Source organism: Silvibacterium sp. (genome assembly GCF_047605705.1).
In the GTDB taxonomy this organism is placed as follows: domain Bacteria; phylum Acidobacteriota; class Terriglobia; order Terriglobales; family Acidobacteriaceae; genus Silvibacterium.
In genome coordinates this window covers 1-57,671 of sequence record NZ_JASGFD010000013.1, presented here as the reverse complement: position 1 = coordinate 57,671, position 57,671 = coordinate 1, and the positions used below count along the sequence as shown (strand labels likewise).

Genomic DNA, 57,671 nt, shown 5'->3' with positions numbered 1-57,671 from the left:
AGCTCGGCCTGCCGACGCTCGGCATCTGCTACGGCCTGCAATTCATCACGCACCACCTCGGCGGCAAGGTCCGCTCGGCGGATAAGCGCGAGTACGGCCATGCCGAGGTCGAAGTGGTCGACAAGGACCTGCCGCTCTTCAGCGACATGCCCGCCGACCTCACCGTCTGGATGTCGCACGGCGACGAAGCCATCGATCTGCCTCCGGGCTTCCACCTCACCGCGAAGACAGCCAACGCCGTCGCCGGTATCGCCAACCCCGAGCGCCGCATCTGGGCCGTGCAGTTTCACCCCGAGGTGCACCACACCAAGCAGGGCACCGCGCTGCTGCGCAACTTCCTCTTCAACCTCTGCCAGGCCAAGGCTGACTGGACCCCGGCGCACTTCATCGAGACGACCGTGGCCGCCATCCGTGAGAAGGTCGGCGAGGGCCACGCCATCTGCGCGCTCTCGGGCGGCGTGGATTCCTCGGTCGCAGCCGTGCTCGTGCACAAGGCCATCGGCGATCGCCTGACCTGCGTCTTCGTCGACAACGGCGTGCTGCGCAAGAACGAGTTCTTCAAGGTGCAGGAGAATCTGCGCTCGAAGCTCGGCCTCAACCTCGTCGCCGTGGATGCCAGCGGCCGCTTCCTCTCGAAGTTGGCAGGCGTCACCGATCCTGAGACCAAGCGCAAAGCCATTGGCCGCGAGTTCATCGAGGTCTTCGACGACGAAGCCGCGCGCATCTTCAAGGACTCGGGCGAAAACGAAGTGGCCTGGCTGGTGCAGGGCACGCTCTATCCCGACGTCATCGAGTCCTCGTCGGTGAAAGGCCCCTCGCAGACCATCAAGAGCCACCACAACGTGGGCGGCCTGCCCGAGAACATGAAGCTCAAGCTCATCGAGCCGCTGCGCGATCTCTTCAAGGATGAAGTCCGCCGCATCGGCCGCGACCTCGGCATGCCGGCCGATATCCTCGAACGCCAGCCCTTCCCCGGCCCCGGCCTCGCGGTGCGCATCCTCGGCGAAGTCACGCCGGAGCGCGTGGCGCTGCTACAGGAAGCCGACGACATCGTCGTCACCGAGATCAAGAACGCCGGTCTCTACCAGCAGATCTGGCAGTCCTTCGCCGTACTGCTGCCGGTCAAGAGCGTGGGAGTGATGGGCGACCAGCGCACCTACGCCTACACCTGCGCCATCCGCGCCGTGCACTCCGAAGACGGCATGACCGCCGACTGGGTGCCGCTGCCGTACGAGGTGCTCAAGACCATCTCCAGCCGCATCGTGAACGAAATCGCAGGCATCAACCGCGTGGTCTACGACATCACCTCGAAGCCGCCGGGCACCATCGAGTGGGAGTAGCTGCTGCGCGCAGGGCGGCTCGCTTCGCGTGGCGCTCCCGATGGTCGCGGCGCTAACCGCGCGGCATACTGCCTTCGGCACCCGCTCCCTTTAGTCGCGATTTAGATTCTTCTTCTCACAGCAAAAGGCGCGCTTCGGCGCGCCTTTTGCTTTTTTAAGGGTGTCATTCCGACCGGAGCGAAGCGAAGTGGAGGAACCTGCGGTTCCCTTCATGAGCGAGGATATGGATGCCCCATCCAAACTCCGCTTGGGAGTGGAAGGCACAAACCCCGGGTGCCCCACGTCTCGCGTCTGAGACGTGGGATGCGAGGATTAAGGCATCACCGCGATCACAATCGCCCCCGCGAGAATCAACGCCCCGCCAATCACCTTCCCTCGCGTCATCGACTCGCCGAGCAGCAGCCATGCGAAGACGATCGCCATCGCCACACTCAGCTTGTCGATCGGAGCCACCTTCGACACCGGCCCGGTGGCCAGCGCGCGGAAGTAGCAGATCCACGAGAGCCCGGTCGCGAGCCCCGAGAGCACAAGGAAGACCACGCTCCGCCGGTCGAGCGCAGCCAGTTCGCGATGCGATCCGAAGGCGAAGACGATGCCCCACGCCAGCACTAGCACCACCGTCGTTCGCACCGCCGTAGCCAGGTTCGAATCCACATGCTCCACGCCGAGCTTCGCGAGGATCGCGGTAGCGGCAGCAAAGAGCGCAGAGAGCAGCGACCAGAAGAGCCAGTTCATAGCGCGTTAAGCGTACAGCAATCTACTTTGAGTGAAGCTTAAGGTGCGACCAGCGGGAGCGGGTGCCGAAGGCAGTATGCCGCGCGGTTAGCGCCGCGACCAGCGGGAGCGGGTGCCGAAGGCGATCCGCGCCACGCGAAGTGGCCGAAGGCGGATCGCCCTGCGCGCAGCAGCCTGATAGACTGCCTCAAACCCGTTTTCACCCACGAAATCCCAGTCACTGAAGGATGCTTGAGATGTCCCGCTTACGGTCATTGCTCCCTCTCTGTCTCTCTTTCGCCTGTACCGGCGCGCTTTTCGGCCAGACCAACATCGCCGTCGAGCTCAAGCCCGACCTCAGCCAGCCCATCGATCAGGCCTACACCGCGAAGATCAAGCAGTACACCACCGACCCATTCTTCAACTCGCCACTCACCAGCTATCTGCCCGCATCGAAGACCGTGCCCACGCCCGACAAGGTGCTTGGCGACGTCTCTGGCGCGCCGAACATGCTGCCCTACGCCGAGGACGTCTACAAGTACTTCCGCCTGCTCGAGAAGAGCTCGCCGCGCGTGAAGGTCTTCAGCATCGGTCACACCGAAGAGGGCCGCGAGATGATCGCCGCCGCCATCGGCGACGAATCGCTGATCGCGAAGATGCAGGAGAACGATGCGCGCCTGGCGAAGCTGGCCGATCCACGCACGATCGGCATGGATGACGCAAAGGCTGCTGAACTTGTGAAGCAATCCTTCCCCGTCTACTACATCACAGGCACCATCCATTCGCCCGAGACGGGCGCGCCCACGGCGCTGATGGAGCTGGCCTATCGCCTCGCCGTCGATAACTCGCCCTACATTCAGTACATCCGCACGCACATGGTCGTGCTCATCACGCCGGTAGTGGAAGTCGATGGCCGCGACCGCATGGTCGACATCTACAAGTGGCACGTAGCGCACCCTAATCAGCAGTGGCCGCACCTCATCTACTGGGGACACTACGTGGCGCACGACAACAACCGCGACGCCATGGGCATGACGCTCGACCTCACACGCAACGTCGAGAACACTTACATCAACTTCCACGCACAGGTGCTGCACGATCTCCACGAGTCCGTGCCCTTCCTTTACGACAACACCGTCGGCGACGGCCCCTACAACGCGTGGATCGATCCGCTGCTCAACGGCGAGTGGCAGATGCTCGGCTGGAACAACATTCAGTCGATGACCGCCTTCGGCATGCCCGGCGTCTTCACGCACGGCGACTTCGACACCTGGTCTCCCGGCTACCTGATGTTCATCGCCGCCATGCACAACGGCATCAGCCGCCTCTATGAGACCTTCGGCAACGGAGGCGCGGACACCGAGAAGCGCATCCTCTCGCCCGATGATTATGCGCGCACCTGGTACCGCCCCAATCCGCCGCTGCCGCAGGTCGTCTGGTCGCAGCGCGACAACAACAACTACGAACAGACTGCGCTACTCTCGACCATTTCCTTCTTCGCGCAGAACAGCCAGCAGTTCCTCTCGAACTACTACACCAAGAGCAAGCGCTCCATCGAGAAGCCCGCGAACGCCGGCCCTGCTGCGTATGTGATCGACGAGCCGATGTCCAGCCGCCAGGCGCAGATGCTGCGCACGCTCGCGCTGCAGCATGTGGAGATCAGCCGCCTCGATGCGAGCGCGACGGTGAACGCGCCTGTCCCCGCGAAACCGGAATCGAAGGGTGAGGACAAGGACAAGAAGAAGGACGAGGTGAAGACCGAGACCTTCGCCTCCGGCCGCTATGTCATCCGCATGGATCAGCCCTACTCGCGCATCGCTGACGCGCTGCTCGACCGCCAGTACTGGGCTCCGGACGATCCGCAGAAGACCCCCTACGATGACACCGGCTGGTCTTTCCCCGACCTCTTTCACGTGAAGGTCGTGCGCATCACCGATCCCGCGATCCTCAAAGCGAATCTTTCACCTGTGAAGGATCTCGAATCCGAGATCGGCACCACCTCGGGCTCGGGCAGCGTCTATGCGGTGAACAACAATTCCGAAGTCACGCTCCTCGGCCTGCGCTACACCTTCAAGGACGCGACCATCTCCGTCGCTGATGCGGCCTTCGATGCCGGCGGCCATCACTTCGCCGCAGGCTCCTTGCTCATCGAAAACGCCGATGCAGCCAAGGTGAAAGATGCCGTACACGAGGCAGGCCTGGAAGCCTTCGCGCTCGGCGCGATGCCCGAGGTCGCACACCACAACGCGCCCGCACCGCGCATCGCCTTCATGCACACGTGGATCGCCACGCAGACCGAAGGCTGGTGGCGTGAGGCTTTCGATCGCGCGCACGTGCCTTTCGACTACATCAGCACGCAGACCGTCGCAAAGGAAGAAGACCTACGTACGAAGTATGACGTGATCGTCTTCGCGCCCGTCGGCCGCTCCTCCACGCAAACGATCATCAATGGCATGCCGATGTATGGCAACCCGATCCCGTGGGAGAAGACCGACCTCACTCCCAACCTCGGCAACCTCGACTCCACGCCGGACATGCGCCCCGGCCTCACCTGGGCGGGCGTGCAGCACCTGCAGGATTTCGTCAGCAAGGGCGGCCTGCTCATCACGGCGGAAGACACAGCGCAGTTCGCCGTCGAGATGGGCTTCGCGCCCGGTGTCACCGTCGCTCCACGCGGCAACGTGCGCGTCGTCGGCACCACGCTCAACGCAGCCTTCGTCGATAAGACCAGCCCAATCACCAACGGCTATGACACCGCGGCCGATCTCGGCGTCTACAGCGCCGAAGGCATGACCTTCAGCGTCTCGAACACCATCGGCGGAGGCGGACGCCGCCATCTCGGTTCCGGTGTCGAGCGGCCCACCGGGCGTGGCGGTCCTGATGAACTGGATTCGCCCGAGGACCGCGCCTTCGTTGCGCCGGAAGCCACGCCGCACGTGAAGCCCTGGGAGGCCGTGCCGCTCAACGAAGACCAGGCCCGCGACAACATCAACCTCATCCCCGAGCCGTACCGTCCGCAGGTCATCCTGCGCTTCGGTTCGGGCAAGGGATTTCTCCTCGACGGCCTGCTCGACAACGGCGGCTCTATCGAAGAGAAGCCCATCGTCGTCGACGCCCACCTCGGAGAAGGCAACGTACTGCTCTTCGCCAACAACCCTGTCTATCGCGGAGAAACGCTGGGGACGTACGCTCTCGTCTTCAACGCGATCCAGAACTACGACCGGCTGGCAAAGACGGCAAAATAAAATACTTCACTTGCAAAGCAAACTGCCTTCGCTCGGATGAGCGAAGGCAGTTTGCTTTTACTCTTACCTGTCATCCGACCGAAGCATAGCGTAGTGGATGGACCTGCGGTACACCGGGTGCCCCATGTCTCGCTTTTGAGACATGGGATCAGATCCTCAGAGAACCGTCATCCCACGTCTCAGGGACGAGACGTGGGGCACCCGCAGTGAAGCTAGCCGATGACCGTCTTCCCATCCGCCATCTTCGTAAACTGGTGCAGCACGCGACCCTGCGTATCGATGTGCCGGAAGGTCATCTTCTCGCGCGTCACCGAAAGATGACTGAAGCCGAAGACCCTGCCTGCATACGGTCCGCGGGCCGCCTCTTCGATCTTCAGGTTATAGAGATCCGCGCCGCCGCCGCCCGAGAGGAAGTGGCTCGTCGGCTGGCCGGTGAACTCCAGGTGCTGCAGATCGTGATCGTGCCCGGCCATGTACACAGGCACCTTGTACTTCTGGAAGAGCGGATCCCAGTAGCGCATCAGCACGGAATGATCGCCGTGCGGGCCGTTCGAATAGATCGGATGATGGCCCATCACGACGAGGTGCGGCGTTTTGCGCGGCTTCTTCAACTCGCTTTCGAGCCACTGCACCTGCTCCTCATGCTGCGCCTCGGTCAGCGTCAGGTTCGGGAACTTCGCCGGACCATCGGGACTCGGCACATTGCTGTCGAGCGCGATGAAGGTGATGAGCGGCCGCTTCTCCGGGAAGGTGAAGCTGTACCAGCGCGAGGGCATGGTCCAGCGGGACTTGCCGCTGCTCGCATAGGCAAGCTCCGCTTCCACCTTGTTCACATCGGCCGGCATCGTCTGGTAATCGTGATTGCCCAGAATCGCATAGGCCTTGCCTGGAAAGACGCTCTCCGGATACAGATCCTCGAACTGCGACTTCCACCGCGGAGACTCGGCTCCGCCCGGCAGGTCGCCGTACCAGTTGTCGCCCAGGAAGAGCAGCGCCGCCGGCTTGATCCGGTTCTGCTGCGCGTAGGCGCGCATCGCATCGGCCACCATCGTCTGATTCTGGTGGTCATCGAGATAACCCCAGTCGCCGATCATGAGGATGTCGGCATCCGCACCGTTATGCGGCAACGCATGGGCAAGAGGAGCCAGAGACTCAAGCGCAGCAATGGCGCTGAAGGCAAAGCTTTGGCGGAGAAACCGGCGGCGGGAGGAGGGTGCAGCAAAGCTCATAGTGTCAGTTTAATCAATACCCCATGAACATCACGCAAACGGCCCCGGCCGGAATCAAGCTGTAGGCGGGCCGCTTATTATTCCCGGGCGCAACCTTCCGGCCGGAGCGTAGCGCCGGAAAGAAAAATTCATTTGCGATGAAAAGTAACGCGGACAGCACTGAGAGCGAGGGGCTAATCCCGGATCCCGATCACTGAGAACATCCGGCCCGTGAACCCATTCTCTTTGCGATAGGAAAAGTAGCGGTCGACGCGGCAGCTGGTGCATTCTTCCGCGACCCACACCGCCTTCGCCTTGAGCCCGGCTGCCAGCAGCTGCTGCCGGTTCGCTTCCCACAGGTTCAAATGCAGGGAACCGTCGTCCTTCAGGGAAAAGAGCGCATCCGCATACGGAAATCTCTCCGCGAAGCGCTGCCGCACCTCGTTCCCCACGGCATAACAGCACGGCCCGATGCCTGGGCCGATGGCGGCAACCAGCTCCTCCGGCTCGCTGCCGAATTCCTCGTGCATCCTCGCGATTCCCTCTTCCACAATCGCCGCCACCGTTCCGCGCCATCCGGCGTGGAAGCCGGCTACCGCGCGCAGTCGCGTATCGGCCACCAGCACCGGGATGCAATCGGCCGTCTGCACAGCCAGCAGCACACCCGGCTCGGCGGTCATCATGCCGTCGGCTTCCGTCGTCGCGCGGGGCGCAGCGTCGCACGCGCTGACACGTACCGTCGTCGCCGAATGGATCTGCTTCAGCGTGGCAAAGGGAGTCGCATCATCCTGGCTGACTTCCGCTGCCAGCCGTCGCCGGTTCTCGGCTACATGCTCGGCATCATCGGTTGCAGTCCAGCCCAGGTTGCAGTCGCCCTCGCGCCCATACACGCTCGAGACACCACCCAGGCGCGTGCTGAATCCATGCATCAGCCACGGCAGCGAAGCCAGCAGCGGAGAGGTGACGACAGGCGCAGCAAGCTCCGGCTCGCGCAGCGAAGAAGAGGACGCAACCATGTTGGGATTATAAGGAGAGAGCTGGTGGGCCCGCTTTCCTGCGGGCCCGCTCAAGAGGCGTCTGGAGGGAGAAAAGAGAGGAGTGTGTGGTGGGCTAAGGTCGCGGGAAAAACAACTGTGTATCGGAAGGAGTGAACTGCCTGGATTGCCTCTTATTTGTTACTCATATCGGAAGCAATCCCCCTGCCAAAAGATGCCTCACTCCGGCACATTTTCTGAGCAGGCTCTCATCTCGCCGACGACTCCGACCTTTCTCCCTTAGAAACAGCGGCTTATCCAGCAAATCGGCTCTTGCCGACAGCCTAAGGCGGACCGAAATTCGCCCTCTTTCCTTCTTTTCCGGCAGGCCGGCTTTCTGCCCGATTTACAGCACTGTTTGCCATACCAAAGCGGCTACTTCAGGCTGTACAGCGCCGAGCTGTGCGGCCCGAGTGTGACATGGAATTCTGTCTGCGCGCCCGGCACATCCTTCTGCTCCCACAGATTCCGCAGACGCCACGAAGACTTCTCCAAACCGAGATCCTTCCACGAGTAGTGCAGCTCAACCGGAGCGGCCGTCAGGTTCACCGCCGCCAGCGCCTTGCGGCCCTTCGGCAGATCCGCCACCCACAGCGCGCGTTCCTTCGTCGACACCGCCGGATGATTCCCCGTCGAGTGCTGATCCACCTCGATCACCTCGTCGTTGGTCAGCAGCGCCTCGGTCTTCGCGTCGATCTTCGTCAGGTTCGCGCCCAGCACCAGCGGCGACCGCGCAATGGACCACAGCGTCAGCAGCGTCCGCGTTTCCTCCGGCGTGAACCGCGACGCACGCGCATCGCCCCATCCCGGGCGCGGCCCCAGGTAGCCGATCGGCAGCATGTCGGCATCCGGCCAGTGCCCGCGCTCTATGTGCGGAGCCCAGTCAGCCAGCAGCCCGGCCTGCGCGGAAAGCGACTGCGGGAACTGCCCCGGCTCGTCCTTCTCGTTCGACCAGACATCCCACACGTCATTCGAGATGCGCCACATCTGCGCGTACTGCCGCACATCGTCGGCTTCGGAGACCGGCGTCGGCCCCGGCGAAAGGCTCAGCACAATCGGCCGCCCGGTCTTGCGGAGCGCCGCCGCCATGCGGTGAATCTCCGCCGCCTGGTAGGGCTTCGAGATGCAGTCCACCTTCAGGAAATCCACGCCCCACGAGGCATAGAGCTTCGCAATCGAATCGTAATAGGCCTGCGCCGCCTCGTTGTCCTTCAGACCATAGTTGTCCCCGTTCCACTCGCACTTGTCCGCCGTATTCGCAGCGTCGGCCGCGTGAAAGGAAGAGTTCGCGATCGGCAGGTTGCGGTCGACGGCTTCGCGCGGAATGCCGCGGATGATGTGAATGCCGAACTTCAGCCCCTGCGCATGCGCATAATCGGCCAGTGCCTTCAGCCCGTCGTCCGGCTGCGCCGAAGGAAAGCGCCCCGCCGCCGGCTCGTAACGGCCATCCGGCGAGACATGGAAGCCCTGCGCCGCGCCTTTTTCTCCGGGATGGTCGAGATACCAGCCTTCGTCGACCACCACGTACTGCCAGCCATGCGGCTGCAGGTGCTGGTGCAGCCAGTCCACATTCGCCTTGAACTCGTCGGCGGTGACGGTCAGCCCGTACGAGTCCCAGCTGTTCCATCCCATCGGCGGCGTAGCCGCGAGCGGCTGTTGCTGTGCGCGCAGCGAAGCAGAAGGCGAAAATAAGGCCGTCAGCAAGAGAACCAGTACGCAAAGGCGGGAAGCGGAAAAGGTTTTCACAGTGCGGCAAGTGTAAACGACTTTCGCGCCCATCAGCATCCATCAGCGCCGGGGTGTATTTTCCCTTCCGCGCCTATACACTGCTCGCGCATGGACGTTCTCGACTGGCTCCTCGATTCCGATCCCGCGATCCGGTGGCAGGCGTTGCGCGACCTCGCCGATGCACCATCCGGGGAGATTGCAGCCGAACGCGCACGCGTTGCGAGCGAAGGCTGGGGTGCGCGGCTGCTGGCGCTGCAGGACAGTGATGGGCAGTGGGCCGGAGGCGCATGCTTTCCCTCTGCCAGCCTCCACTGGCGCGAGAAAGGACAGGGTCAGCCATGGATTTCAACCCTGCCCACACTCCAGCTGCTTGTCGATTTCGGCATCGATCCGGATACCGGCCTCATGCAGCGCGCTATCGACCGCGTGGAAGCAGGCTGCCGCTGGGAGCACGCGGGCCAGCCATTTTTCAGCGGCGAAGTGGAGCCCTGCATCAACGGACGGACGGTGGCTATCGGCGTCTACTTCGGCCGCAACATGGATGCCCTCGTCGAGCGTCTCCTCGTCGAACAGCTCGAAGACGGCGGCTGGAACTGCGAAGCAGAAAACGGCTCGGTCCGCTCGTCCTTTGCAACCACCATCAACGTGCTCGAAGGCCTGCTTGCGCATGAACGGGCGACCGGAGGGTCGCCGCCGCAAATTGCGGCGCGCAAGCGTGGCGAGGACTATCTCCTGGAAAGAAAGCTCTTTCGCCGCAAAAGCACTGGCGATGTCGTGAATCCGGCATGGCTGCAATTCTCATTCCCCACACGCTGGCACTATGACGTACTGCGTGCGCTGGACTACTTCCGCTCCACCGGCGACAGCCCGGATTCGCGCATCGATGAGGCGATCGAACAGCTCAGAGCCAAACGACAACCCGACGGACGATGGCTGCTCGAAAACACGCACCCCGGGCAGGTACACTTCGCACTCGAGGACGGCGACCATCGCCCGAGCCGCTGGAACACACTCCGCGCCCTGCGCGTTCTCCGGTGGTACGAACGCAGGCAGGCCTGAATCGACCACGCAGAAAATGGAACGCGGTCATTTGCACTCACACCCGTATAAGGAGACACACGTGAATCTCACTCATGAATCCGAAACCATCGAACGGCCCGCCTTCCACTACGCGTTTCTTGAGGCGCGCGGACTGTTCTCTGAGGTCGCGCCTCCGCTATGGGGAGAGCTGCCGCCGCTCTTGCCGCAGCTGGATCCGGCATCGATCCGCGAATACCTCGGCCTCAGCGGCATGGACAACACGAAGTCCGGCCCCGAGTCCATGGTCTACCAGGCCGGAGTCTCGCTCGCGCATAGGCCGGAAGGCCTTCCGGCGAAGATGCAGTATCGCCATGCGCCCGGCGGCAAGTATGCGCGCTTCCTGCTCACCGGCCCCTACACGCAGATCGGGATGGCCTTCGATCACATCTTCAAGACGCTCGCGGAGAAGAAGGTAGAGATGCGCCCCGAGTTCTGCATCGAAAACTACCTGAATGATCCCCGGACGACGCCCGTGGAAGAGCTCAGGACAGAGATCCTGATCCCGATCGATTGACGCCAAATCCTCGATGCTTTGCGTCGCTCTGAGCCGTATCGGCCTCTTCTCTTGCATTTGGCAGGATTTTTAGAAGAAGCCTGTGATTGCGGCCGAAGCGAGACAGCGTTATCGTCTCGCGCAGCGGAGGAACCTGCGGTTTGGCCTGCACAGGAAAATGTGTTCCGGAGCCAGCAGTGTTCCGATGCCGGAATTGCTGCCGGCAACGCAACGCCTTACGCGGACTTTTCAGCCATGCGCGCGCGGTGCGTCATCACCTTCGTTACGTTCTTCTCGATGAAATCGGCGAGCACCCGCATCCGCTCGGCGACCTCGCGGCCCAGCGGCGTCAGGCTGTATTCCACCTTCGGAGGCTTGGTCGCATGCACGGTGCGCAGCACAAAGCCATCCTGTTCGAGCGCACGCAGCGTCTGCGCCAGCATCTTCTCGCTCACCCCGCCGATCCGGTAGGCCAGCTCGCTGAAGCGGTAATCACTTTCAAGCAGCAGCACCAGCACCAGCGAACCCCAGCGCGAGGTCACGTTGTCGAGAATGATCCGTGTCGGGCAGTCCGCGGCGAACAGATTTCCTTTGCGGATGCGTACCGTCTTCGTGCTCTTCGGCCATGCCATGCATACAGCTTACCTCCAGGTATGTACTTACGAAAAGTAAGCCGATAGCGATACGCTGAATTTCAGAGGCGCAGATGCCTCGGAGGAGAAGACATCATGATCGTCGTCACCGGAGCTACCGGGCAGCTTGGACAGCTTGTCATAGAATCCCTGCTCACCAGGGTTCCCGCTGGAGAGATTGTCGCCGCCGTGCGCAACCCCGCGAAGGCCGCAGGCTTTGCTGCAAAGGGTGTGCAGGTCCGCGAGGCCGACTACGCACGGCCTGAGACCCTTGCCACCGCGTTCGCAGGCGCAACGAAAGTCCTGCTCATCTCGGGCAATGAAGTAGGCCAGCGCATCCCGCAGCACAAGGCCGTCATCGATGCGGCCAAGGCCGCGGGCGCAAAGCTCATCGCCTACACCAGCCTGCTCCGCGCGGACTCCACGCATCTCGTGCTCGCAACCGAGCACCTTGCGACGGAGGAGTATCTGAGGGCGAGCGGCGTGCCCTTCGCACTGCTGCGCAACGGCTGGTACACCGAGAATCACACTGCCGGCATCCCCGCGGTGCTCGAGCACGGCGTTGTTCTCGGAGCATCCGGTGAGGGCCGTTTCGCTACCGCTGCCCGCGCCGACTATGCCGAGGCCGCAGCCGTGGTGCTCGCGGGCGAAGGCCATGAGAACAAGATCTATGAACTCGCAGGCGACTCTGCCTACACGCGCGCCGAGTTTGCTGCCGAGTTAAGCCGGCAGACCGGCAAAGCCATCGCCTACCAGAACCTACCCGAGGCCGAATTCGAAAAGATTCTTTCCGGCTTCCTGCCGCCGGAGCTCGCGCACATCCTTGCCGACGCGGATGCACACGCCGCGAAAGGCGCGCTCGACGACAGCTCGCGCACGCTGAGCCGCCTCATCGGCCACCCCACCACGCCATCGGTGGAAACGATCGCCGCCGCGCTCCGCTAACTGCACACACGAATGCGGCGGCAGTGAGACATCCTGCCGCCGCATTTGAAGCCTTGCTCTGCGCTAGGCCTGCTTGCGCAGCGAGACGAACGTACCCCGCCCCTTGTCGCGCGTCACGTAGCCCTCGAGGCGCAGCTCATAGAAGGCCTGCCGCACCACGGCGCGGCTTACATCGAGGCACCGCGAAAAATCCACCTCGGAGGGCACACCGTCGCCTTCGCACAGATCCCCTGCCTCGATCTTGTACAGCAGCCAGTTCTTGATCTGCTGATACAGCGGCACAAAGCTGTCGCGATTCAACCGGCAATCGATCCGGTCTGGCATTTCATCCTCCGCCTGCACGATGCGCATTCCCTTTCCCTGCATCTTCATTCGCCTCGCACCGCCAGCAGCGGATCGACCAGGGCCGCGCGCCGCGCAGGCAGCACCGTGGCCAGCATCGCGATCGCCAGCATCACAACTGCCGCGCCTCCCAGCACCAGAGGATCGCGCGGCCCCAGCCCGAAGAGCAGCGAGCGCAACAGCTCAGAGACCGCCACAGCACCCAGCAGCCCCAGCACGCAGCCTGCCAGGGCAACCTTCATTCCGGACGCGAGCACCAGCTGCAGCAAGCGTCCGCGGCTTGATCCCAGCGCCATGCGAATCGCCAGCTCCTGCCGCCGCGCGGCCACAGAAAACGCAATCACGCTGTAGATGCCGAGCACACTCAACAACAACGCAGCCAGCGCAAAGCTCGAGATGAGAACCGTGTTGAATCGTCGCGGCGCTTCGCTCTCCGAAACCACACGCGCCAGCGGCTGCATCTGGTAGAGCGGCAGTCCCGGATCGACATGCTGTACGACGTTACGCAGAGCCTCCTGCATTTGTTCCGGCTGTACGGCGGTTCGTAAGACAATCCACCCGGCATAGTCCGTCAGCTCACCCGATGACGCCAGCGATCCTTCCGACTCTGCCGACTGCGACGCAGGCTGGTAGAACTGCTCCATGGTCTTGTCATCGGCCGCCCCCATCTTCACGTCTTCCACTTCGCCTACCACCGTCATCCACGGCGACAAAGTCTCCGGCATACCGCGACGAATGCGTTTGCCCACCGGGTTCCGCCCCGGCCAATAGTGCTCGGCGAACTTGCGATTCACAATCGCCACCAGCGGCGCTCCTGGCTTATCCGCATCCGTGAATACGCGGCCGCGCCGAAGGCGAACACCCAGTGCGGCAAAAGGATCGCCCTCAACCAACGAGGCTGCGACCATATGCAAACCCTCGCTCTTTGGCGAAACATATTCGTCAGGAATCACCGAAAGCCCCGTGCTGTTACCGTCTGCGGGCAGCATGGATGTAATCCCTACCGCCTTTACGCCCGGAAGCGCTCGCAGCTGTTCCTGCAGCTGCTGCACAAAGCCATCGATCTGAATCTGGCGAGTATAGTGCTGCAGCGGAAGCACGTAGAGAGCGGCCAGCGTATGATCCGGCTGAAAGCCGGGGTCGACTTCGCGCATCTTTTCAAAGCTGCGCAGCAGCAGGCCGGATGCCGTCAGCAGCACCATCGCCACCGCGATTTCGCCCATCACAAGGATCGTTCGCAGCCGTGCATGGCTCCCGCCCGCGGTCCCTGTGCGGCCTCCTTCCTTGAGCGTCTCATTCACGCTGGTGCGGACGGCAGCAAAGGCCGGGGCCAGGCCGCAGAGGAAGCCGGTGAGCGCCGTGATCCCCAGCGCAAATCCCAGCACGGTCCCATCCAGCCCGATCTCGTGCAGGCGCGGCAGCGTCTCGGGCAGGAATCGCACACCCACGCGCAGCGCCACCCATGCGAAGGCCATACCCAGCACCCCACCGGCGGTGCTCAGCATCAGGCTCTCCACCACCGCCTGCCTCAGCAGCGCCCCGGCGCGCGCGCCCAGAGCCAGCCGCACCGCAATCTCCCGCCTCTTTCCGATAGACCGCACCAGCAGCAGGCTGGCCAGATTCGCGCATACGATCAGCTGCACAACGGCCACAGCGTAGAAGAGCATTCGCAGCAGAGGCTTCGCCTGGTTGACAGTGTCATCGCGCTGCGGCTTCACGACACTGCGAATTCTCAGGCTGCTCATAAATGCCGGATAGTCGCGCATCGTGGCCTGCGCCACGCGCTGCGCATCCTGCTCTGCCTGCTCCGGCGTTACACCCGGAGCTAGACGCCCCACCATGCGCATACTCCACGAGGCTGCCGAGCCGGCCGCAAATTCCCACGGCTCCAGACTCATCGGCACCCACAATTTCGCCTGGTAAAGATGCCCGGGGATCAGCGGGAACTCGAAGCCATGCGGCATCACGCCGGTCACCGTGTAAGGCTTGCGTTCAATGAGAATCTTCGTACCCACCACCGCCGGGTCGCCATGATAACGGCTTTGCCACAGGCTGTAGCTCAGCACCACCAGCGGCTCGCGGCGATCGTCTTCGGCCTGCGTAAAGACTCTTCCCAGCAACGGCTGGATGCCCAGCGCAGCGAAGGCCTCACCGCTCATGCGTGCCGCATCGATGGCCACGGGCTCGCCACCGCCAGAAAGCTCAAAGTACGCGCCCTGGTAGCCGCCAAGATGCGCAAAGCTGTGTGTATCCCGCATGTAGTTGCGCACATCCTGCGCCGTGACGGAAGGGCGTGAGCAGAATGAGCAGTTCGAGCTCTCGAGCACATCACCCAGCATCATAAGACGGCCCGGCTCTGGGAACGGCAGCGGCCGCAGCAGCACACCTTCCACGATGGAGAAGATCGTCGTTGTCGCACCAATCCCGAGGGCCAGCATCAGGATCGCCGTGAGCGCAAAGCCCGGCGACTGCCGCAGCTGCCGCCACGCGTACCGCAGTTCCATCGATAGTCGAGCCATGCCCTGAAACGCCCTTTCCTCGCGATGCTGCTGCTTGATTGGCTCCACGTCCCCATACGCGCGCCTTGCCGCACGCCTCGCCTCGTCCGCGGCCATCCCCTGCGCGAGAAATTCGTCTTCCAGGAATGCCAGATGCCCCGCGATTTCGCGCTCCAGCTCCTCCTCCTGCCGCTCATTCGCGAACAGGCTGCGCCCCCGTTGCAGCAAGCGCCGTATGGCTTTCATCGCTAGCTCTCCTCGAGCAGCACGCGTTCCATAAGTCCGGCCATCTGCCTCCATCGCGCCGTCTCCGCGGCCAGGGCCTTCTCGCCCGCCTTCGTGATGGAGTAAAACTTCGCCTCGCGATTGTTCTCCGTCATCCCCCAGCTGCCCTTGATCCATCCATACTGCTCGAGCCGCACCAGCGCCGGATAAAGCGTGCCCTGGTTCAGCTGCAGCAGGCTGTCGGAGACCTGCTGCAGCCGCGTGGCGATCTGGTAGGCGTGACGCGGCCCCATGGACGAGAGCGTGCGGAGGATGATCAAGTCCAGCGTGCCCTGCAGGAGCTGTATCGAATTTTTTTCTTTACTAGACATCCAAGTGATCCCGTCAGCAGAATCCTCCAGATTCCACTGGAATGTCAAGTGGAACTTCCTGGAGGCTGCCACCCCGGCTGACTCCATTTTCATTACAACTTCGCGCAGACCTCCCGCACCCGCTCACGGAACCATGCATAGAGCGGCTCCTGCTCGAGGCGCGGATGCCAGCTCATCGTGTAGGAGAAGCCGCGTATCTCCTTTGGCGGCTCGATCGTACGCACGCGCGCATGCCTGGCCGCGAGTTTCGCGAGCCGGCGCGGCACGGTGAGCACCAGCCGCGTATTTTCGAGCGCCAGCACGCCGGGCACGAAGAACGGCACGTGCAGAACACCCCGCCGATGGTGCCCGGCCTCGGCCAGCGGCCTGTCGACCAGCGTCTGGCGTCCCGCTTCCGTATCAATAACGATGTGCCCCTGCGCGAGATACTCCCGCAAAGCGAATCGCTTGCCCGCAAAAGGATGCTCCTTCGCCACCAGGCACACAAAATACTCTTCAAAGAGCACCTCTACGCGCAAGGCCGAAGGCGCATCCAGCGGGCTGAAGATCATATCCGCCCGCCCCGCCTCCACATCCTCGAAGCTGCGGTCCTGTATCGGCGCAATCTCCAGCCGCAGCCCCGGCGCTCGCTCCTGCTGCATCCGCATCAACCCGGGCAACAGGAGCGACGCGGCAAAGTCCGTCATGGAAAGCCGCACGCGCTCCCTGCTGCGCTCCGGCGCGAAACTCTCGCCCGCCCATAGCTGTTCCAACCTCGGCAGAAGCAACTCCAGCTCGCGCAACAGTACGCTTCCGCGAGCCGTCAGCTCGTAGCCGCCGCGGCGGCCCGCCAGCAGCTCATCCTCCAGCAGCTCGCGCAGCCGCTCGAAGGCCCGGCTCATGGCGGGCTGGCTCAGGTTCACCTGCTGCGCGGCGCGCGTCACGCTGCGCTCCTTCAGCAGGGCATACAGGGGCAGCAGCAGGTTCAGGTCGAGATTGCGAAGATGCACTGGACGCATGATCCGCATGCTAACAATGCATGATTCTCCAGTCACTCTTTTCTCCTCTAAAGCGATGAAAGGGAGAGAAACCATGAGCAAACTTCTCGCAAACAAGATCGCTATCGTTACCGGGGCTGGACGCGGCATCGGTGCCGCAATCGCCCGCCGCTTCGCCGCCGAAGGTGCGAGCGTCGTCGTCAACTATGCGCGCAGCCAGGCCGAAGCCGAGGCCGTCGTCAGCTCCATCCAGCAGGCAGGCGGACGCGCGGTAGCCGTGCAGGGTGACGTCTCCACGCGCGAGGGCGCAGCCGCAGCTTTCAATGCAGCCGAACAGCACTTTGGCAAGCCGGACATCCTCATCAACAACGCCGGCCTCATCCTCTACAAGCCCGTCGCCGCAGTCAGCGAAGAAGAGTACGACCGCCTTTTCGCGGTGAACGTGAAAGGCACATTCCTCACCAGTCAGCTCGCCGTTACGCGCCTGAACGACGGCGGTTCCATCATCAACTTCTCGTCATCCACCACCGCGCTCATGCTGCCCACGTATGCGATCTACGTCGCGACGAAAGGCGCCGTAGAGCAGTTCAGCCACGTGCTCGCCAAGGAGCTCGGCTCGCGCAAAATCCGCGTGAACGTCGTCTCACCCGGCCCCGTCGATACCGATCTCTTCAACCAGGGCAAGACCGAGGAAGACCGCAAGCGCATGGCCAGCCTCGCGGCTTTCAACCGTCTCGGCACGCCGGAGGACATCGCCGGCGTCGTGACGCTGCTCGTCTCCGATGATGCCGCATGGATCTCCGGCCAGAATATTCGCGCCAACGGCGGACTCATCTAAGCAGATACAGAAAGGGCACAGCAGAACCCTTCTGCTGTGCCCTTTTATATTCGTAACAGTAGTAGATACAAATCAGTTTCCGGCGGCTAATCCCAGCGCCACTTTGCCCAGATGCTTCGGCGTTGTGGCGGACGTACCGCTCACTGCGGCGAACTGGCCCGCGGCGGCATGTTCTGGTGCAAGCACGTAGCTTGTACCCGCCTCCGCAGGAAGCGTCAGGACGTTGCCGGAGAGCTGCACTCTGCGCGCAGAGTGCGCACCTTGCACCGTCAGCTGCACCGCCTGCCCGCGCCATGGATTCTCCACCTTCAGCGGCCCGCTCGTCCCGGCCTCGATCACCGCAGTCGTGATGGCGCCGGCATGGGTCTCCACATCGACCTTCGTACGGCCGCGCACCCACACACTGCCCGCAATGTCCCAACCCGGAGGAATCGCAGGGGCGATGCGAATCGTGCCGTCCACATTCTGCGCCAGCGCTTCATCGAGCGCCGTGGTCACCACGCCGATCTGCTCGATATAGAACTCGCCGCCTTCACCGCCCCAGTTCGCAAAGCCGTTCGGATACTGCTGATACTCCTCCGTCAGCGTCACCAGCGTCGATGCCACATCCTTGCCAAGCCCAAGCCGCGCCGCCTGGATCGGATCGAAGCTCCAGTCCTCTTTTGTCGGATACGGTCGATGCTCGAAGGTCTGCCGCTCAACTGCAAACAGCGGCGAGTCCGGCGTAATCATGCCCCAGGGCCACACCGGCTCCAGGCCAAGATTCTCCACGTTGTGATTCTCCGTCGCCGGATTATAGGAGTCCGCAACGACCGCATCTGCGCCTTCACTGCTTAACACATGAACCGGCTTTCCAGCTTCGGTCAACGGCAACGGAGGAATCTTCTTCAACGCGTCCTCGAGCTTCGCCGCAAGCTCCGCATCTGTATGCAGCAGCCGCGCAGCATCCAGCGTCTCCTTATAAAGCGTCTTCCGCGCGCACAGGTCGAGAATCGAGTCCTTCACATCCCACTGTGTTTCGTGCGCATTTGTCGGGCTGGTGTGATTCAACCCGTCTGGCCCCGGCTTCTCGTAACTCAGCAGAAAGCGCGCCGCGGCCACCATCACGGGATAGTTCTCTTCCAGAAACTTCCGGTCGCCGGTCACGAGATACTGCTGCCAGATCCAGTAGCCTACCTCCGCGCCTGTCGAAATAGTGCGGGCGTTGTAGTAAGGCTGCGAACCGGCATCGCAGTTCAAACCGATGACGCCCTTGCCGCCCTTGTCCATGCCCCACGTTTCGAACTCGTAGCCCGGCCCGTTGAAGCGCATGGTTTCCGGCACGCAGATGCCCTCGCGGCCGCCCATGTGCTCCTTCGTCCATGCTTCGATATTTGCAAGGTTTTCACGATAGAGCCGGAAGTAAGGCTCATTTAGCTCCGGCAGACCCGCGCCGAGATTCGCCGCCACCTGCATGCGCAGGTTCCAGTGCCAGTACGCACCGGGGTCCCAGTTGTGGCTGTCGCGCACCGACGAAAACATGTCCGCCAACCCCGCCTGCGAACCGGGAAACTCGCTGCCGCTCTGCGCCGCCGAGGTGAAGAGGAACAGCGTGCGCAGGCTCTCCATGTATTCGCCCGTGCCGTCGGACGATGCGACCTTGATCAGTCCGGCCCGGCTCCAGAAGCGATGCCACCACGCTTCATGCGCATCCGCGCTCACCGGGGTGAGCGACTTCACCGCGATGCTGCGTGCATCCCCCGCGCCCTCACCGTTGTAACCGGGAGCCGCGACGCGCAGCGTGAAATGCCCTCGCTCATCCGGCAGAAACTTCAGCGTGATCGCGTGTGTATCTTTACTCGCACTCAGATTCTTCAGCCCCGCGCTGCTCACCGCCGCAAGCGATCCGAACGGCCTCCCCGTCGCACCCGGTTCCGTGTTGTCTTTCCACGTCTCGGCCAGCGTGCCCACTTCATCCCTCAACTCCACCTGCGGAGTGCGCGGAGGCCACAGAGACAGCACCGCCGTCTGCTCGGCATGCGGATCAAGACCCGTCACATCCACCACCAGCGCGTCTGTATCCGCCTCCACCCACGCCTTCAAATGAACGCCTGCGCCCTGCTCCTCGAAGGTTCCGTTGTAGAGATCGAGCCTTGCCTTGTAGTCCTTCGCCGAAGTGAGTACCGCCAATGACGGAATCGAGAGCTGTCCCGGCGAGAGCCGTCGCGGCAACGTGTCCGCGCGATTCAACTGCGCGGTAAATCCATCCGCGGACCACACCGCAACGCCCAGCCGGCCATTGCCCATCGGCAGCGCCTCACGCGCCAGCAGATTCGGCCGCTCCAGCACAATGTCCGAACGTCCCACGACGCCGGGCACGTCGACGACAAACGCCTTGCCCGACCACGCGGTGGTGGCGGCGGACAGCGGAGTGAAGGCAGAGAGCACAGGAATCGCAACAGCACACAAACAAGAAAAGAATTTCACGATGTCATCCGAAGGGAGTAAGAAGTCCTCAGCATCATACGCGCCGCACTATCATGGACACATGACCGACCTTTCGCTTCACGAGCGCGCACGCCGCATCAAGCTCTTTCTCATGGACGTCGATGGCACACTCACCGACGGCGGCGTCTGCCTTATCGCTCACCCCGACGGCACAGGCCTCGCCGAGATGAAAGTCTTCAACTCCGCCGACGGCGCCGGTCTCAAGCTCGCTCACATCATGGGCATCAAGACCGGCTTCATCACCGGCCGCAAGTCGCCTGCCGTGCAACAACGCGCGAAGGAACTGCTCGTCGATTACGTCTACCTCGGCCAGGCCACCAAGATGCAGGCCTTCGAGGAGTGTCTGGCCAACGCCGGCGTCACCGCCGATGAAGTCGCCTACATGGGCGATGACCTTCCCGATCTGCCGGTGATGCAGCGCTCCGGCCTTGCCGTCGCCGTCGCCAACGCTGTAGCTGAAGTAAAGGCTGGCGCTCATTACATCACCGAACTCGGAGGTGGCAAAGGCTCGGCACGCGAAGTCATCGAACTGATCCTGAAGTCACAGGGACGCTGGGAAGAGGCCATCCCCAAGGCTCTTGCGTAGCGAAGAATCCGGGTGCCCCACCTCTCGGTTCTGAGAGGTGGGAATGCAAGCCGCCCACCAGGATTGTCATTCCGACCGAAGCGAGACGTCTTTGGTCTCGCGCAGCGGAGGAACCTGCAGTTCTCTGAGCAAGGATGCCAAAACCGCGCCCAGCGTAGCGCGCGCCAAAGGCGGATCGCGTTCCACCCTATCCCCGCCTTACTGCACGACTTCAACCGGGCCCAGTTCCACCTTCGTCCCGGACTGGCGCAGCTTCTTCGCAGCGTTATCCCACTCGAGCTTCGTGATCTGCGCCGCGCCTTTCTCGTAGGCCTCGGTCGTGCCGTCATCGTCATAGAGAGTGAAGCTCGCATCCGCGCCCGGATACACCTTCACACCTGCGATCGCCTGCTTTTCCTTCGTGCTCAGCACAGGCGCACCCAGCGGCAGGATGGAACCCGCGCGCACGAACAGCGGAATCGTATCGATCGGCGCCTGCACCGTCACCGTCTGCCCGCCATGCAGCTTCTCGTTGGTCCAGTAGTTGTACCAGTCCGAGCCCGCAGGCAGGTACACCTCGCGCGTCGTCGCGCCCTGGTCCGTCACCGGAGCCACGAGGAACGCGGGCCCCAGCATGTACTCATCCTTGATCTCCCCAGCCTTCGCATCCTCCGGGAAGTCCATGAACAGCGCACGCATCGAAGGCGCGCCGGTTTGGTACACATGGTAAGCAGTCGAATAGATGTACGGCATCAGCGTGTAACGCAGCTTCAGGTACTTCTCGAGGATCGGCTCGGCCTCATGCCCATACGACCACGTTTCGTTGAAGTTCCTGCTGCCATGCGTGCGGAAGATAGGCAGGAAGGTCGCGTACTCGAACCAGCGCGTGTAGAGCTCCGGATAATCGTCATAGCCGCCCACGTTATCGCGCGCATCGGATGGGTCCAGCAGCGGCTTGTGCGCGGGGTGATGCTCGCCCGGCAGATACTGCCATCCGCCCGTATCGTTGCTCCAGTTCGCGATGCCCGAGGCCGTCAGGTCGAGACCCGTCGGCACCTGTCGCTTCAGCGTGTCCCACGTGGGGAAGATGTCCGAAGACCACACGATCACACCGTTCTTCTGAATGCCCGTGTACGCGTCGCGTGAAAGAATCAGCGGGCGCTCGTTCGTATCGCGGCGGAAACCATCGGCAATGGCGGCGGTGTGGAAGAGCGGATACGGATTATAAAACTCCGTGCCCGGCCCAATGAAGAAGTAGCTGCCCTGCGGCGGAAGATCCGGCTCGGTCTCATCAGCCCAGATGGAGCTGAAGCCCTTGCTCAGGATATTGTCCTTGATCGCGTTCCAGTACCACTTCGCCGCGGCGGGGTTCGTCGTGTCGATATCCGAACCCGCCTTGTCATACGGCAGTCCATCGGTCGGCGTACCGTCGGCCTTGTGCTCGAACCAGCCGTTCTTCAGGATCGTGTCGTAGTAGCGCGAATCGGGCACGTAGCGCGGCCACACGCTGATCATCGTCGAGATGCCCATCTTGTGCAGCTCGTCGTTCATCCCCTTCGGATCCGGCCACAGCGTCGGATCGAAATCCATCTGGCCCATCTTCGTGTAGTAGAACCAGTCCACCACGATCGTATCCAGCGGCAACCCGCGGTCGCGATAGCCCTTCGCTACCGCCATCACTTCGGCCTGCGAGCGATAGCGCTGCTTGCACTGGATATACCCATACGCCGACTTCGGCAACAGCGGCGTTGCGCCGGTCAGCAGACGATAGCCCTCGTAGATCTCGTCCGTCGTCTTGCCCGCGATCACGAAGAAGCTCACACGGTCGCCCACCTGCGAATCCCACCGCGTTTGCTCGTTGAAGCCGGGTATGATCGTCGTCTTCGAAGGGTTATCCCAAAGGATGCCGTAGCCCTTATTTGTAACCAGGAACGGCACACATGAGCTCGGCCCCGCCGGCGCGGTGTAGTCCTGCCAGCAGCGCACCGTCTGTCCACGATGATCGAGCAGGCCTTCCTGGTTCTCACCCAGGCCGTAGTAGTGCTCGTCCGCAGGCGAGACAAAGCTCGCACCCACCTCGTAAAACGGATCGTCCGTAGGCCGCCGCTGGTTCAGGATCTCCGCATTGGCGTCCTTCGCATTCGGCACCGACATCTGCCAACCCTGCATGTGCGCCAGCTCGCGCCCTTCCGCCGTGCGGAAGTCAATATCCGCTCCCGGCGTCGACCCACCGAAGAACTTGCCGATATCGATCTGCGTCTGCACCGGCTTCCACGGATGATCGCCCGCCAGCGTCACCGTCATGCGCGACGACGCATAGACGGTGTTGCCGTCGCGCTTCTCCACCTTCCAGCCTGCATCGTCGGGCTTCGCCGTGACGCCATATCCCGGGCCGGCCAGCGCCTTGTCCTTCAGCAGGCTCAGCGTCACGCGCACAATGTTCGGCGCATACGGTTCAAAAACGATGGTGCTGTTGCCCTTGCTGAGGACCACACTTCCTGGCGAGGACGAAGCCTGGGCAGCGGCAAAGGAGGCGGGCAGCAGGACAGAGAGTGCGGCAGAGAGAAGAAAACGCTTCATTGAAACTCCGGAAATCGCTACCCCGAAAAACTATCACAATGTGAAGAAAAAGGTTTTAGTTGAGGCTTTTTCCCGATTTCGGCAGCCATTTTCGCCTCGGCGCAGCGGAAGAGTCTTCCGCTTTTTCCGCCGACTGCTCCAGCGGCGCTACCTCGGCCCCGGGCTCAGATAAAGCCTCCGACGTGGAAGCTTCGGGAGTGCTCTGCGGCTCCTTCACCTGCGATGCCGGCTTCCACTTCCTGCGAGGAGTCGCAGGCGCTTCCTGCTCCACAGGCCTTTCTTCCTCAGCCGCCACAGGCTCGGTGACGGCGTGCTGAATAGTCTGCTGAACAGGTGCGGCAACGGGCTGCTCTTCAGCCACAACCTCCGCCATCGCCTCAGCACCCTGCCCGTTCTCGACAGCCTCCAGCAGCAGCTCAGCGACATCCTTCACGACGATGGAATCTGTCGCGCCCGGTGCGCTTGCAAGCATGCTCTTGCAGAACGGACATCCCACGGCCAACACGCCGTTTGCCGCGCCCGCAAGCGTCTCCTTCGCCTCGCGCATGCGGTTCGCGGCAATCCGCTCCGTCCCCGGCTCTTCTTCCTTCCAGAACTGCGCCCCGCCCGCACCGCAGCAGAAGGAATTCTCCCGGGCACGCGGCATCTCGGAGACCTTACCGATCTGTTGCAGCACCGCGCGCGGTGCGTCGTAGACGCCGTTGTGCCGCCCCAGGTAACACGGATCGTGATAGGCAATCGTTGCGGAGGCCGCTTGCGGCGTGAGCTTTCCCTGCTCGAGCAACGAGGCCAACAGTTCACTGTGGTGCACCACCGTATATGCGCCACCCAGCTGCCGGTATTCGTGCCCGATGGCATTCAGGCAATGCGGACAGCTCGCCACGATCGTCTTCGACCGCACACTGTTTAACGTCGCAACATTTTTCTCGGCCAGCGCGCGATACAGCACCTCGTTGCCTGCGCGCCGCGCGCTGTCGCCGGTGCAGCACTCACGCTTGCCCAGCACCGAGAAGCTCACACCTGCATGCGTCAGCAGCTTCACCAGCGCTCTTGCGGTACGCTGTGCCTGCGGATCGTAACTTGCCGCGCAGCCCACCCAGTACAGCACCTCGGCATCAGGATTCTCTTCCACCGTCGGCACCCGCAGTCCCTCGGCCCACTGCATCCGCTGTTCGTGGTTGATACCCCACGGATTCTGCGTGCGCTCCATCCCGCGAAAGGCCGACTGCCACTGCTGCGGAAACACCCCGGCCATCATCACCTGCTGCCGCCGCACCTCGACGACGTCCAACATCGGCGCGTCTTCCACAGGACACACCTCGACACACGCACCACATGTCGTGCACGCCCACGCGGCCTCCGGCGTCAACGCGAACTCGAGCAGCGGCCTCGGGCTCGCCTCTCCATGATCGAAGCCCGTGCCCGCGAGTCTGTTCAGCTCCATGCGCTTGTTGATCTCGATCGCCGAAGGGCTCAGCGCCTTGCCCGTGGCTGTTGCCGGACACACCTGCTGGCACCGGTTGCACTGGATGCACGCATACGCGTCGAGCAGCCGCGGCCACGCAAGATCCTCAAGCCTCTCCGCGCCGACCGGAGCGACATCTTCCGCCTCCAGATCCACTTCCACCAGAGGCAGCACACCCGAACCAGCTTCACGCTTCACCAGCGAATTCACCGGCGCAAGCAGCAGGTGCATGTGCTTCGAGTACGGAAAGTACGAGAGGAAGATGAGCACGCTGCCCAGCGCACCCCAGTAGCCAAACTCGCGCCACGCCTGCGCATGCTGTACCGGAATCATCCGCGCGATGGAGCTCGCAAACGGTTGCCACGAGTCATATCTATGCGGGGATGGGGCCTGCGCGAGCCGCGCACCCGCGCCTACCGCGCGGCTGCCCACATGGAACAGGATGAACGTCGAGACAGTCAGCGAATCCCGGGCGATCTTTCCGTGGCGGACGTCATTCTGTAACAGTGTCTGATCGTTGAATACGAAATCGCGCCGCGCAGGGAGAAGAAATCGCCGCGCTACCAGAGCGACCACACCCAGCAGCACCAGCGCGCTCAGCACATCGGCGAAGAGGTTGTACGCCGCTCCCCATGCGTTTTCCGACGAGACAAGCAGCGGCACGAATCCATCCACTGCATCGACAAGATTCACAAGGATGTAGAAGACGAAGCCGTAAAAAATGAACGCGTGAAATACTCCCACCCACCGCCGCCTGCGAAAGGTCCGCGCCTGCATCAATGTCGTGGTGAGCGCGTAGACGATCCTTCGCGGCAGATCATTCCAGTGCGGCTCTGCATCCGCGCGCCCACGCCGGATGCGACGGTACACGCCATAAAATCCGCGCGCGCCCAACCCCAGCGCGACGAGCGCGAACAGCAGAAACGCGTATCTCTGGCCGGGTGGCAGCATGACGTCTTGCCGTTACTGCCCCGGCTTCTCCGCCAATTGCGAAATCAGCGCGGGCACCACCTGCTGCACATCGCCCACGACGCCATAGTCTGCCAGCTTAAAGATCGGCGCTTCGCCATCCTTGTTGATCGCCACAATCGTGCGGCTCTTGCTCATGCCGGAAAGATGCTGCACCGCGCCCGAAATGCCCACCGCGATGTAGAGCTTCGGCTGCACCGTCTTACCCGTCTGCCCAACCTGCTCCGCATACGGCCGCCATCCCGCATCCACCACCGCGCGCGTCGCGCCCACAGCCGCGCCCAGCTTATCCGCGAGGCCCTCCACCAACGATGTGAAGCCCTCTGCCGTGCCTACACCGCGTCCGCCCGAGACGACGATCTCCGCCTCGGCCAGCGACACGCGCGACAGCTTCTCCGTCGTGCGGCCTGTCACTTCCACGCGACGCGCCGGCAACTCCAGTTCCACATCGAACTGCTCGCCATGTTCACTCAGCGCTTCCGCAGGCGCGAGAGCACCCGGCTTCACGCTAGCCACGATCACCGGCGCATCGGCCCACACCGTCTCCGTCACACGCGAGAGATACGTGAAGCGCGTCGCTACATAGCCGCCATCCTCATAACGCAAAGCCGTCACGTCTTCCAGTAGCGGCGCATCCAGCTTCACTGCCACGCGCGGGCTCCACGCACGCCCACCGCGCCCCGCGCCCACCAGCACCGCGTGCGACTCGCCTTCTTTCGCGATCTGCGCCACCGCGGCGGCCCATAGCTCAGGATCGTGCGCAGCGAGATCGTCACTGTCCGCCACGAGTACCTGCTCTGCAAGCTGCGCCGCTTCGTTCGCGGCTGCTGCTACGCCTTTGCCCAGCACCAGGATCGCAATCCCACCCTCGCGACCCAGCGCTCGCGCGCAGCTCACCATCTCGCGCGTCACCCGCGCCAGCTTGCCATTGCTGTGCTCCGCCACAATCAGGATCACGCAATCACCCTCGCTTCCTCGCGCAGCAGATGCACCAGCTCTGTCGCCGCAGCGGCTGCATCCTTGCCGTCCAGCACCCTACGCCGCCGTTCCTTCACCTGGATCTCCTCATGCACGCGCCGCAGCAATGGCTTCGTACCGAAGCGCTCCAGCGTCTCCTCGCGCAGCTCCCTCTTCTTCGCTTTCATGATGTTCGGCAGCGTCGGGTAGCGCGGCTCATTCAATCCCTGCTGCGTGGTGATCACCGCCGGCAGCGCCACGCGGAAGCTTTCGCTGCCTTCGTCCACGTCGTGACGCCCGCTCAGCGTCGTGCCTTCCACTTCGAGCGCGCTCGTCCACGTCACCTGCGGCCAGCCCAGCCGCTCGGCCATGGCCGCACCCAGAGCCTGACTGTCCCAGTCCGTTTGCTGACCGCCGCACAGTACCAGCTCTGCTTGCTCTTCCCTGGCAAGCGTGGCAATCACCTTACTCAGCGCGATCGCATCCATCACCTCGTTCGTTTCCACGAGGATTGCGCGGTCCGCGCCGATCGCCAGTGCCGTGCGCAGCGCCTCGCGTACCCGCGCCGGCCCGACGCCTACCGCGATGACTTCGCCTTCGCCCGTCTTCTCGCGAATACGCAGGCACTCTTCGAGTCCGTACTCATCCATGGTGTCGATGACCAGCTTGCTGCTCGCCAAATCCACCGCCCCATCCCGGATACGCACACTCTCTTCGCCATCCGGAACCTGGCGGATCAGTGCCATCATCCGCATCCGTTCCTCCCGCCCAAAAACCAACGGAGAATAGTAGACGCATTTCTCTTCGCCCGTACAGAGCGCATCTCCTCGCACCTACGCCGTAAGGCTGATTACCACGTATGCGCACCAGTCCCGTTACTGCCGCGATGCTTGACATCTCTCACTTTCAGGGCGTATCTGCTTGGACCCGGAACGCAATCCACCCACGCTGGCGTGCGCCTCCACGCAGTCCGTTCCAACTGGATTTCACAGCTTTCGGAGACCCCTATGCCCGGAGCCCTGTTTACTACAGGCCGGCGCAAGCTGCGCAACGATGCGCTGCTTGCGCTGTTCGTCCTTCTTCTTTCCGTCCTCATCGCTTCTCCGCGCCTGCACGCGCAGGCTGTTACCGCAACCCTGCTCGGCACCGTGACCGATAACAGCGGAGCGGCCGTCCCCAGCGCCGCCATTGTCATCACCGAAGCCGCCACCGGCATCGTCCACAACGGCGTAACCAACGAGAGCGGCAATTACACCTTTCCGAATCTGCCTCCGGGCACGTACAGCATCAGTGTCACGGCCAAAGGCTTCAAGAAAGAGGACCGCGAGAACGTCGACGTGCTGGTGAACACCACCACCCGCGTCGATCTCGCGCTGCAACCCGGCAGCGTGAATGAGACCGTCATCGTCACCGCGGCGCCTGCCATCATGCAGACCGACCGCGCCGACGTCAGCATGAACATCGAGTCTCACGTCGTCGAAAACATGCCGCTCTCGGTCAACCAGAATTTCCAGAGCCTGCTCACGCTCGTGCCCGGCGCCGGGCCGCCCATCTTCGAGCACTCACAGTTCTTCAACGCCAGCAGCTCCATCCAGACCGAGGTCAACGGCCAGCCCCGCATGGGCAACAGCTACCAGATCGAAGGCATTGACGATGACGAGCGCACCGGCCTGCTGCAGATCCTCATTCCGCCGCAGCAGTCCATCCAGACCGTCGACGTCTCCACCAGCAACTTCGAGGCAGAGCTGGGCCGCGCCATCGGCACCGTGGCCAACGTCATCATCAAGTCCGGCACCAACCAGTTCCACGGCATGGCCACCGAGTATCTGCAGAACAGCGTCTTCGACGCCCGCGCCTACTTCAACACCAGCGTCGGCCATCTCTCTTACAACTACTTCGGCGGAGGCCTCGGCGGCCCCATCCTCAAGGACAAGCTCTTCTTCTACGGCGATTACTTTCGCTCGCCCGACCACGAAGCCAATTCCAACATCCTCACCATTCCGCCGCAGCAGTGGTACACACCCAACGCCGCCGGCTACATTGACCTGAGCGACCCGCTCTCTTCCAGCGGCAAAGGACAGATCTACGACCCTGCCACGGGCAACGCCGACGGCAGCGGCCGCACACCTTTCGCCAACAACCAAATTCCCTACTCGCGCGTGAACCCTGTCTCCATCGCGCTGATGAAGCTGTTGCCCGCGCCGAACGCCAATCTCGCCACCAGCACCACCTCGCCCACTAACAACTTCTCCATCAACCTGCCATTCCAGAAAACCACCACCCGCTACGACGCGAAGATCGATTACCAGATCACGCAGAAGGACCACCTCAGCGGCCGCTATAACGAGCAGGACGTCAACATCTACCAGGCGCCGGCCTTCGGCGACGCAGGCGGCGGACCCGCGCAGGGAGCCTTCGCCGGAACCGGCAAACAGAACACCTACAGCACCGGCCTCAACTACGATCACGCCTTCTCCGGCACGCTGCTCACCGAGGCGCGCATCGGCGTCGCCCATTACGGCAACAGCGCCCGGCCCTCCGGCTACGGCACCGACTACGCCACGCAGATCGGCATCCCCGGCGTAAACATCAGCGACTTCACCAGCGGCCAGGTGGGGATCTCCATGGGCGACTTCTCCAGCAACCCGCTCATCGGCTACTCCGCATCGATGCCCTGGGTGCGCACCGAGACCAACATCGACGCGGTGAACCACTGGACCAAGATCATCCGCAACCACACCGTCAAATTCGGTGTCGATGTACGCCGCATTCATGACGACCTGCTGCAGGACCAGACCTTCAGCCCCCGCGGCGTCATCACCTTCTCGGAAGACAACACCTCCGAGCCGGGCGCGACGACCAATGTCGCCAACGAAATGGCCAGCCTGCTGCTCGATGTGCCTTCGCAGGAAGGCCGCGATCTCAACACCTACTTCCCCGCTTATCGCCAGTGGTGGTTTTTCGCCTTCGGCGGAGATAAGTGGCAGGTAACGCCAAAGCTCACCGCTGACATTGGCGTCCGCTGGGAGCTCTATCCGCCCGCGACGCCGAAGGAATCGGGCGGCTTCTCCAACTACGATCCCTCGAACAACACGCTGGTCATCGCCGGCGTGGGCAACAACCCCTCGAACCTTGGCATGAAGACCCGTTACAGCTACTTCGCGCCACGTGTCGGCTTCGCCTATCGCGCCACCGAGCAGACCGTGGTGCGCGGCGGCTTCGGCATCAGCTATACGCCGTTCGAGGACAACACCTACGCCTACAACTATCCGGTGCGCGCCAACAACAGCTACCAGCAGCTCAACTCCTACCAGCCCGCCCTGCTCAGCAACGGCTCGACCGCGACCTTTCAGGCGGGATTCCCCGCGCCGGTCGCCATCACCATCCCTGCGGACGGCATCCTCACCGCGCCCATCAGCCAGTCCTACGTCGTCATCCCGAAGGACTTCTACAATCCCTACGTCGAGTCGTGGAATGTCGCTGTGCAGCAGTCACTGCCCGCGCAGTTCACCTTCACGCTCTCCTACGTGGCCAATCACGGCGTGCACATCGGCGCCGCGCAGAACATCAACCTGCCGTCCTCACCCGGCCTCGGCACCGCGGGCGAACCGGAGTACATCGCCTACGGCCGCAGCGCCGCTACCAATGTCTACTTCCTCGGCTACTCCTCGAATTACCAGTCGCTCCAGGCGCAGCTCAATCGCCGCTTTGCCAACAGTCTCGGCGTCATCACATCCTTCACCTGGGGCAAAGGCCTCGGCTACCAGACCAGCGACGACGGCGGCCTGCTTTTCTGGCTCGACCAGCGCCACAACTACGCGCCCAACGACTTCGACCATCGCCTCAACTTCGAGGAGAGCCTCACCTACGATCTGCCCTGGGGACCCAACAAGCGCTGGCTCAATCACGGCGTGGCGGCATCGGTCATCGGCGGATGGAAGCTCTCTGCCATCATCTCCATCTACTCCGGCCTGCCCTTCGACGTCGAAGCCAACGGAGGCACCCTCAACACGCCCGGCCAGCAGCAGATGGCGAACCTCGTGAAGCCCTTCCACGTAACGCACGGAATTGGTGCGAGCCGTTACTGGTTCGACCCCACCTCCTTCTCGCAACCCGCGGGATGCCCCACCACCGGCACCTGCCAGCTCACCTACGGCTCGGTGATGGGCAACGTGGGACGCAACGCCTACTACGGCCCGGGCTATATCCAGGACAATGTATCGCTCTTCAAGACCTTTCGCCTGTGGGAGGAGTTGTCGCTTGAAACCCGCGCCGACGCCTTCCAGCTCAGCAACACGCCGCAGTTCGCCAGCCCGTCGAGCTCCCTCACCAGCACCACCTTCGGCAAAGTCACAAGCACCGTCGGCAGCGGCACCGGCATCAACGGCATCGGAGGAGGCCGGGCCCTTCAGCTCGCCGCCACGCTCCGCTTCTGATTCTCCGTATAACTGTCATTCCGACCGGAGCGAAGCGAAGTGGAGGAACCTGCGGTTTTCCAATAAGCGAGGACGGGTGCCCACGTCTTGATTCTGAGACGTGGGTACTCCCACAGACTTCGATTGGCTTTTCTTTACGACTACGAATCTCGAACCCAAGATCGCGACCAACGGGAGCGGGGCCGAAGGCAGAAGGCCTGGACGGCCAGTCCGACAGACAATCCCTAGTCTCGCCAGCGATACCCCATCCCGGCCAGCACGCCGCGCATGTATGAGAAGCTCGCGATCACACCCGGCATCGGATCGTCGCCGTGTACCTCGTATTCGAGATCCACATAGCCCGCATACTTCGTCTTGATCAGCGCCTCGAAGATCTCCCGCACCGGCATCTTGCCGTCGCCCACGGCCACCTGGCTCTCTTTGCTGGTGAAGTCGGTGAGGTCTTTCATGTGCATGTTAAACAGCCTCGGCCCGGCTGCATGAATCGCCTCGACTACATCCGTACCCGCGCGCACGCAATGCCCTACATCGATGCAGCAACCCATGCGGGGATCCATGCCCTTCACTGCCTTCAGGACATCGAGCGGCGACTTCCAGATCTTGTCCTCCGGGCCGTGATTGTGGATCGCGAGGCGAATGTCGTACTGCTTCACAAACTTCTCGATGCGCGGCAGCGTCTCCGGCGTCGGATCGCCCGCGACGATCACCGATACACCCGCGCGCTTTGCATATTCGAACTTCTCGCGGATGTCGTCGTCCTCATCCTTCGGGAAATACACCGCACCCACCGCATGCAGCGTGATGCCGTTGCTCTTGTAGTCGGCCACAGCCGCATCCTCGCCCGCTGCATCCAGCGGAAGATGATCCTTCGCGTCCTTCGCATTCAGCGCGTCGATGCTCAGCTGCTTCAGATAACCGATCATCTGCGCCCGCGTGAACTCGCGGAAGGTATAGCTCGCCATTCCCAGCTTCACCGGCGAGGGGCCGCCGCCCGCGGGCATCGGCGGCAGCGCGAACGCGCCGTCGAAGGCCATCGCAGGCACAGCCAGAGCCCCGGCAGCCATGAATCCACGTCTTGTCACACTCATCACTCTTCCTCTATTCGTAACCGACTCAATTACAAATGCGGCGCCCAGCCTTTTTCATACTCGCGATCCCAGTACTTCATCGCCTCGGCGTCGTTGAGAATGTGCGCATCCTTGGGATCGGTCTTAAGCTCGCGGTTCACGAACCATGCAATGTTCGCAAGCTGCATCGAGGTCACCGACACATTGCCCACCGCAATCGGCGCGTTCAGCTTCTCGCCCTTCTTGATCCCGGCAATAAAGTTCGCGAAGTGCGCATCGGTCATCGAATCAGCGCCCACCAGATCCGCAGACGATTCCTGCGCAGCCGCCTTCTTCTCGTCGACCTTCTTGCCCTTCAGGTCGTAGACTTCATACCCGCCGCGATCGACCACCACCGAGCCGGTCTCGCCCATGATCGCCGAGCCGCGGTCACGCCCGTAGAAGAGCATGTTGTTGCAGCACTTGCATTCCCAGCTGATGAGCTTGTCCTCATAGTCGAGGCTCGTCGTCAGCGTGTCGTAGAATTGCCAGTCGTCCTTGTACGCATAGCGGCCGCCCGCAGCCGTGACGCGCTGCGGATAGTCCACGCCAAGCGCCCAGCGGCATACGTCGATCTCATGCGTGCCGTTGTTCAGCGTCTCGCCCGTGCCCCACACGCGGAACCAGTGCCAGTTGTACGGCTGCACGTTGTCGCGATACTGCTGCCGTGGCGCAGGCCCCTGCCACAGATCCCAGTCGAGCGTCGCCGGCACCGGCGCAGGCTTGCCGTAGCCGATCGACTTGCGCGTATTGCTGTACCAGGCCTTCGCGTAATACGCGCGGCCAATCAGCCCGTTGTGAATCTTGTCGACGATCTCGATGGTGTGCGCGGAGGAGCGCTGCTGCGTGCCCATCTGCACCAGCTTGCCGTACTTCTGCTGCGCCTTCACCAGCAGCGCACCTTCACCCGGATTGTGGCTACATGGCTTCTCCACGTACACGTTCTTGCCCGCCTCGAGCCCAAGGATCGCCATCGGCGCATGCCAGTGGTCCGGCGTCGCAATGGTGATCGCGTCCACGTCCTTCTTCGCCAGTACCTCGCGAAAATCCTTCACGGCCGTGGGCTTTTCGCCCATCGCCTCTTCGGCCTTTCCTGCAAACTTCGCCAGGATGTTCGACTCCACATCGCACACATACGCGATGCGCGCCTCGGCCTTGTTCGCCTTCAGCGAGGAAAGATGCGCATAGGCGCGGCTGTTCAGTCCGATCACCGCAAAGTTCAGCCGGTCGTTCGCGCCCACAATCTGCGCATAACTCTTCGCGGTCGAACTCACCGCCAACCCGGCCGCACCCACGGCCAGCGTGTCCAGAAACTCTCTGCGAGTCACCATCGTTGTCCCCTTCTGCGTGCACAAAAGAAAACGCCCTTCCTGAAAAGGAAGGGCGTTGGATCTAGCAGCGAAGTCCAGCCTTCGCCAGTGTCTTCTTCAGTCCGTCCATGCTGATGCGCGTCGAAGCTTCCGGCGTGCCCGCGCCGCGCCAGTGCGTCTCCAGGCTCACCGCATAGTGGAAGCCGTCGCGCTGCAACGCCTGGAACTGGCCCACCCAGTCGACGATGCCGCCGCCCACCGGGGCCCAGTCATACTTGCCCTCAGGCTTCCGCACCACATCCTTCACATGGCAGTGCCCGATGCGCTGCTTCGGCAGCAATTTGTACCCATCGGGATACGGCGTCGAGCCCAGCGCCGCCGCGTTGCCCGGATCCCAGTTCAGCATGAAGTTCGGATTCTTCACCTCGGCCAGCACCGCCGCGCTCTCTTCGCCCGTCGCCGTGTTGCACGACATCTCGTTCTCGAGCAGCAGGATCAGCTTGTCCTTCGCGCAGCGTGCTGCGGCCTCGCGCAGCTTCGCGTTGATCGCCGCGCGATACGGCTTCTGATCGTCGAGCCGCCAGAAATCGAAGCAGCGGATCCGGTCCGTATCGAAGGCATGCGCCAGCGTGATGCAGCGCTCCAACAGCCTGTCCTGCGCCTTCGCGTCGAAGTCGGCATGAAACTGGTCTCTGTGCTCGCTCTGCTTCGAGAGCGGCGCGCCCGGCCAATCCGTCTTGAAGAGCGGGCTTGCGATGTCCGTCACACGCAGCTTGTACTGCGCGAGGATCTTCTTCGCATCCTCCACCTGTGCATCGCTCAGGTCGGTGACGTTCTTGTTCCACATGCCGCGAATTTCGATCCAGTGCAGACCGAAGTCCTCGGCCGCAACCTTGCAGCTATGTTCGAAGTCCTGCGAAATCTCGTCGTTGATCACCGAGAGCCGGAAGGGACAAGCCCCATCGGCGCCAAGCGCAATCTTTCCCATCCATGACGGCATGGCCGCCGCCACTCCTGCCGCACCCAGTCCTGCTAGCACACTGCGCCGCGAATACGTCATCCGCCGCTATCCTCCTGCAATCGTGAGGTCACGAGCAAAAGAGCCTGTCGGGAAACAGGCTCTTTTCACACGGTCACCATCATCAGCCCTTGGCAGGCGATCTGTCACTGTCTGGAATAAATTTCCGATGAGAAACGGGCGCACATGACTCAGGTCCGGGTCCCCGCCCATGCGCAGCTTTCCGCAAGCTCTGAGTAGAGGAAGCCTGTGCTTGGAAGTGAGACGGGAGATGCCAGGGGCCTGGGCTCGCTATACCCCACACCCCATCCTCTACACCCGCGTACTTACGCCCTGCTCTTGCCGCCGGTAAATACCCAGGCCAGCGAAAACAGCGTGATCAGCGCGATGATGCCCTGCGAGATGACGCAATAGAGGCAGTACACCTCGAGCTTGTGCGCCTCGATGTTGGTCAGATACAGCGCGAAACCGAGACCCACCACCGCGGCCAGCAGCGTGAGAGCGCGCTTGCGCGCAAAGGCCACGATCGCCAGCGCCAGGTATCCCGCAATGCCGATCGCCGCCACGGGAACCGGCCCGAGCATCGCATAGCGGCTGTGGTTCACGATGCCGCAATCCCAGTGCGCATTGATGTCGCAGGGCTGAACGTCATTTGTGTAATGAACGTGCAGGGCAAGGCTCGAAACGATGACGCCGGCCAGGGCGAGAACAGCAATCAGATACCGCATCCGCGTAACTTTCTCCTTCGCGCAACGTCCCTATCATTACGATGACCCGCCGTGCGCCATTCGCGGGACTCCGCTCTTAGGAGATAAGATTAAATCAGAGCCATGATGGGATTTCAGATGCGTACCTTCTTTGCCGCTTCCGCCGCCGCTATCGTTGCCGTTGCCGCGCCCCTCTGCCACGCCGAGAACGCGCAGAGCGCCCTCAAGCCGCCGGCCGGCTCGCACGTCGCCATCGTCGAGTTCGCCGACCTCGAGTGCCCCATGTGCGCGCATGAAAATCCTGTCCTCATGGACGCCATCGCCAAGTACCACGTGCCGTGGATCCGCCACGACTTCCCCCTGCAGATGCACGTCTGGAGCTTCCAGGCAGCCGTGAACGCGCGCTGGTTCGACACGCAGAACAAGAAGCTGGGCGACGACTACCGCAACGCCGTCTTCGCCAGCCAGAACAGCATCGAGACCAAGGACGACCTCGCCAGCTTCACCCAGAAGTTCGCCCAGCAGCACGGCACCGGTCTTCCCTTCGTCGTCGATCCGCAGGGCAAGCTGACCGACGAGGTCAAGGCTGACTACAACCTCGGCATGCAGCTCGGCGTACACCAGACGCCCACCGCCTGGGTCGTAACCGACGGCACCGGCGGCGCCGCCCCAAAGACCGAAGTCACCGACTTCAACAAGCTCTACACCATGCTCGACCAGGCCATCGCACAGACCAGCCACGGCAAGAAGTAAGCCGGGGCTCAGATAGAGCATCCACCTCGACGGTGGCCCATTCAAGCCCGGTTTTGGCTTGAGTGGGGAAGCACAAACTCCAAAGCAGAGCTGTCATTCCGGCCGCTCCGGCCGGAATGACAGGTTTTTTAGGGAGATAGTTCCGATTCCCCGCATCCTCGCCCCTGAGACGCAGGATCTTCCACAGCTCCCAAAGGCCAGCTCCCCAGGGGCTGGCCTTTTCTACACCCTGCGCCCTGTCCCCTCCCCCTTAGCTATGATGGATTCGTCTATGTCCTTCGCAGCGAATCTCGACTCCATTCAGGCCGCGCTCCGTGAAGCCGGTCTCGACGGCTGGCTCTTTTACGATCACCACCACCGCGACCCCATTGCCTACCGCATCCTCGGCCTGCCGGCCAATGCGCATGTCACGCGCCGCTGGTACTACTTCGTGCCCGCCGTCGGCGAGCCGCGCAAGCTCGTGCACCGCATCGAGGCAGGCCGCCTCGACACGCTGCCCGGCACGAAAGGCGTCTACTCCTCATGGCAGGAGCTCGAATCCGGCCTCGAGACCATGCTGCGCCCCTTTACGAAGTTCGCCATGCAGTACTCGCCGCGAAACGCCATCATGTACGTCTCCATGGTCGATGCCGGCACCGTCGAGTTCCTCCGCGAAAAAGGCAAGACTATCGTCAGCTCGGCCGACCTCGTCAGCCAGTTCGAAGCCGTGCTCTCTACCGCCGCCATCACCAGCCACTTCGAGGCCCAGGCCGCCATCGACACGATCCTCGCCGAGGGCTTCCGCGAGATCGGCCGCCGCCTGCGCCCAGCCTCTGGCAGTGCAGTCCGCACCACCGAATTCGACATCGTCCAGTGGCTCTCCGAAGCCATGCGCCGCGAAAGCCTCACCTGGGAGAACGGCCCGAACGTCTCGGTAAACGAGAACAGCGCCGACTCGCACTATGAGCCGACCGCCGAAGGCTCGCGAGAGATCCGCAACGGCGACTTCGTGCTCATCGACATCTGGGGCCGCAAGGATCGCCCCGACACCTGCTACTACGACATCACCTGGACCGGCGTCGCCGGCCGCGAGCCCTCGGACGAGGAGCAGAAGGTCTTCTCCATCGTCACCGCCGCGCGCGATGCCGCCATTCACGCCGTCACCAGCGCCTACGCACAGCGCCGCCCCATTGCCGGATGGGAAGCGGACGAGGCCTGCCGCAAGGTCATCACTGACGCCGGTTACGGCCCGTGGTTCACGCATCGCACCGGCCACAACATCGGCTTTGAGATCCACGGCTCGGGCGCGCACCTCGACAACCTCGAGACGCATGACGAGCGCCTGCTCCTGCCCCACACCTGCTTCTCGGTCGAACCCGGCATCTACCTCGAGAAGTTCGGCCTGCGCAGCGAAATCGACATGATCACCAGCAACGAGAAGGCCGTAGTCACCGGCCGCATCCAGACGGAACTGGTAAGAATCTAGCGTTTAGCCGCTAGCTTCTAGCTTTTAGCTCTGCCAGAAAGACAGCGGGGTCTTTCTGGCCCGGCTCCCCAGGAAAGAAAAGCAGCCCTCTGCCCTCGCCCCAACGGGCTCGGAGCTAGAAGCTAAAGGCTAGTAGCTGTATATTCAAAATGATGGCCTCGAAGGTGCAAGTCCCCGCAAAACCGGAAACCAAGGGCTTCGTCTACTCCGCTCTCCTCGCGGGATGGCTGGTCCCCGGCGCGGGCCACCTGCTGATCGGCAAGTGGGGACGTGCTCTGCTCCTCTTCGTCTCGATCACCGCCATGTTCTGGCTCGGCATCGCCATGCAGGGCAAGCTCTACCAGCCCAACACCGGCGACGTGCTCGACATGCTCGGCTTCGTCGGCGACCTCGGCAACGGACTCTATTACATCCTCGGCCGCATCTTCGACCTCGGCCACAGCGCCGTGCAGATCGCCACCGCCGACTATGGCACCAAGTTTGTCGTCGTCGCAGGCCTGCTGAACTTCATCTCCGCGGTCGACGCGCACAACCTGCGCATCGGGAGGAAGCTCTAGTGTTCGCCCCCTCGCACTTCACGGCCGTTCTGCTCTTCGCCACCTTCGCCTCGGTGGTCTTCGGCATCACCCAGCGCTCCACCCCGCGGGCCATGCTCCGCTACGGCCTCTTCTGCTGGGTCAGCTTCGTAGGCGTGGTCATCGCCGCCAGCTGGCTGATGTTCTTCATCCGCCGCTAAAAGCAGGGTGTAGGGGATAGGGTATTGAGGCTCTGTTCTGCAAAGACTTTCCTGTCAGAAAAATAGACTTACAGGATCCGATGGTGGCCCATGCAAGCCTGCAGTTGGCTTGAGTGGGGAAGCACAAATACCGTGCCCGCATGTTTCGATTTTTGAGATAGGGAATCCGCAGTCCCAGCCTCGCGAAACCAGAGTACGAATCCGGCGCAGGCTCGAGCTTTGCTGCACCTCACACCCTATTCCCAGCTAGTTATATCGACATATTCTGAATGCCTGCCTTTGGCAGGATTTTTCAAGAGAAGCTTGTTTCGAGGTTGGAAATAGAGCAGCCAAACAATATGTCGATACGACCTAGCTTTTCCTCTCCCAAAGCATCGCATCGAAGCTATGCATCGGGCGGAAGCCTGTCTGCTCGTAGAGCGCGATCGCGCCGCGGTTGGCCTTCGTCACGGTCAGCGTGAGCGCCCGGAAGCCGCGCGCCTGCACGTCGACGATGCATGCATCAAGCAGCGCCCGTCCCAGTCCCTTGCCGCGGAACTGTGGAGCCACACACAGCTGCGTCACATGCGCCACATCCTCCCGCACGCGGGAGCACAGCAGCAGTCCGGCCAGTCCGTGACCACCGGGATAGGTCAGCACCCGCGAGGCCGGCGGATCGAAGAAGCCGCAGCCCGGGAAGCGCACGATGTTATGCAGAAAGCGCAGCGACCCGGCGACCGTCCGGTACTGGTCGTTGATATGGCTGTCCAGGTGCCCGCGATAGGCCTCAGAAATCAGGTGCGAGGCCGCATGGAAGTCCTCATCCCGCCACGGACGCATCTGTATCCCGGCCGGGGCATGCACGGAGCGCGGAGCCGGACGCGGCCCGCTCAGGTCCAGCCGAAGGAATAACCGCTCGGCCGTCTCGAAGCCATCGCGCTCAAAGATCGGAGAATGCTCTCCATGCGGATGCAGCAGCAGCTGAGACTCGATCCGGTCGACACCCGGCGAGTGCTGGAGCATCTCGATCAGGCTCTCCAGCAGCCGGCTCTCGATCTCCTCGCGGCTGATCCCCGAACCCGGCGGCGGCGCGGCGAAGACATCCCCGATCACCGCCTTGTTTTCTTCGTAAACGCAGAAGATATAGCCGGCGATGCGCCCGCCTTCGATAGCCACGTACCCCGGCAGCACCCGCAAGTCCAGATATTGAAGCAACAGGTTCGCCGAGGCGCGATAGTCCCATTGCAGGCGCTCGCTCCACACCCGCGCCTCTGCATCCAGCAGCGGGCGCAGGCTGGCTGCCGAGAAATGCCGGAGGTCGAGAATCTCGAGGTTCAGCGCTGGGGTCATAGGCTTTGGATCGCGGAAGATCTCGTTTTGATACACGAATCCGGCGCGGTCTTCGCTCGCCGTTGCCGGTTCGGAACCGGTTCGTCCACTGCTTTACGTCAAAGTACAGACAATCGTTTGCGCTTCGCATGCCCGGGGACAGAGGGCGACTTACTTAGAGACAATTCTTGCACGAAACCGTTTACGTCGGTTCGCGCGGGCGGAAGAACGTTACTTCGCCGCCGATACAGAGTAAACAACTAAGTCCTGTGCAGGATAGGTGAAAAGCGGTTCGTACTGGCGTCCCTGCAGCAGGCGCGCCATCCGCGGCGAATGCGACGCCCGGGCCACCAGTAGGTGCTGTCCGGCCGGCACGCCGTCGGTGTCGTAGTTCACCACCTGGCTATTGCGGTAGAAGGAAAGCCCGTACTCCACATCCCGCCGCACCTCGAAGACCGCCACCGTCCCGCCCTCGGGCTGAATCTGCGCCAGGATGCGCGCCAGCGGCCGCGCCGAATAGGTCAGGTCGATCAGCGCGATATTCCGCTTGCTGCCCGCAACCGCCTGGATGCCGAAGAACGGTCCCACGCCGAAGAGATACAGCAGCATGATCACCATCGGCACCATCGTCGCGATCCGGAAGCGCTTGAGCCCGAAGCGGAACACCGTAATCAGGATGAACACCGCGGCCGCGAAGGCTGTCATCGCCCCGGCCACGATCGCGCTCACCGGCGGAACTTCTTCCGGATGTTGGAGGTGCAGCGGCAGCAGCACCACGAAGGCCGTCAGCACGCCCACCAGCAGCGCATGCAGCACCAGGATCCACGGTTTCAGGCCGCGCTCGCGCACGCGGTTCAGGTAGTCGCCTGTCAGGATGGTCAGCGGAGGAATCGAGGGGAGGATGTAGCCGGGAAGCTTCGACTGCGAGAAGGAGAAGAAGAAGATCGGGATCAGCGCCCAGAGCACCAGGAACTCGGGGAAGGCATCGCCGGCGCGGAAGCTGCCCATGTAATGGCCCTTCACCCGCCGCGCCCGCCACTCCGCAATCGATGTCCGGATCGCGTCGATCAGAGCCGCAATCGCCGGAATCGCCCACGGCGTAATCGACAGCAGCAGGATCGGCAGGTAGTACCAGAAGGCCTGCTCATGCTGGTAGCGGTCCGTCGCAAAGCGCTCCAGGTTGTGCTGCAGGAAGAAGACCTTCACGAAGCTTGGATTTCGCTTCTGCACCGCGATGAACCACGGCAGCACCATCGCCAGGTAAAGCGCCACGCCCGGCCACCAGATCGTCCGTCGCAGGATCGACCACTCCTTGCGGAGCGCCGCGAAGGCTACCAGGATCACGATCGCCAGGAAAGGCGCCACCGGGCCCTTGGCCAGGGTCGCCGCACCCACGAAGAAATACAGGTCGAAGAGCCAGAACTTGCTGTCCGTCTCATACCAGGCATACCAGCCCAGCATGCCGATGCAGAACGGCGCAGCCAGCTGCATGTCCGTCGAGGCTCCGCGAGCGAAGCTCAGAATGCCGGCGCAGGATGCCGTGATCAGCGCCGCGTCCAGCTGGCCGCCCCGGCGGAAACGCCGGATGTGCAGGTAGATCAGCGTGACCAGGATGAAGGCGAAGCTCGCCGAGGGCAGGCGCGCCGACCAGTCATGCACGCCGACCTCGCGGAAGCTGAACATCGCACGCCAGTAGTAGAGAGCGGGCTTCTCGAGCCACGGCTTGCCCCACAGGATCGGCGTGATGTAGTCGTGCCGCGCCAGCATCTCCCGCGCAATCTGCGCGTAACGCGGCTCATCGGCGCCGACCAGCCCCAGGCCGTCGCCGCCGAAGACCGGCACCAGTCCATAGAAGAGGAAAAAGGAGGTCAGGGCAAACAGCGTGCCCGCCTCGAGCACCGTCCGGAACGACGGAAGATGTTGCCGGAAGTCCCCCGGGTTCTGCCGCAGAGCTTTGATTCTGGAAGAAATACCCACAGTGTTTATCTAATCTCTGTCTATCTGGTCTCTCGGGAACTTTCGCTAAGGCTAACAGATACAACGCCAATAGACGATAAAGAGGATGGAGAGGAAAATCCGCCGTCCTTAAACCGCGCGGGCGACGTGCTGTCCCTGCAACCGCAATCCCAGCTGCGTGCTCAGGCAGGCGAGTATCTGCTCCTCGGCTACCGGCAGCGGTCCGGGAAGCGTACAGCCGCTTGCGTGGTGATGTCCACCGCCTCCGAAGCTCTCCGCCACGTTCGCCACATTCAGCACACCCTTGCTGCGGATGGAAAGCCGCACCTTGCGGTCCGGCAGCTCGCGCAGAAATACGGCAATCTCGACTCCGGAGATGGCGATGGCATAGTTCACCAGCCCCTCGCAGTCCTCTTCCGCCGCATGGGTCCGCTGCATGTCCTCGTGCGTCACCCACATCCAGGCGACATTGCCCTCGCGCCGCAGGTTCGAGAGCGCCGCGCCCAGCAGCAGCATCTTCGATTCCGGATGCGCGAAGTAGGTATTCTGCGCGATCACCATCGGATTCGCGCCGTGCCGCACCAGGTCGCCGGCGAGCTCGAAGGTGTGCATGTCCGTGCCCGCGTAGCAGAACGAGCCCGTGTCCGTGAGCACGGCCGTGTAGAGGCAGGTGGCCATCTCCGGCGTCACCCGCGCCCCGGCCGCCAGCGCCAGGTCGTAGACCATCTCCGCGACCGCGCAGGCCTTCTGGTCGATCCAGTTCACGTGCCCGAAAGGCCGGCCACTCACATGATGGTCAATATTGATGAGGAACCGCCCCTCCAACCCATCAAGCCGCGAGCGCTCGATCCCATCGCACTCCAGCAGGATCACCGCGTCGTAATGCTCCTCGACCTTGCACGCCTGCCGGATCCGCGGCGCGCAGGGCAGCGCGCGGTAGATCGGCGGCACGCGGTCGCAGGAGACCATATCCACCTGCTTGCCCAGCTGCTCGAGCACCATCGCCATCGCCAGCATCGATCCCACCGCGTCGCCGTCCGGACGCGCGTGCGCGGTCACCAGCAGCCGGTCCGACTGCTCGATCGCGCTCAGAATCTCGTGGATGTTGTCGAGTTTGTCCATGAAGGTAGCGCTTTAACAAAACACCGTCATTCCGGTCAGAGCGGGCTGAAGGCGAGCGAAGTGGAGGAACCTGCTATTTCCGCACGGACCTGTAACGCCCAATCGGCATGCTGGGAACGTGGCCCTAAAGAGCCTCCGCCGTTTTCTTTTTCTGCCGCTTCTTCTGCCGTTCCAGCAGCTCTTCCACGCGAGCCGTCATGCGCTCCGAGCGGTCGGAGTAGAACATCAGCTCCGGCACATGGCGCACGCCCATCCGTTCCAGCAGTTCATGCCGGATATACCCGCGCGCCGCCATCAGGCCCTCGATATTGGCCTTCTCGCGCGCCTCGATGTCGTGCTCGCCCTCGACTGCGACATAGATCATGGCCGACTTGCCGCCGGGGTTCAATACAACCTGTGTGACGTAAGCCGACGCAATACGCGGATCGGAGAGCTCGCCCTCGATCATCGCGCCAATCTCTTCACGCAGCGTCTCCGCCACGCGGTCCTGGTGATACTTCCGTGCCCGTTGTTCCGGCATCTCTTTTAACCTCGAATAAACCTCTGAGGATATCAGAGAGCGAGCGCTGGACCAAACGAGGCGAAGGCAACTTAAGCTTCCGGACAGAAATGATATGAACCCGGGTGCCCCACGTCTCGACTTTGAGACGTGGGATTTCTATCTCGCCCGTTGAAGGATTGTCGTTCCGGCCGAAGTGAGCCAAAGGCGAACGAAGTGGAGGAACCTGCGGTCTCTCATCAAGCGAGGGAATCGCAGGCCTCGCTGTTCCCTATAAGTGGAAGCGGCTTGCGGCCCCCACTCAAGCCAAAACGGGGCTTGAATGGGCCACCATCAGGCTTCTCTCACACCCCGGGTGCCCCACGTCTCGATTCTGAGACGTGGGATTTCTATCTCGTCCGTTGAAGCATTGTCATTCCGACCGTAGTGAGCCAAAGGCGAACGCAGTGGAGGAACCTGCGGTTCACAGCTCGTCAGTTCTTCTCGACTCATTGAAGGAGAAACAGCAGGTTCCTCCACTGCGCGAGACGAAAAGCGTCTCGCTTCGGTCGGAATGACACATCTTATGGGGTGACGAAACAAGCTGGCAGCTAACACCCAGGGTGCCCCGCATCCCGAGAGAACAAGTGCAGGCATCCGGACTTAAGCTAAAAGCCAGTAGCTAATAGCTGGCAGCTGTTTCCAGGAACTCCCACCACGCATCGGCCACCGTCGCGCCTAAATCGTTCACGATGCGGTTCACCGCCATCTCCACCTGATGCATCTGTCCGGCGAGGTAGTCCCGCGAGGCCGAGATCGCCGCTACGCCGATCGTCGCCGATTGCCAGGTCACCGCCTCGTCCAGCTCCGCCACCGAGATATTGAAGCCGTGCGACAGCTTCTCCTTGAGGCTCCGCACCACCTGCCGCCGGTCCTTCAGCGACTGCGCATGCTCGATGCGCAGCTCGATTGTCATCGCCGCCACTGCCATGCGCCCATGCTATCGCAGCCTAATGTCCCAGCTTCACACCTGGCCCCAGCACCGCGATGAATACGATCGCCAGCACCGCCGCCACTGCAATCCACGCCGCGCTGCGCCTCACCGGATCGCGATGCGGACCGGCCTCAAGCCCCTCCGGCAGATGCTTCCGCATCCACAGCAGCGCAGAGTTCGCGCCCGCCGTCGCGGCCAGCGCCGAGAGCAACACGTACTTGAGTCCGAAGGGATTGAAGAGCCCGGCCACGCCGTCGATCGCGAGAGCCGCGATATACGTCACCACCATCAGCCGCTGAAAACGGGCAGACTCTACGGGCGCGACTCCCAGCGACCACACCACCGTGCGTCCCACGATCTGCATGGCTGCGTAATAGGCTGCGATCCCGACGATCACCAGCCCAGCGCGCCACAGCCAGTGCGGCGTGAGCCCTGCGATGACCGCTGCCCAGTCTCCGAAATCCGTCACGCCCGAATAAAAGAAGTAGCCAGTTCCCGCAAAGAGGCTGAAAGTCATCACGGCCCAGAGAAAATAGCGCCATGCCGCTGACGCCTCCTTCGCCTGCCGCAACAGCAGCCACACCACCCCGGCCGTTAAGAGGTTCACCAGCGTCCCTCCGGCCTCGACCAGACGGCTCGCTCCCTCGCTCGACCACGCCAGCGTGGTCAGCACACCCGAGGCGTGCAGCGTAACCATCGCCACCGCCGCATGCCCGACACCTTCATGCAGCATCGTCGTCAGCATGCAGGCGAGCACGCTGATCGCAGCCAGCGTCGCCTCGTCGTCCTTCACCGGAGAGACAGTACTCACGGCCATGCCCCAAGCCTGGGCGCAGCCATTCTCCGTGTGTAGTGAGGAATGTCATATCCGGAAAAGAAAACAGCCGGCGGATAGCTCCGCCGGCTGCTGGTTTGGTAGAAGAATCGCTTAGCGTGCTGCTCCGAGTTCCGCCGCCACCTTCTCGGTGACGAAGGCCTCGATGATGTCGCCTTCCTTGATGTCGTTGGAATTGATGCCGATACCGCACTCCATGCCGTTCGTCACTTCCTTCACATCGTCCTTCACGCGCTTGAGCGAGCTGAGCTTGCCCTTGAAGACCTGCTCGCCGTCACGCAGCAGCTTGATCTCCGCATCGCGGCGCAGCGAGCCATCCGTCACGCGGCAGCCGGCAATGGTGCCGACCTTCGGGATACGGAAGACCTGCAGCACTTCGGCGCGGCCCATGTAGACTTCCTTGAACACCGGCTCGAGGAGTCCGAGCATCGCCTTGGTGATCTCGTCCTGCAGCTCGTAGATGATCGAGTGCAGACGAATCTCGACCTCTTCCTGCTCTGCCAGGTCCGCGGCCTTACGCTCCGGCTTGACGTTGAAGCCGATGACGATCGCGTTCGAGGCCGAAGCCAGGAGCACGTCGCTCTCGGTGATGGCGCCCACGCCCGAGTGAATGACCTTGATGCGCACCTTCTCGGTCGACATCTTCTGCAGCGAATCGGCCAGCACCTGCACCGAGCCCTGCACGTCGCCCTTGAGGATCAGCGGCAGTTCCTTCACGCCGGCCTGCTTGATCTGTTCGGCCAGGCCTTCGAGCGACACACGCGAGCTCTTCGCCAGCTGTGCCTCGCGCTCCTTCATCTTGCGGTACTGCGCAATGCCCTTGGCCTTGTCGCGGTCCGCAACCACCAGGAACGTGTCGCCTGCGTCGGGGATGCTCTCGAGACCGAGAATCTCCACCGGCGTCGACGGGCCAGCCTCTTCGATGGCGCGTCCGCGATCGTCGAACATGGCGCGGATCTTGCCGAAGGTGTTGCCCACGATGAAGCTGTCCTGGTTACGCAGCGTACCGTTCTGCACCAGCACCGAGGCCACCGCACCGCGTCCGCGGTCCAGCTTCGCTTCGATGACGGTACCCACGGCCGAGCGGCCCGGAGTCGCCTTCAGGTTGCCGATATCGGCCACCAGGCAGATCATTTCGAGCAGCAGATCGAGGTTCTGCTTCTTCTTCGCCGAGACATCGACGAACACCGTCGAACCGCCCCAGGCTTCCGGCACCAGTCCGCGATCGCCCAGCTGCTGCTTGACGCGATCCGGCTGCGCATCCGGCTTATCGATCTTGTTCACCGCCACGATGATCGGCACATTCGCCGCCTTCGCGTGGTCGATCGCTTCGAGCGTCTGCGGCATCACACCGTCATCCGCCGCCACCACGATCACGACAATGTCGGTGACCTTGGCGCCGCGCGCACGCATACGGGTAAAGGCTTCGTGACCCGGCGTATCGAGGAAGACGATCTCGCGGCCGAAGGCCGGCGAATCTTCCTTGCCGATGCGCACCTTGTACGCGCCGATGTGCTGCGTAATGCCACCGGCTTCGCCACCGGCCACATCCGCATCGCGGATGGCGTCGAGCAGCGAGGTCTTACCGTGGTCGACGTGACCCATGACGGTGACCACCGGAGGACGAACCACTTCGTGCTCGTCAGGATTCTCCTGCGCGAGTACGTTTTCGATGGCCTCGTTCGCCAGCTGATCCTCGAACGTGATGACCTCGGTGTCCGCGCCGAACTGCCGCGCCACATCCTTCACCAGCTCGCCGTCGAGCGACTGGTTGACGGTCACAAACACGCCGCGCATCAGCAGCGTGGCGATCAGGTCCTTGCCGCGAACACCCAGCTTCTCGGCCAGATCCTTCACGCTGATGCCTTCGGTCACGGTAATGGTGCGCGTGATCGGCAGCGGCTCGTTCGGAATCTGTACTCCGCCGTAACGGGACGGCGGGGCAAAGCCCTTCATCGGGCCTTCCTTGGTCTTCGGATACTGCTGACGGCCGCGGCGCTGGTTATTGCCTGCGCGCTGCGGACGCGGAGCCTCGCCCGGAGGCGGCACTAAGCCACCACCAGGGCCTCCCATTCCGGGACGCGGACCACCGAAGCCGGGACGGCCGCCGGGGCCACCGGGGCGCTGTCCGAATCCAGGACGTGCACCGAAACCAGGACGGCCACCAGGGCCTCCCGGGCCACCACCGGGACCACCCGGCATGGAGCGGGTCGGATGCATGGGACGGCGCTGTCCCGGGCCGCCAGGGCCTCCAGGACCGCCCTGCGGACGGCCATAGCCGCCACCGGTCGGGCCGCCGCCAGGTCCACCGGGCCGGCGATCAAAGATAGGACGTCCACGCTGGATCGAGCCGCCGGGACCACCCTGGCCACCCTGCGGAGCAGCCGGACGCTGCGAAACCGGAGGCGGCGGGGGCGCCGTGTACACCGGGCGAGGCCCGGTCTGCGGCATGATCACGCGACGGACAGGAGCAGCCGGAGCCGCGGGTGCTGCCGGGGCCGCAGGCGCATCCGTTGCCGGAGCCGCCGCTGCGGGCGTCGAAGCAGCCGGGGTCGCAGGAGCAGCCGGAGCCGCTGCCGCAACCGGGGGCTTGGCCGCGACCGGAGCCGTCGGAGCCGCGCTGTGAATCGCGCCAGCCGGAGCCACCGGAGGCTTCGCCACGACCGGGCCGGCCGGGGGCTTCGCGGCAATCGCCGGAGCCGAAGGCACCACGATATTCGGGGCCTGGCGAGGCTGCGGCACGATGCGGCGCGGAGCAGGATTGTTCGGGTTCGGCGTGCCGATGACCGGACGAGCCGCTACCGGAGCGCTCGCCGCCTGCGGAGCGGCAGGAGCCGCAGCCGAGGGGGGAGCCGAAACCGGAGCCGCAGGTGCAGCCGGGGCCGCGGGCGCTGCCGCAACCGGAGCAGGCTGAGCCGGAGCAGGCGTTGCGGGAGCAGCCGGAGCCGCAGCCACAGGAGCCGCCGGGGTAGAGGCCACGGGTGCAGGAGCCGCCGGCGCTGCCGGGGTCTGCACTGCGGGAGCCTGCGCCACAGGAGCGGAGGGAGCGGGAGCTGCCGCCGGGGTCACCGGACGCGTCGCTGCCGCCACGGCCTGAGCCGGTGCGGGCGAGGCGGCCACGGCGGGGCGCTGTACGCCGGCCGGAGGTGCTGCCGCGACCACCGGACGATTCACCGCCGGAGGAGCCGCCTGCACCGCGGGCTTCGCCGGGGCTGCTTCTTCTTCCTTACGCTGCTGGATGGCCTTCAGCACATCCCCAGGCTTCGAGACTCGGGACCAGTCAATCTTCGGCTTGGCCGCATTGTCGTTGCGCGCAGACGAAGCTGCGCCGCCGGACTTCCCTCGCTGGAAGTGGGCACGCACACGCTCGGCTTCATCAAGCTCAAGTGAGCTGGAGTGTGTCTTCTTCTCGGTCACACCGACACCATCCAGGACATCCAGAATGGCCTTGCTCTTTACTTCCAGCTCTCGCGCTAAATCGTTGATTCGAACTTTACTCATCCGCCCCTTTGTCGCTGTCCCTAGCCCTTAGCCGTTCATAAGAACCTCATGGCTGTGGGATTTCACGCCTTTATCTATTATGGCCCGAAAACGATGGCTTTCATCGGTCTTCTGAGCCGGGAATACGGTGAAACGGCGCATGCTACTCGCCGTTCCCCGCATCGTGATCCGTTTCTTCGCGCAATTCCGCCGTCTCCGCAACGTCTTCGGTGACCGCAGTCTCCACCAGCCGGTGGCTGGTGTTCTGCGTTCCCGGAGCAACCGGCACGCCGCCATCGAACTCCGCGCCCGCGCCCGTTTCGGTAATTTCCTCGATCGCCTCAGCCGCCACGGCGTCGTTGATCAGCCCCGAGCCCTCGGCCTCCGAGTCCTCATCCGCCGGACCGCTTTCGCCGTCCTGCGTCAGACCCAGCTCCAGAGCCTCTTCTTCCTCGGCCAGGCTGGCGCGCTCGGCTGCCGCGGTCGCATCTTCTTCCGCCGCGTCTTCCGAATCCGCCTTCGCCTCGGCCGCAGCCGGACGCTCTTCGCCCTCTTCGTACTGGCCGAAGTAGTGCCGTACCGCTACGCTGATCTTCTCGAGCGTCTTCTCGCCGATGCCCGGAATCTCTTCCAGCTGCTCGGGCGTCATGTCCGCCAGCGCTTCGACGGTCGTGATGCCCGCGGCCACCAGCTTGTCGATGATCGACTCGCCCAGCTCCGAGACCTGCTCGATCGGCGTCGAAGGACCGCCCACACCCTGCATCTGCTGTTCGACTTCCTGGCGCTTCTCTTCCTCGCTCTTGATGTCGATCTTCCAGTCCAGCAGCTTGGCCGCCAGGCGCACGTTCTGCCCCTTCTTGCCGATCGCCAGCGACAGCTGCGTGTCGTCCACGATGACCTCTAGCTGCTTCTCGCCCAGGTCCGTAATGCTCACGCGGCTGACCTTCGCCGGCTGCAGTGCCTTCTCGGCGAAGGTGGTGATCTCTTCGCTGAATTCAATGATGTCGATCTTCTCGCCACGCAGCTCGCGGATGATCGACTGCACGCGCATGCCCTTCATGCCCACGCAGGCGCCGACCGGGTCGACATCCTTGTCGCGCGACATCACGGCGATCTTGGTGCGCTCGCCGGCTTCGCGGGCAATGGCGCGGATCATCACCGTGCCGTCGTAGATTTCCGGTACTTCGCTCTGGAACAGGTTCTGCACCAGCTCCTTCGCGGCGCGCGAAACGATGACCTGCGGACCCTTGGCCGCGCGATCCACACGCAGCAGCACGACGCGCACGCGCTCGCCCACGGCGAACTGCTCCAGCCGCGACTGCTCGCGGCGCGGCATGCGCGCCTCGGCCTTGCCGATGTCGAAGATCACGTCCTGCAGCTCGACGCGCTTCACCGTGGCGTTCAGAACCTCGCCCACGCGGTGGTTGTACTCGTTGAAGACCGTGTCGCGCTCGGCTTCGCGGACCTTCTGGAAGATCACCTGCTTCGCCATCTGCGCGGCGATGCGGCCCAGCACGTCGGTCGGCTTGTAGTAGCGGATTTCGCCACCCACCTCGACCTCGGGAGCCAGCGCACGCGCCTCTTCGAGGGTGATCTGGTTGATCGGATCCTCGATCTCCTCGGGGGTCTCGACTACCGTCTTATAGACATAGGCCCGGATCTCGCCCGTTTCCTTGTCCAGCTCGGCGCGCATGTTTTCCTGCGTCTTGTAATACTTGCGCGTTGCCAGGGCGATCGCGTCTTCCACCGCTCCCACCACGATCTCCGGGTCGATGCCCTTGTCGCGGCTCAGAATCTCAATGCTCTGATAAAGCTGGCTTGCCATAGTCTCGTCTCAACTCTTCCTTCGGCCTGGCTGACAGATAGCGATGTCAGCGGAGCCGCGTCTGGGGTCCGCAATCGTGCGCGGACAAAATGTCTTTAGAACTCGGGAATCAGCCGCGCCTTTTCGACGTTGGCCAGCGCGATTTCCATCGTCTCGCCGACTGCCGCCTGCGCCTTCTTGGCCTTTCCCTTCGGCTTCAGGGCACTCAAATCCACTGTGATGCGCCCATCGGCCACGCCGGTCAGCCGGCCCTGCCAGTGACGGTTCCCGTTCACCGGCTCAAAGGTCTGGAGCTTCACCAGGCTGCCCGCAAACCGCTCGTAATCCACGACAGAAGACAGCTTCCGGTCCAACCCCGGCGACGATACCTCGAGCGTGTACTCTGCTCCGGGTATCAACTCTTCTACATCGAGAACGGTGCCGAAATCCCTGCTGAAAGCCGTACAGTCGTCGTGCGTGATCCCGGAAAGATGCTCCCGGTTGAAGCCTTCCGGACGGGATACTCCCTCATCGCTCTCTTCGCCGTCCTTCGGCTCAGCCTCTCCGGCAGCGAGCTTCGCCCGCTCTTCGGCGTTCTTTTCAAGAAAAACTCGCAGAGCGCGCTGCTTGCCCGCTCCCTGGTAATCCACTTCCACCACGTCGAGGCCATGCGAGGCCGCCACACGCTGGGCAAGGGCACGAATCTGATCAAGGTTCAGGGCCATAACTGTTTACGCTGGCGAAGTTTGACGGGGACTTTCGAGGCCAAAGAAAAAGTGGGCCAGAAGCCCACTCATCTCTCCGCGCCCGCCGGCAACCCACGGCCCAGTCGCGGACAAACTCGTCTGCTGAATAAGAATACGCCGAAACACCCCCGAATTCAATCGGCCTGCTCGAACAGGGCTCAGGGCGGCTCAGATAGAGCATCCACCTCGACGGTGGCCCATTCAAGCCCGGTTTTGGCTTGAGTGGGGAAGCACAAACTCCAAAGCAGATTCGTCATTCCGACCGAAGCGAAGCCTAAAGGGCGAAGCCGGGTGCCCCATGTCTCGATTTTGAGACATGGGAAGCAACGGTCCTGTTTACTGTGCCGGCCCGGCCGGCAGCATTCGCGTGGTGACCTCCAGCCGGTGGCAGTTGCGGTACTCCGCCTGAAAGGACCACACCTTGTCATGGGAGGCGAAACCCGTGCCCGTGGTCATCCCGATCGCCGAAGGGAGCCAGAAGGTACTGTCACCGAGCGGAACCGGCGCATAATCGACCGCCAGCTCCCGCTTGCCGATCATACGGGGCGCGAAATCCCCGCCTGCGCTGATGACGTGACGAGGCGTCGTGATCTCCAGGTGCGTCACCTGCATCGATGCGGGATCGATGTCGACCAGCCCTTTGCTCTTCTCGGTGAGAAAGCAGCTGTTCAGGTTCTGCGGCGCCAGCTCCGTCTCGAAGCGGACCACATACGGTCCACCCGGCTGCTTCTTATCCGGCTTTTCCAGCGTGTACTTCATGCATGCCGCCTGGCTGCGGGAGACGACCGCGAGTCCGCCCTCGAACATGCCGCTCAGCAGCGTGGGGCCGTCCATATCCTTCGACTGCGGCCGCTTTCCGTCGACGGTCTTGATCTCGCGCGACTCGACCAGCGAGGTCGTGCCGCCCGGCCCGGGCGTGCGCCGGAGGCGGAAGATGGAATCGGTGACCGAGTTCTCGATCGGCGTATCGCGCACCGACTGCGACGACACCACATGCTCATCGCAGAAGAGACTCGGCACCCCGGCGTCGTAGTGATGAAGATTCGCCTCGAGCCGGTTGAGGATCGCGTCCAGCGCAGGCGGCGTCCCGGCCTGCTGCGCGCGCACCAAAGGCGTACCGGCACAAAGCGCGGGTAAAAGAAGAAAAGCGGACAGCTTCCAGGATCGGGCAAGACGCGGCATAAGCAATCGACGTTCTCGAAGGGTAACAAGTGCGCAGCCGAACGGAAATCCGCCCTTTCTCAATCGCAGCGAAACCATGGGATCGAGTCCGCGGCACCAAGCGCTTCCATGAAATACTGCGCCCAGCACCCACACATCCGGCCCGACACATGAAAATTGCACGTTCCCTGCTCGCCTCTGTCCTTCTGCCTGTTTTTCTGCCTACCGCCCACGCAGCAAAGCTCCCGAAGACCTTCGACGGCTACGTGACCAGCGTCACCAGCCCGGGCGAGTTCGACGTCGGCCCGCGCCACGTCCTCTGCGATGCGAAGACCGAGCATCCCCTCCCCGTGATCGATGCCGAACACGCCAGTAGTGGACCTATCGATATCTCCGTCGCCGTCGGCAGCCATGTCCATGTGGAAGGCCGCTTCGAGAAGAACGGCGCATTTGTCGCCCGATTCGTACAGGTGGTGCTCGATCCCGATCTGACCGGCAAGCGCGAGATTAAGGGTGCAGGCCTGTTGACATCCATTGTTCCGGCAGCGAACCCGACATTATGGGTGGACGGCTACCGCCTCGACATCACTTCCGCCACGAAAATCACCGCAGGCGACGGAAAAGCCCTGCCGCTCGAGCGGCTCCATACCGGCATGATCGCCAGCTTCTCCGCTCACCGCGAACAGGATTTCTCGCTGCGTGCGTTGACGCTCACTGCCGCACCCTTCGGATCCCTTACGGACGAACAAAGCTTCCGCGACAAATCTGATCCCGATATCACACTGCCGGACTATGCAAATCATCAGCCAGGCCGGATCAAGTGGCCCGGCGCTGGCGCATCGGAAATCGTTCCGGATGAGACTTTGCAGACGTATGTCACGCACGTCGGCCAGGGTCTCATCCCGCAGTTTGAGAAAAATCTCGCGGATGGAGACCCCGTGAAGATTAACTTCCGCTTTTACGTCATTCATCGCTCCGCGAAACAGAAAGATGCGCTCAATGACGTGTCTTCCTCTCCGGACGGCGTCATCGCTGTACCAGACAACGTACTGGCCTCGCTCCAGAATGAAGCCCAGCTCGCTGCACTGCTGTCAAACGGTATCGCTTCCGCCATCGAGCGCGAGCTTTACCACCATCTCGAAGCCGCCAAGATGCATCGGGAGCTCAAGTGGACGGGGGTAATCCTGGCTGGCGGCTACTTTGGCTCGCCTCTTCTCATCGCCAACTCCATCGCCTATAGCGAACTCCAGTTGCACATGAACGAAGAGGCCAGCCGCATCGGCCTGCAGTACATGCTCACCGCCGGATATGACATCCGCGAAGCTCCCTTCGCCTGGACAGCCGCGGCTAATCGCAGGATCGAGAACCCATGGCCGGACGGCGATCCGATTTCTCCGCTCACCGAAAGCCTCGAAGCAGCTCTCCGCAGCCAGTACGCCACGCTCGACTACTCCACCCTTAAGACCAACGCAGACGCCTACCAGCAGATGCTTGCCAGCCTCCGTGCCGATAACCCTGACCTGAAACAGGCCAAAAACCATCCCTGAAACCGCAACCAACCGGAAGCAGGACGCGCGGCCGCGGCTTCCATGGCATACTGCCTCAACCATGTCCGCGAATCCCTACGCCAGCTACGTCGAAGGCAAGGATCCCCTGCGCGTCCTTGCCGCCACGCCCCGCCGAATCGAAGAGCTTACAGAGGAGCTAGGTGCGGAGCGCCTGGACCAGCCTTACGCGCCGGGCAAATGGAGTCCGCGCGAAATCCTCTGCCACCTCACCGACTCCGAACTCGCGTTTTCCTTCCGCGCGCGCCAGGCGCTGGCCGAGGAGAACCACGTCATCCAGCCCTTCGACCAGGACAAGTGGGCCGCCACCTATGCCGTCTACGAAGCCCATGACGCGCTGGCGCTCTTCTGCGACGCCCGCAAATGGAATATGGCGCTCTTCCGCTCGCTCACCCCGGAACAGAAGGCGCGCGCCGCCGTCCACCCGGAGCGAGGCCCGCTCACCGTCTGGACCATCGTCGAGACCATCGCCGGGCACGACCTGCACCATCTGCAGAAGCTCGAGTCCATCGCCGCGGATTTCGCGCCTGCAAATCTGAACAAGCGCTCCACGCCCGAAGTCTAAGCTCCAGCCGGATACAAGGTGCATGACCTGTTCGTTCGCGGCTACAACACCGCCACGAATCTGTCATTCCGACCGAAGCGACCACAGGAAGCGGAGTGGAGGAACCTGCGATGAGGCAGCTCGCTCAGAACGCTTTCGATAGGAAAGCGAGAACCGCAGGTTCCTCCGCTTCGCGAGACGAAAGACGCCTCGCTTCGGTCGGAACGACAGTCTTCTTTATCGGGACGACACACTCTCTAAGGAAAAGCACAACGAGCAGGCAGAGTATGCCAATAGAGGCTAGTCCGACGCCAGCAGCGCTTCGGCCACACGCCTTCCGGAGACGAGCGCACCCTGGATAGAGGGTGTCTCGGTCACGTCTCCACACAGGTACACGCCCTCGGAGGTGCGCTGCACCGGCTGCGGATTCCACATCACATGGGCGGCAAGCGGCAGCGCGTGGGGGATTGCGTAGGTGCGCAGCCGCCGCCAGCGATCCACCGGCGCGCCGAAGATGCGCCGCGCATGCCCGCGCACCGCAGCTTCCAGCCGCTCCAGGTCGAGGTCCCGCAGCGGCGCCTGCCCCACCACGTTCGCCGCGATCAGCTCCGCGCCCGGAGGCGCATAGGCCTTTGAGACACAGCTCATCACCGTCAGGTGATTGATCGGCCCATCCTCCTGGCCGACACCATTCAGCACCAGCGTCGGCTCTTCCACCGGCGCACGCTCGGCCGTGAAATAGACCGTCACCGTCTGGTTCCAGGTCACGCCGTTGCCCGGTGCCGCAAGACCGGACAAGCCAACCAGCGGCAGCGTATGCGCCCCGGCCGCGGCCACCACCGTCCGCGCCTCAATCTCCCGTCCGTCCTCGATCTTCAGCCGGTAGCCCTGGGGCAGCTTCTCCAGCCGCACCACCCGCGTGCTCAGCGACAGGGTCTCGGGCTTCAGCGCCGCGGCGAGCTGCGCTGGAATCTCGCCCATCCCCAGCTCCGGGACCGCGGCTGGCCCTTCGGCAAACATGCGGAACAGGAACTGGAAATACCGGCTCGAGCTCTTGAGTCCCGGCTCCGAAAACACGCCGCTGAAAAACGGCCGGAAGAAGCGCTCGATCATGGCTTCAGAAAAGCCATACTGGCGCAGGAACTCGAGCGTCGTGGTCTCCGGCGCGGCGAAAATCTCCTCGATTTCCCCCTGCTTCACCTTTTCCCGCAGCGAGGCCACCTTCAGCTTGTCGCCCAGCGGCACGGTGCCATCCAGCAGCGAGCCCAGCGCCAACAGCGGGTGCCGGAAGGGATCGGCCAGCCGGTGCATCGCGCCCTCATGCCATACCAGCGCCCCGGGGGTCATCGGACACAGCTTCAGCCGCTCGTAATCCAGGGCACGCTGCGCTTCGGGATACGCCGTCAGCAGGATTTGGAAGCCGCGGTCCAGCCGGAAGCCGTCGACCACATCCGTCCGCACCCGTCCTCCCGGACCGTCCTGCGCCTCCAGCAGGGCCACGTTCAGCCCCGCCCGCTCCAGCGTGAGCGCGCAGTTCAACCCCGCCAGCCCCGCTCCGATGACGACTGCATCCAGCATCTCTTCCTGCCCTCCGTCGCGACTTCAGTATCGCGCAGATTCCAGTTCGTTTATCGCTGCCTCGGCGCGCTCGCGTAGCGCCTTCCGCTCCGCGGCCGGCTTTTTCGCCAGGGTCACCAGCGGCATGGCCATCCGCATATTCCCCTCGAGCCGCTCGGCATTGCGCTCCAGAAAGCTCCAGTAGAGCGCCGTGAACGGACACGATCCCTCGCCGGTCGCCTTTTTCGGATCGAAGCGGCAACCTTCACAGTAATCGCTCATGCGGTGGATATACGCTGCCCCGCTCACATAGGGCTTGGTCGCCGTCACCCCGCCGTCGCCGAAGGTGCCCATACCCAGCACATTCGTCTCCACTACCCAGTCGTACGCGTCCACGTACGCCACCCAGAACCAATCGGTCAGCTCGCGCGGCTCCACGCCCATCAGCGTCGCCAGGTTGCTCAGAACCATCAGCCGCGTGATGTGGTGCGACCAGCCTTCCCGCATAACCTGCTCCACCACGGTATCGACACAGTTCCATCCGCACTTCACTCCCCAGTACGCCGCCGGCAGCTTCCGGTGCGCGTCGAGCGCGCTGGGCTTCGCTCCGGCATAGGGATCGCGCGGGGGATGGCCCCCATGGATCTTCCTGTATCCGTCCGTCACCCGATGCACATGCCGCATATACTCCCGCCAGCCGAGAACCTGCCGGATGAAGCCTTCAGCGCTGGCCAGCGGGATTCTGCCCTTATCCGCATCCTTCACCACATCGGCGATCACCTCGCCCGGCAGGATCAGGCTCACGTTCAGCGCGGCTGAGATCTTCGAGTGAAAGAGGTCCGGCTCGCGCGAGGACATCGCATCCTCATAGGGACCGAACTCCGCCAGCAGATGCTCCCGCGCGAACCGCCATGCCTCGAGCGCCTGCTCCCGCGTGACCGGAAGATCGAAACCCTCGATCGAGCCGAAGCTCTCCGGGAACAGCTCCGCTACCTGTTCGAGCGCCTCGCGGGTGATGGCATCCGGGGCGAAGGAGGGTCTCCGCGGCGGCCGAGGCTTGCCTCGCCATGGCCTGCGGTTCTCCGCATCGTAGGAGAACCTGCCGCCTACCGGCTTGCCGCCGCGCATGAGTATCCCGGTTTTGGTCCGCATCGCGCGATAGAAACGATCCATTACGAGCGGTTTCGCCTCTAGGATCTGGCTTCCGGAAAGACGATAACAATTATCAAAGTCGGCCTCTGTCGAGAGCCAAGTCGTGTCTTTGACTTCACTTAGCCGTACACCGGTTTTGCGCGCGCGATCCACATCCAGCCGCAATTCGCGCTCTGCCGGTTGCATGATCGCCATCTCGCGCTCGCCCAGCAGCCGCTGCGCCTCGGTGAAGCCGTCAACGTGATCGCCCTCGGTGAAGAGGTAGATCACTTTCACTCCGCGCGCGGCCTGGCGCAGGGCGAAATGCCGCTCCCCGGCGAGGATCAGACCCAGCTTTTTCTTGTGATACGGCCGCCGCCGCGCCTTGCCGAGCGCCTCCATCATGACCACGCCGGTCTCGGCGGCTGGCTGCTCGGTCAGCGGACCGGTCTCGTCGGTCAGCCGGTCATAGGGCACGTAGATCCAGCGCCGGTCCGTGTCGGCGCGGCCCGGCTGCGCCGCCGCGATTCGCTCTCGAAATTCCCGCATCGTTCTGGCTAAGACAGTCCGCCTTTCGATTCCGCTGCTTTTGCCTGCAAATCCCGTTTCGGCCGGCCGAAAAAGCGCAGCGGGGTTTGTTGCTCCGGCAATGAGTGGGTGCTCGAGGGTCTTCGCCGCATTAAAAGAGAACTTTCACCACAGAGGACACAGAGAGCACAGAGGAGTTGTGGTTTTCGAGAAGGTTTATCCAGCAATACCCATCCCT

At 63.0% G+C, this 57,671-nt stretch carries 44 protein-coding genes (1 of these 44 running past the window's edge); 14 read left to right on the top strand and 30 right to left on the bottom strand.

From position 1 onward, the window contains the following. Positions 1 to 1,340 carry the 3' portion of a glutamine-hydrolyzing GMP synthase gene (guaA, locus tag QM649_RS06800; RefSeq protein WP_415198267.1) on the top strand. 217 nt of this gene lie to the left of the window's left edge, so the window shows 1,340 of its 1,557 coding nt (coding positions 218-1,557); its start codon lies off the left edge, out of view; it ends in the stop codon at positions 1,338 to 1,340. Positions 1,341 to 1,652: 312 nt separating this feature from the next. Here the strand turns inward: guaA and QM649_RS06795 are convergent, their stop codons facing one another. Then, entirely contained in the window at positions 1,653 to 2,075 is a 423-nt protein-coding gene (locus tag QM649_RS06795; protein WP_415198266.1) for an EamA family transporter, read from the bottom strand. A 236-nt stretch (positions 2,076 to 2,311) separates the two neighbouring features. On the opposite strand from QM649_RS06795, the gene QM649_RS06790 reads away from it, so the two are divergent. Next, a complete protein-coding gene (locus tag QM649_RS06790) occupies positions 2,312 to 5,299 on the top strand; it encodes a M14 family zinc carboxypeptidase (RefSeq protein WP_415198265.1) in 2,988 nt (995 codons plus the stop codon). A gap of 212 nt (positions 5,300 to 5,511) precedes the next feature. Here the strand turns inward: QM649_RS06790 and QM649_RS06785 are convergent, their stop codons facing one another. From QM649_RS06785 to QM649_RS06775, 3 genes are all read right to left on the bottom strand, one after another. Further along, the gene (locus QM649_RS06785) at positions 5,512 to 6,528 is read right to left on the bottom strand and encodes a metallophosphoesterase (protein WP_415198264.1); all 1,017 of its coding nucleotides are present in this window, start codon (positions 6,526 to 6,528) and stop codon (positions 5,512 to 5,514) included. 173 nt (positions 6,529 to 6,701) lie between these two features. Further along, the gene (gene pgeF, locus QM649_RS06780; protein ID WP_415198263.1) at positions 6,702 to 7,523 is read right to left on the bottom strand and encodes a peptidoglycan editing factor PgeF; all 822 of its coding nucleotides are present in this window, start codon (positions 7,521 to 7,523) and stop codon (positions 6,702 to 6,704) included. Between the two features lie 393 nt (positions 7,524 to 7,916). Continuing rightward, positions 7,917 to 9,245, bottom strand: a complete 1,329-nt coding sequence (locus QM649_RS06775; protein WP_415198262.1) for a glycoside hydrolase family 27 protein — start codon at positions 9,243 to 9,245, stop codon at positions 7,917 to 7,919. Between the two features lie 132 nt (positions 9,246 to 9,377). Here QM649_RS06775 and QM649_RS06770 point away from each other — a divergent pair, with 132 nt between their 5' ends. Both QM649_RS06770 and QM649_RS06765 read left to right on the top strand, forming a co-directional pair. Beyond that, entirely contained in the window at positions 9,378 to 10,328 is a 951-nt protein-coding gene (locus QM649_RS06770; protein ID WP_415198261.1) for a squalene cyclase, read from the top strand. Positions 10,329 to 10,389: 61 nt separating this feature from the next. Beyond that, the gene (locus tag QM649_RS06765) at positions 10,390 to 10,863 is read left to right on the top strand and encodes a GyrI-like domain-containing protein (RefSeq protein WP_415198260.1); all 474 of its coding nucleotides are present in this window, start codon (positions 10,390 to 10,392) and stop codon (positions 10,861 to 10,863) included. 215 nt (positions 10,864 to 11,078) lie between these two features. Here the strand turns inward: QM649_RS06765 and QM649_RS06760 are convergent, their stop codons facing one another. Beyond that, positions 11,079 to 11,474, bottom strand: a complete 396-nt coding sequence (locus tag QM649_RS06760) for a winged helix-turn-helix transcriptional regulator (RefSeq protein WP_415198259.1) — start codon at positions 11,472 to 11,474, stop codon at positions 11,079 to 11,081. 96 nt (positions 11,475 to 11,570) lie between these two features. Between QM649_RS06760 and QM649_RS06755 the strand changes: the two genes are divergently transcribed. Further along, positions 11,571 to 12,419, top strand: a complete 849-nt coding sequence (locus QM649_RS06755) for an SDR family oxidoreductase (protein WP_415198258.1) — start codon at positions 11,571 to 11,573, stop codon at positions 12,417 to 12,419. A 63-nt stretch (positions 12,420 to 12,482) separates the two neighbouring features. On the opposite strand, the gene QM649_RS06750 is transcribed toward QM649_RS06755, so the two are convergent. The 4 genes from QM649_RS06750 to QM649_RS06735 form a co-directional block, all read right to left on the bottom strand. Further along, positions 12,483 to 12,770, bottom strand: coding sequence for a GntR family transcriptional regulator (locus QM649_RS06750; protein ID WP_415198257.1), 288 nt, complete (start codon positions 12,768 to 12,770; stop codon positions 12,483 to 12,485). Positions 12,771 to 12,787: 17 nt separating this feature from the next. After that, entirely contained in the window at positions 12,788 to 15,505 is a 2,718-nt protein-coding gene (locus QM649_RS06745; RefSeq protein ID WP_415198256.1) for an ABC transporter permease, read from the bottom strand. Between the two features lie 2 nt (positions 15,506 to 15,507). Further along, entirely contained in the window at positions 15,508 to 15,855 is a 348-nt protein-coding gene (locus tag QM649_RS06740; RefSeq protein ID WP_415198255.1) for a PadR family transcriptional regulator, read from the bottom strand. 92 nt (positions 15,856 to 15,947) lie between these two features. Continuing rightward, positions 15,948 to 16,862 carry a LysR substrate-binding domain-containing protein gene (locus tag QM649_RS06735; protein WP_415198254.1) on the bottom strand — a complete coding sequence of 305 codons (915 nt, stop codon included), beginning with the start codon at positions 16,860 to 16,862 and terminating at the stop codon, positions 15,948 to 15,950. Between the two features lie 64 nt (positions 16,863 to 16,926). On the opposite strand from QM649_RS06735, the gene QM649_RS06730 reads away from it, so the two are divergent. Next, positions 16,927 to 17,670, top strand: coding sequence for an SDR family oxidoreductase (locus QM649_RS06730; protein ID WP_415198253.1), 744 nt, complete (start codon positions 16,927 to 16,929; stop codon positions 17,668 to 17,670). Positions 17,671 to 17,742: 72 nt separating this feature from the next. On the opposite strand, the gene QM649_RS06725 is transcribed toward QM649_RS06730, so the two are convergent. Next, positions 17,743 to 20,136, bottom strand: a complete 2,394-nt coding sequence (locus QM649_RS06725) for a glycosyl hydrolase family 95 catalytic domain-containing protein (protein WP_415198252.1) — start codon at positions 20,134 to 20,136, stop codon at positions 17,743 to 17,745. 61 nt (positions 20,137 to 20,197) lie between these two features. On the opposite strand from QM649_RS06725, the gene QM649_RS06720 reads away from it, so the two are divergent. After that, positions 20,198 to 20,743, top strand: a complete 546-nt coding sequence (locus tag QM649_RS06720) for a KdsC family phosphatase (protein ID WP_415198251.1) — start codon at positions 20,198 to 20,200, stop codon at positions 20,741 to 20,743. A gap of 198 nt (positions 20,744 to 20,941) precedes the next feature. On the opposite strand, the gene QM649_RS06715 is transcribed toward QM649_RS06720, so the two are convergent. The 4 genes from QM649_RS06715 to QM649_RS06700 form a co-directional block, all read right to left on the bottom strand. Next, positions 20,942 to 23,302: a TIM-barrel domain-containing protein gene (locus tag QM649_RS06715; protein ID WP_415198250.1), complete on the bottom strand. Its 2,361-nt coding sequence runs from the start codon at positions 23,300 to 23,302 to the stop codon at positions 20,942 to 20,944. Positions 23,303 to 23,357: 55 nt separating this feature from the next. Next, the gene (locus QM649_RS06710) at positions 23,358 to 25,637 is read right to left on the bottom strand and encodes a heterodisulfide reductase-related iron-sulfur binding cluster (RefSeq protein ID WP_415198249.1); all 2,280 of its coding nucleotides are present in this window, start codon (positions 25,635 to 25,637) and stop codon (positions 23,358 to 23,360) included. A 93-nt stretch (positions 25,638 to 25,730) separates the two neighbouring features. Further along, a complete protein-coding gene (locus QM649_RS06705; protein WP_415198248.1) occupies positions 25,731 to 26,693 on the bottom strand; it encodes an electron transfer flavoprotein subunit alpha/FixB family protein in 963 nt (320 codons plus the stop codon). Further along, positions 26,690 to 27,442, bottom strand: a complete 753-nt coding sequence (locus QM649_RS06700) for an electron transfer flavoprotein subunit beta/FixA family protein (protein WP_415198247.1) — start codon at positions 27,440 to 27,442, stop codon at positions 26,690 to 26,692. Before QM649_RS06700 ends, QM649_RS06705 begins: the two co-directional genes overlap by 4 nt. Positions 27,443 to 27,700: 258 nt before the next feature. Between QM649_RS06700 and QM649_RS06695 the strand changes: the two genes are divergently transcribed. Continuing rightward, a complete protein-coding gene (locus QM649_RS06695; protein WP_415198246.1) occupies positions 27,701 to 31,129 on the top strand; it encodes a carboxypeptidase regulatory-like domain-containing protein in 3,429 nt (1,142 codons plus the stop codon). 224 nt (positions 31,130 to 31,353) lie between these two features. Here QM649_RS06695 and QM649_RS06690 read toward each other — a convergent pair whose 3' ends face one another. The 4 genes from QM649_RS06690 to QM649_RS06675 all read right to left on the bottom strand — a co-directional run bounded on the left by QM649_RS06690 (position 31,354) and on the right by QM649_RS06675 (position 35,291). Continuing rightward, positions 31,354 to 32,217 (bottom strand): sugar phosphate isomerase/epimerase family protein, encoded by an 864-nt coding sequence (locus QM649_RS06690; protein ID WP_415198245.1) that lies wholly within the window; start codon positions 32,215 to 32,217, stop codon positions 31,354 to 31,356. A 29-nt stretch (positions 32,218 to 32,246) separates the two neighbouring features. Further along, positions 32,247 to 33,566, bottom strand: coding sequence for a Gfo/Idh/MocA family oxidoreductase (locus QM649_RS06685; protein ID WP_415198244.1), 1,320 nt, complete (start codon positions 33,564 to 33,566; stop codon positions 32,247 to 32,249). A 61-nt stretch (positions 33,567 to 33,627) separates the two neighbouring features. Continuing rightward, complete coding sequence (locus tag QM649_RS06680; protein ID WP_415198243.1) at positions 33,628 to 34,605, bottom strand: sugar phosphate isomerase/epimerase family protein; 978 nt, start codon at positions 34,603 to 34,605, stop codon at positions 33,628 to 33,630. A gap of 284 nt (positions 34,606 to 34,889) precedes the next feature. After that, positions 34,890 to 35,291, bottom strand: a complete 402-nt coding sequence (locus tag QM649_RS06675; protein WP_415198242.1) for a vitamin K epoxide reductase family protein — start codon at positions 35,289 to 35,291, stop codon at positions 34,890 to 34,892. 102 nt (positions 35,292 to 35,393) lie between these two features. Between QM649_RS06675 and QM649_RS06670 the strand changes: the two genes are divergently transcribed. From QM649_RS06670 to QM649_RS06655, 4 genes are all read left to right on the top strand, one after another. Continuing rightward, positions 35,394 to 36,023, top strand: a complete 630-nt coding sequence (locus QM649_RS06670; RefSeq protein ID WP_415198241.1) for a DsbA family protein — start codon at positions 35,394 to 35,396, stop codon at positions 36,021 to 36,023. A 271-nt stretch (positions 36,024 to 36,294) separates the two neighbouring features. After that, positions 36,295 to 37,488, top strand: a complete 1,194-nt coding sequence (locus QM649_RS06665) for a M24 family metallopeptidase (protein WP_415198240.1) — start codon at positions 36,295 to 36,297, stop codon at positions 37,486 to 37,488. A 152-nt stretch (positions 37,489 to 37,640) separates the two neighbouring features. Continuing rightward, complete coding sequence (locus QM649_RS06660) at positions 37,641 to 38,045, top strand: DUF6677 family protein (protein ID WP_415198304.1); 405 nt, start codon at positions 37,641 to 37,643, stop codon at positions 38,043 to 38,045. Beyond that, the gene (locus tag QM649_RS06655; protein ID WP_415198239.1) at positions 38,045 to 38,224 is read left to right on the top strand and encodes a hypothetical protein; all 180 of its coding nucleotides are present in this window, start codon (positions 38,045 to 38,047) and stop codon (positions 38,222 to 38,224) included. Before QM649_RS06660 ends, QM649_RS06655 begins: the two co-directional genes overlap by 1 nt. 351 nt (positions 38,225 to 38,575) lie before the next feature. On the opposite strand, the gene QM649_RS06650 is transcribed toward QM649_RS06655, so the two are convergent. From QM649_RS06650 to QM649_RS06605, 10 genes are all read right to left on the bottom strand, one after another. Beyond that, complete coding sequence (locus QM649_RS06650; RefSeq protein ID WP_415198238.1) at positions 38,576 to 39,589, bottom strand: GNAT family N-acetyltransferase; 1,014 nt, start codon at positions 39,587 to 39,589, stop codon at positions 38,576 to 38,578. 174 nt (positions 39,590 to 39,763) lie between these two features. After that, positions 39,764 to 41,509 carry an ArnT family glycosyltransferase gene (locus tag QM649_RS06645; RefSeq protein ID WP_415198237.1) on the bottom strand — a complete coding sequence of 582 codons (1,746 nt, stop codon included), beginning with the start codon at positions 41,507 to 41,509 and terminating at the stop codon, positions 39,764 to 39,766. 108 nt (positions 41,510 to 41,617) lie between these two features. Further along, positions 41,618 to 42,610, bottom strand: a complete 993-nt coding sequence (locus QM649_RS06640) for a DHH family phosphoesterase (RefSeq protein ID WP_415198236.1) — start codon at positions 42,608 to 42,610, stop codon at positions 41,618 to 41,620. Between the two features lie 124 nt (positions 42,611 to 42,734). Beyond that, positions 42,735 to 43,130: a 30S ribosome-binding factor RbfA gene (gene rbfA / locus QM649_RS06635; protein ID WP_415198235.1), complete on the bottom strand. Its 396-nt coding sequence runs from the start codon at positions 43,128 to 43,130 to the stop codon at positions 42,735 to 42,737. 640 nt (positions 43,131 to 43,770) lie between these two features. After that, positions 43,771 to 44,079, bottom strand: a complete 309-nt coding sequence (locus QM649_RS06630) for a DUF503 domain-containing protein (protein WP_415198234.1) — start codon at positions 44,077 to 44,079, stop codon at positions 43,771 to 43,773. A 19-nt stretch (positions 44,080 to 44,098) separates the two neighbouring features. Beyond that, entirely contained in the window at positions 44,099 to 44,899 is an 801-nt protein-coding gene (locus tag QM649_RS06625; protein WP_415198233.1) for a hypothetical protein, read from the bottom strand. 111 nt (positions 44,900 to 45,010) lie between these two features. Continuing rightward, positions 45,011 to 48,418, bottom strand: a complete 3,408-nt coding sequence (gene infB, locus QM649_RS06620; RefSeq protein WP_415198232.1) for a translation initiation factor IF-2 — start codon at positions 48,416 to 48,418, stop codon at positions 45,011 to 45,013. A gap of 142 nt (positions 48,419 to 48,560) precedes the next feature. After that, the gene (nusA, locus tag QM649_RS06615) at positions 48,561 to 50,222 is read right to left on the bottom strand and encodes a transcription termination factor NusA (protein ID WP_415198231.1); all 1,662 of its coding nucleotides are present in this window, start codon (positions 50,220 to 50,222) and stop codon (positions 48,561 to 48,563) included. Positions 50,223 to 50,317: 95 nt separating this feature from the next. After that, a complete protein-coding gene (rimP, locus tag QM649_RS06610; protein WP_415198230.1) occupies positions 50,318 to 50,926 on the bottom strand; it encodes a ribosome maturation factor RimP in 609 nt (202 codons plus the stop codon). 357 nt (positions 50,927 to 51,283) lie between these two features. Further along, a complete protein-coding gene (locus QM649_RS06605) occupies positions 51,284 to 52,129 on the bottom strand; it encodes a hypothetical protein (protein WP_415198229.1) in 846 nt (281 codons plus the stop codon). A gap of 149 nt (positions 52,130 to 52,278) precedes the next feature. Here QM649_RS06605 and QM649_RS06600 point away from each other — a divergent pair, with 149 nt between their 5' ends. Both QM649_RS06600 and QM649_RS06595 read left to right on the top strand, forming a co-directional pair. Then, a complete protein-coding gene (locus QM649_RS06600; RefSeq protein WP_415198228.1) occupies positions 52,279 to 53,655 on the top strand; it encodes a DUF5666 domain-containing protein in 1,377 nt (458 codons plus the stop codon). Positions 53,656 to 53,716: 61 nt separating this feature from the next. Continuing rightward, positions 53,717 to 54,238, top strand: coding sequence for a DinB family protein (locus QM649_RS06595; protein WP_415198227.1), 522 nt, complete (start codon positions 53,717 to 53,719; stop codon positions 54,236 to 54,238). A gap of 279 nt (positions 54,239 to 54,517) precedes the next feature. Here the strand turns inward: QM649_RS06595 and QM649_RS06590 are convergent, their stop codons facing one another. Both QM649_RS06590 and QM649_RS06585 read right to left on the bottom strand, forming a co-directional pair. Then, a complete protein-coding gene (locus QM649_RS06590; RefSeq protein ID WP_415198226.1) occupies positions 54,518 to 55,795 on the bottom strand; it encodes an NAD(P)/FAD-dependent oxidoreductase in 1,278 nt (425 codons plus the stop codon). Between the two features lie 24 nt (positions 55,796 to 55,819). Continuing rightward, on the bottom strand, positions 55,820 to 57,454 hold the full coding sequence (locus QM649_RS06585) for a cryptochrome/photolyase family protein (protein WP_415198225.1): 1,635 nt from the start codon (positions 57,452 to 57,454) through the stop codon (positions 55,820 to 55,822). Positions 57,455 to 57,671: the final 217 nt, after the last annotated feature.

Bases quoted from the DNA above. Each gene is read 5' to 3' on its own strand.
- rimP (WP_415198230.1), bottom strand. From the start codon at position 50,926: ATGGCCCTGAACCTTGATCAGATTCGTGCCCTTGCCCAGCGTGTGGCG.
- QM649_RS06625 (WP_415198233.1), bottom strand. From the start codon at position 44,899: ATGGCCGTGAGTACTGTCTCTCCGGTGAAGGACGACGAGGCGACGCTG.
- QM649_RS06770 (WP_415198261.1), top strand. From the start codon at position 9,378: ATGGACGTTCTCGACTGGCTCCTCGATTCCGATCCCGCGATCCGGTGG.
- QM649_RS06680 (WP_415198243.1), bottom strand. From the start codon at position 34,605: ATGACGTATTCGCGGCGCAGTGTGCTAGCAGGACTGGGTGCGGCAGGA.
- QM649_RS06695 (WP_415198246.1), top strand. From the start codon at position 27,701: ATGCCCGGAGCCCTGTTTACTACAGGCCGGCGCAAGCTGCGCAACGAT.
- QM649_RS06790 (WP_415198265.1), top strand. From the start codon at position 2,312: ATGTCCCGCTTACGGTCATTGCTCCCTCTCTGTCTCTCTTTCGCCTGT.
- QM649_RS06715 (WP_415198250.1), bottom strand. From the start codon at position 23,302: ATGAAGCGTTTTCTTCTCTCTGCCGCACTCTCTGTCCTGCTGCCCGCC.
- QM649_RS06590 (WP_415198226.1), bottom strand. From the start codon at position 55,795: ATGCTGGATGCAGTCGTCATCGGAGCGGGGCTGGCGGGGTTGAACTGC.
- QM649_RS06595 (WP_415198227.1), top strand. From the start codon at position 53,717: ATGTCCGCGAATCCCTACGCCAGCTACGTCGAAGGCAAGGATCCCCTG.
- nusA (WP_415198231.1), bottom strand. From the start codon at position 50,222: ATGGCAAGCCAGCTTTATCAGAGCATTGAGATTCTGAGCCGCGACAAG.
- rbfA (WP_415198235.1), bottom strand. From the start codon at position 43,130: ATGCCGGAACAACGGGCACGGAAGTATCACCAGGACCGCGTGGCGGAG.
- QM649_RS06585 (WP_415198225.1), bottom strand. From the start codon at position 57,454: ATGCGGGAATTTCGAGAGCGAATCGCGGCGGCGCAGCCGGGCCGCGCC.
- QM649_RS06665 (WP_415198240.1), top strand. From the start codon at position 36,295: ATGTCCTTCGCAGCGAATCTCGACTCCATTCAGGCCGCGCTCCGTGAA.
- QM649_RS06690 (WP_415198245.1), bottom strand. From the start codon at position 32,217: ATGAGTGTGACAAGACGTGGATTCATGGCTGCCGGGGCTCTGGCTGTG.
- QM649_RS06720 (WP_415198251.1), top strand. From the start codon at position 20,198: ATGACCGACCTTTCGCTTCACGAGCGCGCACGCCGCATCAAGCTCTTT.
- QM649_RS06685 (WP_415198244.1), bottom strand. From the start codon at position 33,566: ATGGTGACTCGCAGAGAGTTTCTGGACACGCTGGCCGTGGGTGCGGCC.
- QM649_RS06675 (WP_415198242.1), bottom strand. From the start codon at position 35,291: ATGCGGTATCTGATTGCTGTTCTCGCCCTGGCCGGCGTCATCGTTTCG.
- QM649_RS06660 (WP_415198304.1), top strand. From the start codon at position 37,641: ATGGCCTCGAAGGTGCAAGTCCCCGCAAAACCGGAAACCAAGGGCTTC.
- QM649_RS06630 (WP_415198234.1), bottom strand. From the start codon at position 44,079: ATGGCAGTGGCGGCGATGACAATCGAGCTGCGCATCGAGCATGCGCAG.
- QM649_RS06735 (WP_415198254.1), bottom strand. From the start codon at position 16,862: ATGCGGATCATGCGTCCAGTGCATCTTCGCAATCTCGACCTGAACCTG.
- infB (WP_415198232.1), bottom strand. From the start codon at position 48,418: ATGAGTAAAGTTCGAATCAACGATTTAGCGCGAGAGCTGGAAGTAAAG.
- pgeF (WP_415198263.1), bottom strand. From the start codon at position 7,523: ATGGTTGCGTCCTCTTCTTCGCTGCGCGAGCCGGAGCTTGCTGCGCCT.
- QM649_RS06640 (WP_415198236.1), bottom strand. From the start codon at position 42,610: ATGGACAAACTCGACAACATCCACGAGATTCTGAGCGCGATCGAGCAG.
- QM649_RS06600 (WP_415198228.1), top strand. From the start codon at position 52,279: ATGAAAATTGCACGTTCCCTGCTCGCCTCTGTCCTTCTGCCTGTTTTT.
- QM649_RS06785 (WP_415198264.1), bottom strand. From the start codon at position 6,528: ATGAGCTTTGCTGCACCCTCCTCCCGCCGCCGGTTTCTCCGCCAAAGC.
- QM649_RS06740 (WP_415198255.1), bottom strand. From the start codon at position 15,855: ATGTCTAGTAAAGAAAAAAATTCGATACAGCTCCTGCAGGGCACGCTG.
- QM649_RS06755 (WP_415198258.1), top strand. From the start codon at position 11,571: ATGATCGTCGTCACCGGAGCTACCGGGCAGCTTGGACAGCTTGTCATA.
- QM649_RS06605 (WP_415198229.1), bottom strand. From the start codon at position 52,129: ATGCCGCGTCTTGCCCGATCCTGGAAGCTGTCCGCTTTTCTTCTTTTA.
- QM649_RS06730 (WP_415198253.1), top strand. From the start codon at position 16,927: ATGAGCAAACTTCTCGCAAACAAGATCGCTATCGTTACCGGGGCTGGA.
- QM649_RS06750 (WP_415198257.1), bottom strand. From the start codon at position 12,770: ATGCGCATCGTGCAGGCGGAGGATGAAATGCCAGACCGGATCGATTGC.
- QM649_RS06700 (WP_415198247.1), bottom strand. From the start codon at position 27,442: ATGATGGCACTGATCCGCCAGGTTCCGGATGGCGAAGAGAGTGTGCGT.
- QM649_RS06760 (WP_415198259.1), bottom strand. From the start codon at position 11,474: ATGGCATGGCCGAAGAGCACGAAGACGGTACGCATCCGCAAAGGAAAT.
- QM649_RS06795 (WP_415198266.1), bottom strand. From the start codon at position 2,075: ATGAACTGGCTCTTCTGGTCGCTGCTCTCTGCGCTCTTTGCTGCCGCT.
- QM649_RS06670 (WP_415198241.1), top strand. From the start codon at position 35,394: ATGATGGGATTTCAGATGCGTACCTTCTTTGCCGCTTCCGCCGCCGCT.
- QM649_RS06745 (WP_415198256.1), bottom strand. From the start codon at position 15,505: ATGAAAGCCATACGGCGCTTGCTGCAACGGGGGCGCAGCCTGTTCGCG.